This window comes from Paenibacillus sp. NPDC058898 (genome assembly GCF_049316025.1).
Lineage (GTDB): Bacteria > Bacillota > Bacilli > Paenibacillales > Paenibacillaceae > Paenibacillus_AQ.
In genome coordinates, this window is record NZ_JBMOSM010000001.1 from 1 (window position 1) to 57,671 (window position 57,671).

The following is a 57,671-nucleotide window of genomic DNA, read 5'->3' on the forward strand; positions in this document are numbered from 1 at the left end:
ATGCGAGCAAGCTTCCCGCACAGCTTCATGATCGACTTCATACCTTTCATGTTCTTCACTTGTTTGTTGTACTGATGCAGCGCCCGAAATTCTGGATTAATGGAAACCATATGAAAGACCGTCATGAAAAGAAGTTTTCGCAGTCCAGGTCGCCCTCGCTTCGTGATTTTCACTTCGCCCTTGTAGGTACCTGAGCTGTTTTCAGACAGATGTAAGCCAGCTAACCGAAGGACTTGGTTACCATGAGTAAAGCCGCCCAAATCACCCGCTTCACTGTATAACGTGGCCAGCGTAATATCATTCATACCTTTAATGGTACGAAGGAGCTTTGCTGTGGGAATGCTTCGAAGGAGTTGACTCATCTTTTCTTCCAGTTGATTCAATTGGTCGTTATACATCTGCAGTTGTTGCAGCAGTAACGATATACTAAGTTTGGCTTCCTCTACACAATTCGGAATGGCAGCTGTCCGTTGCGCGGCATGGATGAGGGCAGCGGATACCTTACGGCTGCCTGCGCGCTTCAGTCGTTTTCTCCACCCTGCGATAACGTCTTCAACCGTTAAGTGGCGAAGATCGGATGGATGCGCAAATTCGGCCAACGTTGCGAGTGCCGTCTTCGAGGTGATGTCCTTAAATACCTGTTGAAACTCAGGGAAGTACATGTCAGTCCACCGATACATCTGGTTGACGACACTGGAGACTTGCTTGGTCACAAAGTCTCTGGTGCCCACAAGCTGCCTAAGCGCCCGATACGGCTCGGCGTGAATATGAGTTTCAGAATAGTATCCATTCTTCACCATGTCGGCAATGACCAAGGCATCTTTGACATCGTTTTTAGTTGGAGAGTTGTCCCGGTTTTCTTTGTTACGCTTCACTTGAAACGGGTTAACGAGAACGAGCTCGAGCAGCCTCTCTTTAAGCCAGAACGCAAGGTTGAACCAGTAGTGACCGGTTGGCTCAACGCCAAAGATGACATCGGTCTTGTTAAACTGGAGCATTAGAGCTTGCATCCACTGATATAACTTTTCATATCCTTCGAGATCGTTAGAGAACACAAGGTAGGAACCTCGTTCAATGCCACGATAGTCTGTGGCACGTGCGACATGTTTAAATTTTGCAATGTCGATGCCAATGATGAGATGATGGCTGGTTATACGTTCAATTCGTTGATTTTGTTTAACTGATTGTTTAAACTTCATAATAAGAGCACCTTCCTTATGATGTTGTGGTTGTCGTAGTAGACACCTTTCATCATAAGGAGGTGCTCGTTTAATTTCAAAGCCGAAATTTAAGAGCATACAGGAATGCTTTGCCCCCACATTTCGTCCCTGCTCAGAATCATTCCAAGAAATGTGGGGGCAACAGCGATGGGAGGAACGATTCGTACATGGGGCGTCTTCTAAGAGCAAGAAGGGGGCCTTCCGAAAGATCTAAGAAGCCCCTTTTTTTGGTTGGATTCGAGCGAAAAGGAACAGGCTTGTTCCATTTCTACCACCCTAGAGACCCGAAAGTCAAAATATTGCACATCAAGGCAAAAATCGGCTCTACAAGAACGGGGTGACTCTCCTTATCATGAATCGTAATCATGATCGATTTGAAGGGAGTAAGAGGTTATGTGGAGCAGTGCGATTAAAGACGCCGTAGAGAAAATCCGGAAGAACATGGATACCTACGGGACAAGATTTCCCCACGTCAGTAGGGACGGAGCTTATTTGTTGAATGACAATGACGACTGGACGAACGGCTTCTGGAGCGGCCTTCTCTGGCTATGTTATGAATACACAGGTGACGAGGCCTTCAGATTGGGGGCGGTGCGAACCGTAGAAGATTTCCGCCAACGCTTTGCGGATAAGCGGGTGCTGGATCATCACGATATCGGATTTCTGTATTCCTTGTCCTCCAAAGCGGAATGGATCGTTGATAAGAACGAGAGTGCCCGCCAATTGACGCTTCAGGCTGCGGACTTGCTGCTGAAACGCTGGCGTCCGGGCGGAGGATATATTCAGGCCTGGGGTCCTGAAGGGGATGAACAGGAGGGTGGCCGCATCATTATCGATTGTTTGATGAATCTGCCGCTCCTGTTCTGGGCTGAACTGCAAACCGGAAAGTCCCAATATCGAGAAATTGCAATCATGCAGGCGGAGAAGACAAGGCGTTATCTGGTGCGGGGAGATGACAGTTCATACCACACCTTCTTCTTTAATCCGCATACCGGGGAGCCGATCGGAGGTGCTACGCATCAAGGCTATACGAACGGGTCGACATGGACGCGGGGACAAGCCTGGGGCGTATACGGCTTCGCATTGGCTTACCATTATACAGGAGATCATGTATACCTCGAGACTTCTAAAAGAATGGCGAGGTATTTCCTTGCGCACTTACCGGGGGATCATGTCGCCCTTTGGGACTTTAATGCTCCCGTAACCGCCGAGACTTATCGCGATAGCTCGGCCTCCGCTATTGTGGCAGCAGGCTTACTGGAACTGATTGGACATTTGGAGGAGGAGGATCCCGATAGAGCCGACTTTGAACAAGGTCTGAAGGATTCCATGACCTCGTTGGTACGAAATTATTCCACGATCGGCCAAGAGGCAGAGGGCCTGCTGCAGCATGGCTCTTATCATGTGCGCGGCGGATTGTCCCCGGATGATTTCATGATCTGGGGGGATTATTTTTACCTGGAAGCTTTGATTCGGATGGAGACCGGCAGCAAGGGGTACTGGTATGAACGCTGATGCTACGGAAGCTTCGGTGGATGCCGTTTTAGCGGTTTTGAATCTGGAGGATCCCGCCATGCGTCCGATGCAAGATGCAGACGACCAAGGTCAACGGCACGATATACTGAGTAAGCTGCACAAGTACTTCTCTTGTCGGAGGACACCCGGATGGTGGACGAGCAGTGAGGATAAGCAAAGAATTACGGAATATGTGAAGCATTACTGTGCAGATGAACTGGAAACCGTGATGAAGACAGCGGATGAGGTGGTGCGGCAGACGTTCCTGTTCCGCTTTCCATGGGATATGGAACGGAGTGTAGTGCCGGTCACATTTGCCGGTGATATTGACTGGTGCCATATTCCCGATCAAGACGTGGAGTGGGCTTATATGCTGAATCGCCACCGTTACTGGGTGGCGCTAGGACAAGCGTATGCGATGACAGGCGATGAGAAGTATGCGGAGGTGCTTGGCCGCCAGCTTGAAGACTGGATAGATCGGAATCCTGTCCCCCAAGAACCTACGACGGATACGTTGACATGGCGCCCGATCGAAGCGGGCCTGCGCAGCGCGAACTGGATCAAGGCACTTCGATACATGATCGGCAGTCCATCCCTGACTCCATCGCTGCTTAGTAAAGCGCTGATTTCGCTTCACGAGCATGGGGAGTATCTGGATGCTTCCTTCACCAGCTGGAAGCATATCAGCAACTGGGGTGTTCTGGAAACTTGCGGTTTATACCATATTGCACTGTTCTTCCCCGAGTTTAGCAAGTCGGCAAGGTGGCGGGAAATGGGGGAAGAGAGACTGAAGGAGACAGCTAGACTTCAGATCATGGCGGATGGCATTCACTGGGAGCAATCGCCAACGTACCATCATGAGGTGCTGGCTTGTTATCTTGACTGCGTTCACCTCGCCAATCTCAACGGGTTGGAGCTTGACGGTCCATTTCGGCGTACGGTCCGCGAGATGGCCGGAGCCTCCCTGTACTGGGCGAAGCCGAATCACAGGCAGCCGATGCTGGGAGACAGCGACGACAGCGATATCCGTTCCATTCTGACCTATGCCGCGTGGTTATTTGGGGATTCCGTTCTGCGCTTTGGCGGCAATGCTCGGCCGGATTATGATAATGCCTGGCTGTTCGGCATAGAGGGAATCCGTGATTATAAAGCAATGGTTCCCTCGGAACCGCTATACCTGAGCAGAGCATTTACCCATTCCGGTCATTATACAATGCGAACGGGCTGGGACGAAGAAGCACTATACCTTTATTTTCACTGCGGTCCGCTCGGGGGAGGTCACGGGCACGCCGACATGCTGCACATAGATCTCCATGCCTACGGCTGTGACCTGCTCACTGATTCTGGAAGGTACAACTATAGCGATCATACACCGCTGAGAACAGCATTAAAGGAGAGCTCGGCCCATAACACAACGGTCGTTGACGGAATCGGGTTTACCGGGGTCAAGGACACCTGGTCTTTCGATCGGATTGCCGGGCCTCTGGGCTGCAGATGGATTAGCAGGCCGGAGTTTGACTATGTCGAGGGGGCGCATGACGGCTATCTCTATGGGAATGAGCCGTTGTATCCGCGCAGAAGGATCATCTTTATCAAGCCATACTATTGGCTGCTGATCGACAGCTTGGTGTGCCTTGAGCAGCATACCTTTACTCAGCATTTTCATTTTCCACACCCTCCAGGAGAAGTCTTGATGGAAGCGGAATCATTGATTTGCCGTACAAACACCCTTGGGGAAGCGAATCTATCCATCATCCCCGTAACCACAGACGGCATGCGTGCGGAAGTGGGCGAGGGCGTGATCTCCCGTGAATATAACCTGCTGGAACCTAATGCGAATGCGGCCTACTCCAGGACTGGGAAAGGTTTGATCAGCATCATGCAGGTGCTCTATCCTCATCGTCCAGGCGAAACAGCCGCTCCGCGAGTCCGTAAGGTACCTGTATATCGTCATACGGGTGAGCAGGTTCATGACGGGCAAGCTGAGGCATGCGGGGTTCAGCTCCCGGGAATGGAAGAGGAGTTTATTCTCGTTGTTAGTCACCGTGCGCCATCCGGTCATTATGATTCTTATGTGGTGGAGGGCATGCAGATCTTCGGAGAGGTTGTGCTGATGACCCTCCAAGGCAGAAATAAGCAAGTAACCGTAATCATTTAATGAATGCTTCCGGCACAGAGGACTGATAGAATAAAGAGGACAATAGCATAAGAGAGGCGCAGAGAAAAATGTTCAAATTCACCTACTACAAACGCATCCAGCTGTCGTTTCTTTTGCTGATCTTTATTCCGCTGATTGCGGTTTCTATCATTTCGTTTGTTCTGATCCGGGATACGATGGTAGAGAAGCTGCAGCTCAGCAACGAGAATTTCCTGAACGTCATGACGGATGAGCTGAGCAAGACAATTGACGATGTAACGTTTGCTTCCCATTTTATCGTGAACGATACGAATGTTCGCAATATCCTGAAGTCATTTGCAGACACAAAACGGCTGGCTACTTATCAGGATTATGTGCATTTTAGACAAATTCAGGATGTGTTTTCCCTGATCAACTCCAAGCCGCTGAATAATAACGTCCGCATGTACTTGGTCAACCGTCAGCATTTCGTCATCTCTTCCGGCACGGAGGATTTGACCGCCATTAACGGAAGTGTCGACAAGCTGATGCAGCGCGTCGATCTCAATAAACCGGAAAGCCTGCAATGGCTTGGGATGGCGGGCGGCGACTCGGCAGGGAAGGGGAAAAGTTACTATATCGCCAGGGTCATTTATGACAGTCGCGAGAAGAGGCAAGTGTCCGTATTGCTCAGCGCCATTTCCGATACTTACTTCGACAGGCTGCTTGGTACGGTCGACTTTGGCAAGGTGGCGCTCTTTGATACAACAGGGGAATTCATCGCAGGCGACTCGGGGCTAATCCCGAATCATACGGAGACTAAGGGCAGTGTCCGAACGGACAGGACCATTTTGAAATCGAACTGGAAGCTGGCCTATGAGGCTTCGGAGAAAGAGTGGTCGGGGCAAATCTCCCGGACTTTTTATACCGGTCTAGCCGGGGTCATTCTGCTGTTTCTCGTTTTCTCCGGGATGTCCATCCTGATCGCCAAAAGGCTGCACAGTCCGATTCTCAAGCTGCAGCGGGTTGTACGCCAGTTCGGAATGGGAAACCTGGATGTCAGACTTGAGGTCAAGGGCAAGGATGATATCGCCGAATTGGGGCAGACGCTGAATACGATGCTGGATCAATTACAGCGGCTGATTCACGATATCGAACAGGAGCAGGAACAGAAGCGGGTGATGGAGCTCGAAGCCTTGTTTATGCAAATTCGCCCTCATTTTTTGATTAACACGCTGAATTCGATCAAGTGCAGTCTGATCTTGACGAAAGATACACTTCATAGTGGAATTATTGATTCCTTGATGAGTTTGCTTCGAGCTTATCTCAAGGTCAATGAGCCGGCCACTTTACGCGAGGAATGCAAGCTGCTGGGCCATTATGTCGACATTATGAAGATCCGCAATGAAATCCCGCTTCATTTAGAGGTCGATCTGGATCCGGAAACCGAGGGGCTCATTTTGCCGAAACTTATTTTGCAGCCTGTCGTTGAGAATGCCATCGTCCATGGGCTTGTCGATCATCAGACTCCACGCATTGAGATCCGTTCCCGAAGCAATCCGGACGGAGTCCGAATTGAGATTACAGACAATGGCTTCGGGGCCGATGAAGATATGCTCCAATGTCTGAACCGTAGGCTGGGAAAACCAAGCGGCGAGCAGGATGGAGCTTATGAGAGAGTGGGTCTAATGAACATCGTCCAAAGACTCCGATTGACCTTCGGACCGGAAGCGAGTTTGACACTCGCCAACCTTCCGCAGGGTGGAATGTCAGTTTCACTGTATTTGCCCCAAAGTCATCATCATGGTTTTTTACCGGAGGGAGAGGAAGAATGATGTATAGAGTAATGCTCATTGACGATGATGTTCCTATGCTCAAGGTACTGCAACAGATGATTGACTGGGAGGCAAACAATCTGCAGATAGCCGGCAGTACGTATTCCAGTGCGAAAGCGCTGCATATGTTTGAGGAATTACGTCCGGATATTGTCATTACGGATATCGGACTGCCGCAAAAAAACGGCATTGAGTTGGCAGACCATTTTATTCGCGTGAAGCCGGAGGTTCGGATTATCTTCCTGACCTGTCATGAGGATTTTCATTACGCCCAGCAAGCTGTAAAGCTGCAAGCGGATGATTATTTGATCAAGGATCAGCTTACGGCTGAGCAGTTGGAGCAGAGTCTTGGCAAATCCATGCACTTGTTAAAGACGCGGGCCGGTCTGATTAATCGCGAGGCGGCGAGTTACAACAGCGAGCTCTTTCGGCAGGATTTGCTGCAAAGGGTAATCAATGGCTCGCCGTCCGAAGCTACTTTGGCTTATGCGGCACAGATCGGCATCTCTTGGACGTATCCGTGGTTTATGCTGGGACTGGTCAGCATTCAACTGTCCAGCTTTGACAAGCGTTTCAGACAAACGGAATTTCCACTGATTTTATACGCAGTCTACAATATCGCGACGGAATTGTCCGAATCGTATGAAGGAATTACGCCGTTCATGGAGCAGGGAAACATTGTGATTCTTCATAACTTTAGGGTGAATCTCGCACAAAATGCCAGCTTGAATCTTCATAATTATCTGCAGCGGCTGTGTTACCAGTGCGTTCACTTTCTGAAAATTCAACCAAACGTTATCGCGGTCACGGACAAAATGGAATTAAGCTCGATTGGTTCTATCTATCAGGAAATTCTCCATGGCAAGTGCGAGTTTTACGCAAATACCGACTATACGATATCCGAAATTTCGCAAATAAGGTCGCGTTGGTTTCAAGCTGCGCCACAGGGGTTTCTTGACAGCTACGTTTCAGAGCTCGAACGGATGCTCATCAAGCAGGATCTCGACGGAATACGTGCTGCGCTTCAGAAGATCGCCGGGACCACAAAAGAGCTGTCGATTGATCCGAACGACTTTGCCAGGGACCTTTCTTCCATGCTTCGCGGTATCGAGCTGATGTTCTCCAGTCTGAAATTCGATGAGGATCTGTTTGCCTATCTTGCTTTAGCTCGCACCTTGGAGGATATGATGGAACTGGTGGAGAGAAAGCTGATTCAGATTATCGGAACCCGGCAAACGGGAGTAGGAAGCTCCCCGAATGAGCCGAAGCTGCAGGTGATCCAGCAATATATCGATCAGCATCTTGACGATAACATCACGTCGATCGATATGGCACGCTATCTGTTTTTGAATCCGAGCTATTTTTCGCGATACTTCAAACGGATGACGGGGTTGACCTTCACGGATTACGTGCATCAGTACAAAATGAAGATGGCTACCAAAATGCTCAGAATGTCTGGACAAAATCTGGAGTCTCTTGCTATGGGATTAGGTTATTCGGATCGGACGTATTTTTCAAAAGTGTTTAAAAAATACGTGGGGACCACGCCGAGCGAATATAAAGCGAAGTACACCGCGCGAAAATAAGTGGACTGCTACAGTTCAATTCACATTTACAGCAGCAAGCCGCCTGGCAAAGGCGGCTTTTTAAGATTTAAAAATGTATAAGTTTTCAGCGAAGCGTTAGCAATAATGTATTCGCATTTATATGTTTTGGGGTCCCCGCAAAGTATCTGGAATAAGCATCGGAGCATAGGCTCCACTTTGTGGGGCTTTTTGTTTTGGGGTCCCCGCAAAGTATCTGGAATAAGCATCGAAGCATAGGCTCCACTTTGTGGGGCTATTTTAGGTCAAAATCTTGCACAGGGCTGGTCATAATCCCTCCTTCTTGCCGATGGCGTATGTATTACTATAATGACAACTTACAAATTGTTGAGGTGATGCTGCATGGAGGCTGTACAACAACCAGTGCCCAAGAGCCGGCGGAAGTTTTGGACTCCCAAGCGGAAAGAGGCTTTGATCGGGTGGCTCTTTCTGGCCCCGGAAATCGTCGGAATGCTGCTATTAAACGTATTTGCCCTTGGATTTTCTTTGTATTTGAGCTTATCCGATTGGGATATGCTGTCGGGTGTCCAGGGTATCGAATTTACCGGACTGGATAATTTCATCAAGATGTTCCATGATCCAACCATTATGCAAGCGATAAAGAACAACTTGATCTATATGGTTCTTACGGTGCCGATCCCGATTGCGATCGCCTTGGTGCTTTCGGTATTGATTCACAACAGCGTGTTCTTCAAGAGTTATTTTAAAGTCGCGTTCTTTATTCCTTATATTTCTTCGATCATCGCAGTTGCTGCGGTGTGGAGCGCATTATTCCACCCATCGCTGGGTCCGATCAACCAGTTTCTGATGGACATCGGGATCAGCAGTCCGCCGAAATGGCTGGTCGATCCGAAAACGTCGCTCTTGGCGATTTCGATTATCAGTTCCTGGGCGGGCCTGGGTTACACGATCATAATCTACATGGCTGGGCTCACGAACATTTCGAATGAAATTTACGAAGCGGCGGATATTGACGGTGCCAGTTCGATCAAAAAGTTTTTTGCGATCACGGTTCCGATGCTCCGCCCGACGACCTTCTTCCTGTTGATTACGATGTTGATTGGCTCGTTTAAAGTGTTTGACATCATTGCCTTTTTAACGGAAGGCGGCCCGAACAATTCTTCTACCGTGCTTGTATTCCGCATCTATGAGGAAGGCTTTAAATACTACAATATGGGATACGCTTCGGCCATTTCCTGGTTGCTGTTCGCGATTATCGGTCTGATTACCGCGCTTACCTGGAAAATGAGAAATGAAGAATAAGGAGGGAGAGGAATGTACATGCAGCTACTTCGAAAAAACGTGTCCAAAGTGATAATCACCTTTATCATGGGGGCATTGTCCATTGTGTTTCTCGTTCCGCTTATCTGGATGATTTCCGCGGCTTTTAAATATGAGAAGGATGTTATGCGATTCCCGATTCAATGGATACCGGAAAAGGTGAATCTGGCGTACAATTTCAAGATGGTCTGGATGGGAAGAGTTCCCTTCTATGATTTCTACTTTAATTCTTTTAAAATAGCGATTATTACGACTTTAATCACACTGATTATCTCATCCATGGCAGCCTATGCGCTGACGAAGATTCGCTTTAAAGGACGGAACCTCGTCTTTATGGCCTTGCTCTCGTTCATGATCATTCCGGATCAGGCGACGCTGATTCCTCGATTTTTGCTGATTCGCTGGTTTGGCCTCTACAATACGCATGCAGCCATCATCTTCATGAGCATGTTCTCGATCTACTTCACATTCCTGCTGCGTCAGTTTATGATCGGGATCAGTGATGAATACTTGGAAGCGGCCAGAATTGACGGAGCGGGTCATCTGCGGACATTTGCTTCCATTATGGTTCCGCTGTGCAAGCCTGTGCTTGCTACGGTAGCGATTATTAAATTCATTTGGACCTGGAACGATTACCAGAATCCGCTCATCTTCTTGCTGGACAAGGACTTATACACGATTCCGCTGGGGATGACGCTGTTCCGTGATGACTATACCAACAACTACGCCATTATGATGATGGCGTCCGTATCGGCGATTATTCCGCTGGTCATTGTGTTCATCGCATTGCAAAAGCAGGTTATAAACGGCATTGCTTTGGGCGGGGTAAAAGGTTGATACGAAGTCTAATGTCAACAATCAGAAGTTCGGAAAGTCAAAAATGTAATCCTAGAACCTCAAAATTGTGCACTTGATCCGCCATGCTGGTGCCTATAATGAACATGAAAACAGCACCACAACTAATTTATCTGTGCAGGGGGAAGTAAGATGAAGAAAAAAAGCAAACACAGATTATCCGTCATTCTTAGCACGATCCTGGCGAGCACCCTGGTCTTAAGCGGCTGCGGGAATTCCGGGTCTGAAAGCGGTGCCAGCAAGGACGGTGGAAGCGGTCAGACGGACAAGCAGGTTACCGTCAAGTATTACAACTGGGATAACGAAGCTCAACAGGCGGGTACGGACGCCATGCTCCAGGAATTTATGGATCAGAATCCGAATATCAAGGTCGAACATGTGGTTCTGGTCCCAGGTGATTCCGTGGAAATGTTGAAAAAGCTTGATTTCCTGATCTCATCCGGTGAAGCGATCGATGTTATTCAATTCCCAAGCTTAGGCGGAGTTCTCGAACGCGCCTCACGTGGAGCACTTGCTCCCCTGAACGAGTTCTATGAGCAGGAAAGTCTCGTTCCGGAAGACGAATACTTTGTCAATGCCAAGCTAGAAGACAAGTATTATGGCATGCAGTACACCAAGAGCATGAACTATGTGATGCTCAACAAGGATGCCCTGGATGAAGCGGGACTTGAAGTTCCGAAATTCGGCTGGACTTGGGATGATTACCGCGACTATTCCAAGAAGCTGACCAAGGGCGAAGGCGTAGACAAGCGTTACGGGTCTTACTTCCATACATGGGAGCTTTATATGAACGCTCCGGCGCAAACCATGATGAAAGATCCGTTCGTATATGAGGACGGAACTACCATTCTGGCCGATCCGACTTACAAGTATTTCTTCCAGCTCCGCAAAGATATGGAGGAGACGGACAAGTCGGCCAAACCTTACAGTGACGTACTTGCCGCGAAGCTGAACTACCGTACTGAATTTTTTAATGAAGAAGCTGCTATGATTCTTACAGGCAACTTCACAATAGCGGACCCGGGCAATACCGAGCAATATCCGCATGATTTCAAAACAGCTTTCGCTCCTGTACCTGTGCCTCCTGCGGGAATGGAACCTAAAGAGTATGAAGGAAAATACTTCACCAGCGGCAGTATGCTTGCGTTGGGTGCCAATTCAACCAACAAGGAAGCATCCTTCAAGCTTATGAAATTTATGACAACAGCCGATTCGGACAACAGACTTGAGTTCTCTGGCTACAAGAAAGCGAATAACGAAGAATTGTTGACAAAGCTGGTTGCCGGTAAAGAGGATAAGTACGATATGGATTCGCTGAAATATACGCTGTTTAGCGATGAAATCCAGTATCTTGATGCAGCTAAAGTCATGATGACGGATACTTCGGAATTGACCAAGATCATTGATGACGGCTTTGCGAAATTCATGCTCAGCAACGAGCCGATTGATAAGGTTCAACAATGGATGGTCGATGAGGCTACAAAAATCATTAACGAAAAAGGCGTTGTTAAGTAATCGGGCCGGATGGAATCCTAAAGGTTGATGCTTAGCTATTGATTGGAAGGGCTGTCCTCAGTAATCATACATCTGAGGCAGCCCTTATTCTATTGTGATACTCAAAATAGGAGCAGAGCGATGATCAACGAAACTAGAAAGCTTGTAGAACGACGGCCTGCAAAGGTCTGGACGGAGGCATTTCCCGTCGGCAACGGGAGACTCGGAGCCATGGTATTTGGCGGTGTGTCCACCGAGCGGATTGGTTTGAATGAAGATTCGGTATGGTATGGCGGACCGAAGCAGCACGACAATCCAGAGGCGATACAAAAGCTGGATGATATCAGATCTCTTCTTCGCTGTGGGGAGCTGCGAGAGGCGGAGCAGTTGGCGCTTACACATTTTACGAATGCTCCGCAATACTTTGGACCTTACCAGCCGCTCGGAGATCTGCTGCTTCAGTTCAAGTCCGGCACATCCGAAGTTAATCAATACAGGCGGGAGCTGAATCTGAGGACGGGCGTTGCTTCCGTATCCTGGGAAGAGAACGGCATTTTCTATGAGAGGAAAGTCTTTGCAAGTGCTGTTCATCAAGTCCTTGTCGTTCGTATTTCTGCATCGGAACCTGCAGCTATTCATTTATCAGCCCGGTTAAGCAGGCGACCCTTCGATGGAAACATAAAGCGAGAAAATGAACGTACATTGGCGATGGAAGGCATATGTGGGCCGGATGGTGTTAAATACGCGGCAGTACTTCATGCTTGTACGATTGGCGGCAAGTGTCAAACGGTTGGCAATTACCTCGATATCCAGTCTGCCGATGCCGTTACCTTGCTGTTCGCCGCTCAAACATCGTTTCGCTGTGATGATCCGTACCGGGAGGCACTGCAACAGGCGGGATCCGCTGCATTGCTTCCATATGGTTCATTGCTGGATGAGCATATTGCTGATCATTGCGCTTTATTCGATCGAGTAAGTCTGGAAATCGAAGCGTCTGATACATTGATAACTCCGATAACGGAAGATGGCGCTTCAGAGGCAGAAGATGCACTTGTTGATAGGTCTACTTCGGAGAGACTACAGCTTTATCGGCAAGGGGTTAATGATCCTGGCCTTGAGGCGTTGTTCTATCAATATGGTCGTTATTTACTGATGGCAAGCTCGAGACCGGGGAGTTTACCTGCCAATTTGCAGGGAATCTGGAATGAAAGTTTCACGCCACCCTGGGAGAGTGATTATCATCTGAACATTAATTTGCAGATGAACTATTGGATTGCCGAGACAGGCAATTTGCCGGAATGTCACGAGCCATTGTTCGATTTTATCGATCGGCTGGTCATAAACGGGCGGAAGACCGCGGCATCTCTGTATGGGGCGAGAGGGTTTACGGCGCACACATCATCGAATCTGTGGGCAGAGAGCGGCTTGTTTGGAGCATGGACACCTGCCATTTTCTGGCCGATGGGCGGGGCGTGGCTGGCCCTGCATTTATGGGAGCATTACCGCTATAATCTGTCAGAGTCATTCCTGCGAGAACGAGCTTATCCAGTACTGAAGGAGGCTTCTTTGTTCTTTCTTGATTTTCTTGTTTTTGATGAGAACGGCTGTCTGGTTACTTCGCCCTCGCTCTCACCGGAGAACAGCTATATTAACGAGAAAGGACAGATGGGTTCCTTATGCTCCGGCCCTTCGATGGACTCACAAATTATATATGCATTGTTTACCGCTTGTATTGAAGCAGCGGAGATTCTGGGGATGGATGAGGAATGGAGTAAACAGTGGAGCGGTACGCGGGCAAAGCTTCCTCAGCCCCAAATCGGCCGATATGGACAGGTCATGGAATGGACTGTCGATTATGAAGAGTTTGAGCCGGGTCATCGCCATATCTCACATTTATTCGCTCTGCATCCGGGAGAACAGATTATCCCTCATCGAATGCCCGAGCTAGGAGAAGCTGCCAGGGCAACGTTGGAACGGCGCCTGAAGTATGGCGGAGGACATACCGGTTGGAGCCAAGCGTGGATTACGAATTTCTGGTCTCGACTTGGCGAGGGAGAGAAGGCACATGACAGCCTACGCGAGCTGCTGGCCAAGGCAGTACATCCGAATTTGTTCGGTGACCATCCCCCTTTTCAAATTGATGCCAATTTCGGTGGAGCAGCCGCGATCCAGGAGATGTTGCTGCAATCCCATGGAGGCGAAATTCGCTTGCTTCCCGCTCTGCCGTCCTCATGGTCAAGTGGTTCGGTGAGGGGACTTCGTGCTAGAGGGGGTTATACAGTGAATATCAACTGGAAAGAAGGCAAGCTTGAAGCGGCTGAGATTTATTCTGAGAATTTCCGGAATTGTGTTTTATTTAGCGGGCACCAGCTTGTAATACTTGATTCCACGCATGTTCCTGTACCTATAACATGCCTAAGCTCAGGCTCGGGTTATCAATATACGTTTGCGGCAGAGGGGGAAGAAACCTATCAGATTGTATTAAAAAGATAATGAACCGTGTCATTCACTGTGTAGTTGGAATCAAGTTTCATATGTAGCATAACTCATGTGAGGGAGTGAAAAAGAGATGAATGAAGATTTGAAGGAGCAATCGGATTATCTTGCTGTTTTGCCGACTCCAGAGCAGCTAGTCTGGCAGGACATGGAGCTCGGGATGTTCTGCCATTTTGGAATCAATACTTTTTGTGATCAGGAGTGGGGAGAGGGCAAGGATTCGCCTACATTGTTTAATCCACTACAGCTAGATGCCCGGCAGTGGGTAAGAACGGCAAAAAAGGCCGGATTCCGTTATTTCATATTGACGGCCAAGCATCATGACGGCTTTTGCCTGTGGCCGACGGCGACAACGGACTACTCCGTAGCCTCGAGCCCGTGGAAGGATGGCCGGGGCGATGTCGTAGGATGCTTGCCGGGAAGAGGGGATCGGCTTCGGTATTTATGTATCCCCTTGGGACAGGCACGAGCCGTGTTATGCCGACCCGCAAAAGTATGATGACTTTTATTGCAGACAATTGGAGGAGCTCTTAACCGGCTATGGTCCGCTTGTGGAAATCTGGTTTGACGGCGCGGGGTCGGAAGGCCGCGAATATGACTGGCCTCGAATCATGGATCTCGTGAAAAAGCATCAGCCCAGCGCGATGGTGTTTAATATGGGCGCGCCCACGATCCGTTGGGTCGGCAATGAGGATGGCGTCGCTCCGTATCCTTGCTGGAATACGGCTGATTCTTCGCGGGGCAGCATGTTCAGCGAAGAATCGCTGAAGTGGCTGCCGGAGACGCCGGGCTGGGTGCCCGCGGAATGTGATGTCCCCATCCGAAAAGACCGCTGGTTCTGGCATCCTAACGAAGAACACTTGCTGTTGTCTGTTGATCAACTAATGGAAATCTATTATCGATCGGTCGGACATGGGGCAACCTTGCTGCTCAATGTCGCTCCAGACCATCGGGGGCTGCTTCCGGAAGCCGATGTAAAGCGGCTTTTGGCATTTGGCAGAGAGATCGAGCGTCGGTTTGGTCATGCCCTTGCTGAAACCTCGGGATCGGGCGAGGTCGTTGAAATGACCCTTTCCCGAGTATGCTTGATCGATCATGCCGTTGTCATGGAGGAGATCGTTTACGGAGAACGTGTAAGTCAATATGTGCTGGAAGCGTTCATCGATGGAGAGTGGCTTGAGCTTACGCGCGGCAGCGCGATCGGTCACAAGAAAATCGATGCGTTCTCGCCAGTATCTACGGACAAGGTGCGTTTACGTATACTGAAATCGGCCGCAAGTCCGAAAATCAAAAAAATGGCGGTTTATCGCTGCGGGCAATAAACGTTGGATTTTATCAAGAAGTGTGGAGGGATCTGTAATGGGAATGCTCACTTGGAATAACGGGCAATACTTGTTGAACGGGCAGCCGTACCGGATCATATCGGGAGCGATTCACTATTTCCGTGTGGTTCCTGGATATTGGGAGGACAGGCTATTAAAATTAAAGGCCTGCGGTTTTAATACCGTTGAAACTTATATCGCATGGAATGTACACGAACCCAAAGAAGGGGAATTTAACTTTAGCGGCATGGCCGACGTCGTATCGTTTGTCGAATTAGCCGGGAGATTGGGCTTGCACGTCATTGTCAGACCCAGCCCGTTCATCTGTGCGGAATGGGAATTTGGGGGGTTGCCAGGCTGGCTGCTTGGTTATGGAGAAGTCCGGCTTCGTTGCAGTGATCCGCTCTATTTAAGCAAGGTGGATCATTATTACGATGAGTTGATCCCAAGATTGGTTCCGCTGCTGTCCACACATGGAGGGCCGATTCTGGCCGTTCAGGTCGAAAATGAATACGGCAGTTACGGCAACGATCACGCTTATCTGGAATATTTGCGCACAGGACTGGTGCGGCGTGGCGTGGATGTGCTTCTCTTTACTTCCGACGGGCCAACCGACGAGATGCTGCTAGGCGGGTCACTTGAAGATGTGCACGCGACTGTGAATTTCGGTTCCCGGGTAGAAGAATCCTTCCGGAAATACCGGGAATATCGTACGGAAGAGCCGCTGATGGTCATGGAATTCTGGAACGGCTGGTTTGATCACTGGATGGAGGACCATCATGTGCGGGATGCGGCCGATGTCGCCGGCGTACTGGATGAAATGCTCGAGAAGGGCTCTTCGATAAATATGTATATGTTCCATGGTGGAACCAACTTCGGCTTTTACAGTGGAGCGAATCACATCCAGACCTATGAGCCAACAACGACAAGCTACGATTATGATGCCCCTTTGACGGAATGGGGGGATAAGACGGAGAAATATGAGGCGGTCCGGTTGGTGCTCAGCAAGCATGGTTTTGCGCCGGGTTGTGTCTTCCCGGAGCCCGTTCCTAAGGCAGCCTACGGAAAGGTGGCTTTATCTGAAAAGGCCGGTCTATTTACGGAAGCCAATCTACATCATCTCTCAGAACCGATACAAAGCGTATGCATCCAGCCGATGGAAAAATTTGGACAGTCCTATGGTTTTATATTGTACAGCACATTTATTCAGGGACCGCGGCAAGGACAGCAGCTGCATATTCAGGAGGTCCGAGATCGCGCCCAGGTATTTCTGGACGGTCGGCCGCTTGGCGTGATCGAACGTTGGAATTCAGAGCCGCTCGATATTACCGTTCCCGCAAACGGAGCAAGGCTGGATATTCTCGTCGAGAACATGGGCCGGATCAATTATGGGCCGCTTATCCGCGATCCCAAGGGAATCACGGAAGGCGTGAGAATCGATAACCAGTTCCTGTATGATTGGACGATCCGGACCCTGCCGCTGGAGTCCGAAACGCTGTCATCACTCTCTTATAAACCGGTTACCGATGATGGGCAGACGGAGCAAGAAGAGCTGTCCACACCGGAATCGGAAAACGCAGACCTGCCCGGATTTTACCGCGGACATTTTCAGGTGGAGGACATCGGGGATACGTTTCTTCGTTTTGATGGCTGGACTAAAGGTGTTGCTTGGATCAATGGCTTCAATCTCGGCCGGTACTGGAAGGCGGGGCCGCAGAGGGCGTTATATATTCCCGGCCCTTTATTGCGTAAAGGGGAAAACGAACTGGTTCTATTTGAACTGCATGGCCGTCCCGCATCTTGCGAAGTCGAACTGTCAGATCGACCGGACCTCGGACAGACCGCTGCTGTGGACGAAGCTGTGCTCAATTTCGTACAGGACGGAGAAGACAAATAGTCCATACAGACACGGATATTGTACAGTTCGTCGAGTTCAACAAGGGGCCGTCCCAAAGCAGATTTAGTTGCTTGACGTACGGCTCCCATAAACAGGAAGTGTGTTAAATAAAGCCATAGCGGTGCTCAGGATGTTATTCCCACACCGCTATGGCTTCTGTTTTGATCATTGGCCGCAATCTGCACGGCGTAGCGGAGAGGACGAATCGATTCCGGACAAGCAACAGCGATGGTAGGAATGATTCGTACATGGAGCGTCTTCTAGGGCCTCCCGCAAGATCTAAGATCTTTTGGGACACCCCCTTTAACGTATGTGCCCTGAACAGGAGTCCAGGACAATGTCAGAAATGTATACGCTTTCGGTCAAAATTCTCCACCTTCCTATTTTTTCAACTAAGTAAGATTACAAGTAACACGAGGCCTGATGCGGGTATTGAGCCGTAGGAGTCTTAGAAAGCTGAGGTGTACGCGTACCAGGTTTGTGGCTTGTACTTTAACCATATGGCGGGGTGAATTAATGCGAAAAACCAGTCTGGTGTTAGCGCTTATGCTTGGGATAGATCTCTTGTCCGCAAGCATCGGGAGTTTCACAGCCGGGGTAGCGTCGGCTGCATCTACCAATCTTATGCTTAATGGAAGCTTCGAAGAAACGACTTCCACGGTAAGCGGGGCCTGGAAAGGGATCGCGGATCCAATTCCGGTTCATTGGGATTTATGGATTCCAACCGGCAGCGGCAAAGAGCCGAACAAAACGGCAACGGTCAAAATCGATAAGGAACACTCGCATGAAGGGAAACAGTCACTGTTGTTTGATGCTTTTAATACGAGTCGGGTATCCGTCAAGCAGGTGGTCACATCCGTGACGGCCGGCAAATCCTACAAGCTTAAGCTGTGGCTAAAGACGGATAGCGTATCTGGCCAGGGCGTTTACTTCCGGACACAATACTATAATACGGCCAAGGTAGGGGACGGACCCGCTTCCGAGAAATGGACAGGAACCCGGGATTGGACGATGCAGCAGGTAGTTCTGACGATTCCCGAAACAACAACCAAATTGACCATTGAGCCATTTCTGGAGACAGGGAAAGGGAAGGTCTGGTTTGACGACCTGGTGCTGGAGGAATATTCAGGTTACACCGGAATCACGCTGGATCAAACGGCCTTTTCCATGGCAGTTGGTGGCAAGGTTACGTTGTCTCCGACCATGACGCCTTCTACGGCATCGGACAAAAGTGTAAGCTGGACTTCAAGCAACCCCGATGTGGCGATCGTAAATGATCTTGGGGAGATTACCGGCGTAGGTATCGGTACGACAACAATCAGAATTTCAACACCGGATGGTCTGACGTTTGCAGAATGTTTGGTAAATGTGGAATCAGCTTCAGACATGGAGGCCTACGAAAGCTTACGTGAAAAATGGCATACTCGTCTCACTGGCGGCGCATTTGACGAAAGTGATCCTGATATTGTCGCGGCTGTAACCGCCCAAGCGAATAAGGCTTCTGGATTCTGGAAGTCGCTGGACAAGTCACCCGGGCGCACATGGTTGTGGAGTGATCTGACCAGCACGACCGATTCCAGCCAAATCACGACCGCTTATAACCGATTGAAAACGATGGCATTAGCTTATTCCGTTCCGGGCTCCGATTTGTTCGAAAACAAGGAGCTTGGGAGCGATATTGTCAGCGCACTCGACTGGATGTACGCAAATCGCTACAACGGCAGTAAAAAAGCCTACAATAACTGGTGGGACTGGGAGATTGGTGCTCCGCAAGCACTTAATGATGTGATGGTGTTGATGTACGACCACCTGTCTTGGGAACAAATCACCCGTTTCATTTCGGCAATCGATACATTCTGTCCGAATCCGAAGGTAGGATCCGTGCTTGGCGTCAGTGGGGTCAAAATGACCGGTGCCAATTTATTGGATAAAGCGTTTGTGGTTACACTTCGTGGAATTATCGAAAAAAACAGTGCCAAAATTATGCTAGGTAGAGATTCGATCGGTTCCGAATATGTTTATGCGACAAAAGGGGACGGCGTATATCGCGACGGCTCCCTTGTGCAGCATTCGAATATCGCTTATACCGGAGGTTATGGATCGGTATGGTTGAAAGGCACGGCGGACATGTCCTATCTGTTGACCGATTCGCCATGGCCGATCACGGATCGTAACGTATTGAATGTGTATGACTGGGTATCGCAAACCTATGAGCCCATCATTTATAACGGGCAGTTCATGGATATGGTTAACGGAAGGGGGATCTCCCGCAGTGGCAGCGGCAGCGCCCGCAGTACGATCATTACTTTGCTGCGCATGGCGGAATCTGCACCGGCTGATGTGGCCATATCCATCAAACAAATGGCAAAGGAATGGATATCCAAAGATACAACCTACAGTAATTATTACGAAGGATTGTCCCTTGGCGATATCATGGTCATCAAAAAGCTGATGAACGAGGATGCGATTACACCGAGGGGCCACCTGGTAAAAAATCAAGTGTTCGCAGGCATGGACCGGGTCGTTCACTTGCGGGATGGTTTCGGGTTTGGGCTGAGCCTGTTTTCGGATCGCATCTCGGCCTTTGAGAAGGGAAATAACGAGAACCTGAAGGGCTGGTATACAGGCATAGGCATGACTTATTTGTATGACCGGGATTTCGGGCAGTATCGCAATGACTTCTGGCCGACCGTCGATTCCTTCCGTTTGCCGGGGACCACAACGGACGGATCCGGACAAGGGCGGGTTCCCGGAGAATGGACCTCATACATGAATACTCAATCTTGGGTCGGGGGCGTATCGCTGGATGGCGAATACGGAGCCGCCGGCATGGATTTCTCGCTGGCTAAAGTGACGGGCAGCGATTTGAAGGGCAAAAAATCCTGGTTCATGTTTGATGATGAGATCGTCGCGCTTGGCTCCGGTATTACCAGTAATGGAAGCGGGCCTCAAACGGTTGAAACCCTAATCGAGAACCGCATGTTGAATGCTGCCGGGGACAATAGACTCATTATGGACGGCGTTGACCAGCCGTTAGCGACCGGATCCCCATATAAGACGAGCGGTGTGCATTGGGCACATCTCGACAGTAATACGGATGGCGCCGGAACGGGGTATTATTTCCCGGATGCAGCGGAATTGTCGGTACTCCGTGAGAACAGAACCGCCAGCTGGAAGGAGATCAACAGCTCGCAAGCGGATACTCCGATTACGCGGAATTATTTTAGTCTGGCCTTCGATCACGGAGAAACGCCAGCTAATGCCTCCTATTCATACGTTCTGCTGCCTGAGCAGGGTGGGGAGGCAACCAAGCACTACAGTGAGAATCCGGATATCGACGTGTTGGCAAGCACGATAGACATCCACGCGGTGAAGGAGAAGACGCTTGGCCTCACAGCGGCTAATTTTTGGAATCCGGGTACCGTGGGCGATCTGCGTTCGGAGCAGCCGGCTTCGGTGATCATGAAGGAAACGGACGACGGTTTAAGTATCGCGGTCTCCGATCCGACACAGCAGCAGTCCGAAATAACGCTGTATTTAAATCGCGCGGGGCTTGTATTAGCAAGTGCTGATCCTACTGTAACTATTGAACAAACGGCGCCGTACATTAAACTGCGCTTGAACACGAACGGATCATTAGGTGCGGCGCATACCGTTGTTTTTAAGAAAGAGGTACCTGTCTCTTCCTTGTATTCGACGCTTCAAACCGAAACGAGTGTCGATCTGGAATGGACAGTCCCGGATGGCGTGTCGGGAATAGAAGGTTATGAAATTACCAAGGACGGTATTACGGTGAGTGACGCTACTTACCGCACAGTGACATCCGACACCTACACTGCGACCGTAGACGGCCTGCTACCCGGCACCATATATCACTTTGCGGTATCGGGCCTTGATGGAGGCGGCCAGCGGGTAGGAGACAGCCGGGAGATTACGGTGGCGACTCGTGATGACACCCCGCCAAGCGCGCCTGTGCTGAGCTATACATCGGTGACAGATACTTCAATTGCCTTAAAGTGGTCCGAGTCTTCCGACAATGTAGGAGTATCCGGCTACAGCCTTTACAGAGATGGGCAGTGGGTGACGAGTGTGTCTGCGTCGGTGTATAGCCAAACGCTGGACGGGTTGCTTCCTGCAACCGAATACGTGTTTAGTGTGAAGGCATCCGATGCCGCAGGCAATCTGTCGGAGAGCAACAAGCTGCGAGTAACGACGGATACATCCTCTACCGAGGGTGGCACGGATGATGGCTCCGGTAACGGGAATGGATCGGAGAGCAATTCGCACAAGAACACGTCCGGCAATGAAGGGATGCAAGGTAATTCGGACACTTCAACGGAAACGAGCCATCATGAAGCGACCCACGGGGTCAAAATTGTGAATGAAAAGACGCTTCGGGCGCCAGTGGACGGCGTAGTCTCGATCTCACTCACTGAAGAGGAAACCAAGATCAGCCTGCCCCAACAAGCCGGAGCGCATCTTGGAAAAAGCAAGCTGGAAATCAAGAAGAAGGGCGTAACTCTTACAATCGATTCGGCGCTGCTTTCGGCAATCGAAGCCGATTCGGTCGGCCATACGGCGGTGCTGCTGACATTCGAACCGGTTGGGGAACAGGAAGCGTCCGTTTTAGTCGGTGGTTCCCGTGGATCGAATCTTCAGCTCCGATCCGGCGGGATGATGAAATTCGGCGTATTTCTTGGCGGAGCAGATGTGGAAAAGGAATATAATCAACCTTTTGCGGTGCCTGCCCGGATCCGTTTTGACGCCTCGGCTTATGCCGGATTGGATCCTGAACTGCTCGGGATTTATGTATATGATCAAGATGTTCAAACATGGAAGTATGTCAGCGGGTTAACCGGGACCCACAAAGAATCAATCGAAGCTTATATAAATAGTCCTGGATTATACACTGTGCTGGAATACAACAAAGGGTTTAACGACCTGCCTGCTTCGCACTGGGCGAAGCGCGCCGTTAAAGTATTGACCGCACGGCATATTGTAAATGGTCGGACGGAAACGGAGTTTGCTCCGGACTCGGCGGTAACACGCGCCGAATTTATCTCATTGATCGTACGGACCTGGGGCTTTGCAGCAAGTGACAAAAACGCATTTGATGATGTCAAACCGCAGGCCTGGTATGCGGATGCGGTTGCCGCTGTCTATGAAGCCGGGCTTGTAAAAGGTAAAGCGGATGGTATATTCGACCCCAATGGGCCGATCAGCCGGGAGGATATGGCTGTCATGGCTGCAAGACTTTCAACGATGATCAAGGGCAGTATGGAAGGACAGGTTAAAGAAATCAAGTTCATAGACGCGGATCAAGTATCCGCTTATGCACGGGAAGACCTGAAGCTTGTCGTAAACCTTGGTTTAATGCAGGGAAGGGGAGAAGCTTTCCTTCCCCAGGGACAGACTACCCGTGCAGAGGCGGCACAGGTAATGCTGAATATGATCAATTTCCTGGGTATGGATAACCCATTAATAGAGGGCCGTTAGGCCCTCTTCTGTGGTAAAGGGCAAGCCATGCAAGATAAATGAAGGCTTTGGTTTTTAAATATAGCTTCCCTTTTTGTTCATTTAGGTTTTTAATGTTTATATAGGTTCGAATTAGGTTTCTTTTGGTTCTTTTTTTATTCTGCATTATGTTGGGAAGCGGCTTTACCATCGGATTGGGAAAGGAGAACACATGAACGATTATAAAGAGAGAATGAACCGGATTGTTCGGAACGTTGCGGAACAAGCATGGAGGCAGCCTTTGCTATCCAGCGGGCTGTGGTTTCACAGAGATGTTCGTGATAACTTCTATTACGCTTCGTATCTGTTTGCAGCTTCGGTAGACTTCGAGAATGATCCGCAGTTCAACCGGCAGGAAGGTAAACGGTTGGCAGAGGAGGTTCTGGGTCGTGTGCTGCGGCTGCAGAACCGGGATGCGAAGAATCCCATGCACGGGCACTGGCCGCTGAACCTGGGGACGAAGCCGGAAGAGGCGAGTTCGCATGCGCTGCCGGTGGAATTGATGGGAAGCTTGATGGTTTTTTTCCATCGTAAGTTTGAAAGTGAGATGAGCGAGGGCTTGGCCGCGGAGTTTGAAGTTACGCTGGAACACATCTACCAAGGAGGTTTTTTTCGCAAGCCCCTTACTGTGTGCAATCATCATGAGGCTAAATATACGGCAGCCAAGTTAATATTCGGCCAGCGCTTCCGCGATAAGGAACTCCTGGAGGACGGAAAACAAAGTCTTCGGGATACCCTGGGTTTGCTCCGCCGGGAAGGTATGGCTGAGTACGGGTGCCTGCCGTGGTTCTGGCATTGGACACAGGCGTTCACCTGTGCACTGGAATTGACGGAGGAACTGGAATTAAAGCAGGAGCTGTATGAACTGTTAGATGAGCTGTGGAGCCTGCGCACGTCCTATTATTTGAAAGGGGCGTGGGTAGGAGCCCACTCCAGGGGATGGCCGCATGATGCGCCGAGGGATGCCAATGTGCTTCACGATTATGTCCAGTTCGGTGATTTCAGTCTCCCGGAGGAGATGCCGCGCACGGAGTATGCCGGATTTCTGTTCCACAAAGCTCCGGAAGCTAAACGGCGTCTTGCCCTAAACCGCAGAGAACCGACGGAAGTGCGCAAGCTTTTGTTGAAATCGGTTGACGGCGAGATGAGACAGCTGCACTCCTATGCTTATGTGACAGAACATTATGCGGCAGGCGGATTGTGGGAGCGGGTTCGTGAGTTCGACAACGAGCAGCTGCGCTGGATGTTCAGCCTCCCAATTCGTGACGGCGGCAAGGCAAATCAGCTGTATTTTTTTCACCCGGGAGAGGGATATGATCCTTCTGGTGGCGATCCCCGCCACCAAAGCGAGTGGATGGAGGTGCTGTATCACAAAAATGTGGTGCTGGCACTGTATCCGCTGCCGGAACCAGCGGGTGCCGGCGGTGCGGAAATTGTCGGCGTTCTACCGGAAGGGGAATGGTTGTATGAGTCAGAAGCTTTGTACGGTAAAGTAGATGAGGTCTATTTTGCCGTACATTTGAGCCCAGGGACTACTTATGACATTAGGGAACAGTCCGGATATCATCAGGTCGTTTGCCATGGCGCTGGAATAGCTCTCACCGTAGAAGCGGTGTCCGTCCCGGAAGCGGAGAACAGGGGGATCGAACAACTGGTGGCGTTCGCACGGCGAATGTCCGAGCACAGGCCCGAATTCAAGACAGACGGCGAGTTTGAGGTTGCATATACAGGATGGACGACGGAAGATCGACTCATTCTGAAGCATATGACTTCAGGGAACTTGGCGAGAACGATAAACGGAGCAGAGTGTACGTTTGAATGGTACTCTGTGTAGTTACCGAATAGAAAAGAGGAGTTTTAAGATGAAGAAACTGCAGCTGATTCAAAAAATCACGGAGGAAGGCGTGGTCGCGGTCCTGCGCGGCGAAACGCCGGAGCAGGTTGTGGAGATGGCCGAACAGGCGATTGCCGGCGGCATCAAAGTGATTGAGGTGACGATGACCGTGCCGTTTGCGCTCCGGGCTATTGAAACGTTGTCGCGCAAATATTCATGGAACGCCGAAGATCCATCCTCCTATGCCATTATCGGGGTTGGTACAGTGCTTGATCCGGAAACCGCGCGTGCGGCGATATTGAGCGGTGCCGAGTTTGTTGTTGGGCCGTGCCTGAGCAGAGACACCATGATGCTGTGCAATCGTTATCGGATTCCGGTCATGCCGGGGGTCATGACGATCAAGGAAATCCAGGAAGCACTGGAACTTGGGGCGGACATTATTAAGCTGTTCCCTGGCAACCTGTATGATCCGTCGATGATCAAGGCGATCAAGGGCCCGCTGCCGCAGGCGAATATTATGCCGACCGGTGGTGTCTCGCTCGATAACCTTGGCGAATGGATCAAAGCGGGGGCGATAGCCGTCGGTATTGGCTCGGATCTGACAAACGAAGCTTTGAAGCGTCAGGACTACAGCTTGATTGCCCAAAAAGCGGCCGCATACAAGCGAGCCTATCTGCAAGCTAAAGGTCTGACGCATTAACCATACTTTAAAGTGGTAGGAAATTTTGAGCAGATAACGCCTGTTGGGACTCCCTGAGTCTTCAAGAGGCGTTATTTGTTTTTCGATCGTTCATTCTGAATATCGAAAGAACTTCAGTAGTCCGTATAAAAAGTATATTATATCCAACTGCGGGAACAGTAGAGGAAAAGATAAATGAAGGTCATTGAATTCCTTGTAAGGCAAAGCTGGCCATGAGGGAAAAACGAGGAGTCGTTTACATGACGAATAAAACCACACGCCATCATGTTTCACAAGAAAAATTGCCGGTTTCCATAACGCAATTTATCGAAAATATGAAGAGTCGATTCGGGCAGAGCGGAGATATCATCTACCGAGAGTTGACTTTGGGGGCTATACCTACGGTGATGGTCTATATTGAAGGGATGGGAGATCCCCGATTGCTAATCGAAGCGATTCATGCAGATTTACCTCTATTTATTGAATTTCCAAACCAGTCACCGGAAGTACGCATGAAAATGCTCAAAGAACTCACGATCACGATGGGAAAAGTGGGAGAAGCCAGCACTTTTCAAGAAGTTGAAGGGAAATTGTTGTCCGGGAATACGATCATCTTTATGGATGGGACATCAACCTCACTGTACGTTGGTACTGAAGCACTGAAGCAGCGCGGAGTTGAGGAAGCCAGCTCACAATCCGTAGTAAGAGGGCCGAGGGAAGGCTTTACCGAATCCCTTCGCGAGAATACGGCTCTAGTCCGACGAAGAATTCAAAGTCCTAGGCTACGTATTGAAGAAAGAACTGTAGGCGAGCACACCAATACGCTAGTGGCCGTGATGTACGTGGATGGATTATATGATATCGAAGTACTTGATGAGCTGCGCAGAAGATTGGAAGAAATCAAGCTGGACAGCGTTCTTGAGAGCAATTATATCGAGGAAATGATTCAGGATCATCGGTACAGCCCTTTTCCGACGGTATATAATTCAGAGCGGCCTGACGTCATTGCATCCGCTTTACTGGAAGGACGAATTGCTATTTTTGTGGAAGGAACGCCCTTTGTGCTGGTGGTTCCGGCGTTGTTCGTTCAGCTGTTTCAATCGAGCGAGGACTATTATCAGCGATGGGATTTTGCCAGCCTTGTTCGGCTTCTTCGATATCTATGCTTTGGAATAGCGCTCCTTACCCCCTCACTATATATTGCGATCACCACATTTCATCAGGAAATGCTGCCGACCAACTTGCTGACAAGCTTAATCGGCCAGCGGGAAGGGGTGCCCTTCCCCGCATTTATCGAAGCGCTAATCATGGAGATCACGTTCGAGATCCTGCGCGAGGCCGGCATTCGATTACCTAAATCGATCGGCCAATCCGTCTCCATCGTTGGTACTTTGGTCATCGGACAGGCCGCTGTCGAAGCGGGTCTCGTATCGGCCGCGATGGTTATCGTTGTATCGATAACGGCGATTGCCAATTTTGCGCTACCCTCTTTCAATATTGGAATATCGGTGCGGATTTTGCGATTTGGGCTAATGGGAATAGCAGCGTCGTTTGGATTGTACGGGATGATTATCGGCATGATTATAATTGGCCTTCACCTGTGCAGCCTGCAGTCCATGGGGGTTCCTTATATGTCTTCTTTTGCGCCTATACGCTGGCGAAGTCAAAAGGATGCTTTGCTGCGAATGTCGCGTCACAGCATGAAGAAATATGTAACCAAATCCAAACCATGAGCCTTCTGTAAGTCATGACAGGGGTTCTTTATTTTAAGCAGAGGGGACAGATTATGTATGTTCAAAAGAAAAATACGATCAGTCCTGCTTATATTAAGTCTGGTGGTTTTCATATCTGGATGCTGGAGCAGAAAGGAACTAAACGAACTTGCCGTTGTTATGGCACTTGGGATCGACATTGATGAGAATGGGTACGCCATTTCTGCTCAAGTGCTCAATTCCGCTGAGGTGGGCTCCAAAAAAGGCGGATCGACGGGGAGCCTTCCGGTCGTAACCTACAAGTCAGTCGGCAAAACCATCCCCGACGCCCTTCAGCGCACGTTAAGCATGGCACCTCGGATGCCGTATCTGTCCCATGTCCGCGTGTTGGTATTTGGAGAAGACATGGCCCGGTCAGGGGTCAGCGATGTGCTCGATTATATCTCCCGGAATCATCAGCTGCGATCGGATTTCTTCATGCTTGTTGCCAAGAACGGAAAGGCCTCAGAGATCCTGGAGGTCGTTACGCCATTCGAGTACGTTCCGGCGAATTCGCTCTATTCCTCAATTCTAATATCGGAAAAAAAATGGGCAGCAACGGGGAAAGTCACGATACAGCAGTTTGTGACGGAACTCAAACGCAACGGCTCAGACCCTGTATTATCCGGGGTCCAATTAAGCGGCAGTTTAGTCGAAGGACAGTCTATGGAGAATGTCAAGAAAATCAATCCTTCAACGCTTCTTCAACATACGGGACTCGGCGTGTTTAAAGGGGACCGGCTAGTAGGATGGCTGGGGGAACCGCCCAGCAAGACCGTCAATTATGTCCTCAATAAAGTCGACACTACAGCGGGATATATTTCATGTCCGGATAGCGGCATTGTCGGGTTCACGGTGAACCGGGCAGACACGACACTTGATGTTGCGCTTGATGAGGAGGGGATTCCCGAATTTTCAGCCGAATTGGAGATCGAGGCCGACGTGAATGCCGTTCAATGTCAGATTGATATCAGTCAACCAGCCGTCATAGACGATTTAGAGAAGGATATCGAGGATAAATATAATGCAAATATTCGGAAGCACATCGGGCTGGTACAGCAGCGTTATGGATCCGATGTTTTTGGATTCGGCGAGGTGTTGCACCGAAAATATCCGGACGTTTGGAAAAAATACCGGGATCATTGGGGAAAAAGCTTTAAAACGATGAGCATTCGCGTGAATGCCGATGTAGCGATCCGGCGGATCGGATCCATCATACAACCCTTAAATCGGGAGGTCGATGAGCCGTGAATTGGCATTGGTTGTTGATATTGTTCTTGTTCATCGTGTTGGTTACGGAAACACAGCATCTTCTGCAACTGCGCTCCCTCAGGGACATGATCGTGTTCTATACGGTGTGGGGAGTAACATTGCTGGCCTTGATAGGGGATATGATGGAGGTGCCTTATCTAAGACCACTGGATTGGATCGGTGCCATCATGCAACCGCTGAACAGGTTGATCTCATAATGAAGAAGGGTATGGTAACACGTGATCAAATACAAGGATATCGCCGCACGACAATTCTTTATACTGGCCTTCGGCTTGACCATCGGAACCTCAATCCTGGTTACCCCCTCCGGGTTAGCACATACTGCACGGGAAGATGCGTGGATGGCCTCCCTCTTCAGTATCTTCATTAATCTCCTTATGGTTGTGCTGTACATAGCCATCACGCGTGTCTATCCAGGTCAAACGATCTTCGAGATCCATGAGAAGGTTTTGGGGAAGCTGCTGGGAAAGATTCTCTCGCTGGTCTACCTTTTTTATTTTTTGATTCTTACAGGCACGTTGCTTGGCAACTTGGGTTTTTTCCTGAGCAGCGAAATGATGCCGGAGACGCCGATCGAAGCTATTCAAATCTTGTTCTTGATCGCGGCCGTCATGTGCGCCAGGATGGGCATCATAATCTTGGCCCGGGTCGGTGAATTGATGTTTCCGTGGATCATATTTCTGTTTATGGTCCTTGTCCTCTCACTCATTCCCCAGATCGATTGGAACCATATCAAACCTATGCTTGAGGAAGGCTGGATGCCTGTTGCCAAGGCCGGATTCCATGCTTCCATGTTTCAGGAACTGATTGTGCTGATGGTATTTCTGCCTCTGGTCAAGGGAGAGAAAAAAGGGGAGAGGGCACTGATGGGGGGAGCTGTCGCAGGCGGGTTCGTGCTGAGCATCATCGTCCTGCTCAGTGTGCTGATTCTGGGAATTGAACAGACGGAGAATAGCACGTTTCCGGCATTTGCACTCGCGAAGACGATTAACCTAGGGAACTTCTTTCAACGTGTTGAAGGCATATTGATTACGCTTTGGATCCTTACTTTTTTTATCAAGATCTCTTTATTGTATCTTTCCATTCTTCAAGGAATGAAGACCGTGTTCCGACTGAAGGAACAAAATCCGTTAATCTATCCGTTGTCCGTGCTGTTTATCATCGTGGCCTGGAATACATACATCAACACCGTCTATGTTGCTGATATCATTCAGAATGTATGGTCGAGTTACGCCCTTCTCCACTTGTTGGTGATTCCCATGGGTCTTTATCTGATCGGGTTAACCAGAACGAAAATGCTCAAATGGAAGTGAATTTCAGAATGTGTTTGAACAAGCCCGATAGCGCGGGCTTTTTTTGTCGCCTGCTGCATCGAATTCACAATTGTACTAATATTTTTCGTGAAAAAGCTTGAAAGTGACGTAACGTCATCTTATATACTGGAGATATCAGAGAGAATTAAGAAAGCAGGTGATGAAGTCGATTCCCATTCAAGAATTGTCTAAACAGACGGGGATTACGGTAAGAACGCTGCGCTATTATGACCAGATTGGCCTTCTGATTCCTGCCGCCAAAACACCGGGCAAACATCGTATATACAGTGATGATGAATTAAAGAAGCTGCAGCAAATACAGTTTCTCAAAAGGCTGGGCTTCAGTTTGCAAGAAATATCGGATATGATTTCAAACCCGGAATGGAACTGGTCCACCGGTTTGATGAATCAGTTGGACTTCGTTATGAACGAACAAAAAAAGCTGGACCAGATGGAATCGGCGCTGCGAGCTGTGCTTCATAGCATTGCGGTGGAAGGTGAGACAAGCTGGGATGTCATTCAGAAATTAATTCACCTCTCCGGAAGAGACCCATCGTTAAAACACTCGTTCCGGCAGCAAATGTTTGAGAAGCGTGAAGTGGAGTTGCTAAGTCTACTCCCTAATATGAACAGCACGGATCCCGACTCTCTCGAGTGGATTGCTCTGTTGGGACAGCTCAAAAGGCGGATGCAGGACGGACCCGACTCACCGGGTGTACAACGAATTGTACGGCGGATGGATGAGAAACGACTGGAGGTATTTGAAGATGAAGACCCCTTCGTAGATAAGCTGTGGGAGATTCGTAAATCTCCGGTGCAGTCCGAGCAGATGGGGTTATATCCCATCGAGGATGAACTTCTTCAATTCATGGAACAGGCGTTTGAAATTTATGTATTACACAAGAACAAAGAACAAATTGGAGAGGGGGGGACATCTTGACGCTGGAACTGCTGCTCTCCATTGGAGCCTTATCACTCTTGGACACGCTGAGTCCAGCTACGCTTGGCGTAACGGTGTATTTGCTTTTGACCGAACGGGACCGGCTAATCCCACGTTTATTCATTTATTTATTCACAGTGGCGGGTTTCTACTTCCTGGTAGGAGCTGCACTTATGCTGGGCTTGGATGCTGTTCTGCAATCCGTAACCGGCATCTTTCAGAATCGAGCGGTCAGTTGGGTCATGGCCGTGGTAGGCGGAATCCTGTTTGTCGCCAGCTTCTTTATCCCTACGAAAAAAACGTCCGAGCCGCGCCGTCCAAGATCCAAAAGCTTCGGGGCTATGATCGGACTTGGGTTCACGACTGCTCTGCTGGAGGTAGCAACAGCCCTTCCGTATTTTGCGGCAATCGGACTCATGACAAAGGCGCAGTTAACTACGGTTCAATGGATGCCCATCCTGGCTGCATACAATATCGTGATGGTGCTGCCTCCACTCCTATTGCTCGGATTACACCTCGTATTAGGCCGGATGATGCAGCGTCCGCTGGAAAAGCTGCGCCTGAGAATCGCCAAGAGCTCCGGATCGATTCTGTCATGGGTGTTGTGTATTGCCGGGCTGATCCTGGTGCTGAACAGCATTGACAACTTGTAAAGATATCCGATTTAGAATTGAAAACTCGCTAGGTGTGAGGGGGCCGATAATCGTTGGCAACCTCTCCCGAAATCGGGAGGATTAGCCCATTAAGAGTCAGCTTGGAGCGATTTATGAACAGCTTCAATGGCATGTATGAAGGTTGTATCAAACAGAGGAACTTGGGAATCCTCGGGTTTTATTAATAATCCGATCTCCGTACAGCCTAGAATAATTCCTTCAGCTCCATCTTGAATTAGCCGTTCAATGACTTCTTTATAATAAGCTTTTGAATCCGATTGGATGTTGCCAAGACATAATTCCTCATATATCACTTTATTTACGATCTCTCGATCTTGTTTATTGGGGATGAGCACTTTGATATGATTAGATTCTAATCTTTGCTTGTAAAAATCCTGCTCCATGGTATATTTGGTTCCAAGCAAACCTACTGTACGAATCCCATGTTCACGGATTTGATTAGCCGTGGCATCGGCAATGTGCAGCACAGGGATGCTTATTTTTTCTTCTATATCCTCTAATACCACGTGCATCGTATTGGAACATATCAATACAAAATCGGCACCGCCTTTTTCTAAAGAAAGTGCAGCCTCACCCAATGTTTCACCGGCTTTTTTCCAATTCCCCTCGGATTGATAGCGTTCAATCTCTGCAAAGTTCACGCTGTACATCAGGCATTTGGCCGAGTGGAGGCCACCCAGGCGGCTTCTCACCTGCTCATTTATGATTCTGTAGTATTCAATTGAGGATTCCCAGCTCATTCCTCCGATAAGTCCAATCGTCTTCATAGATAATCTCCTTTACAATCCTAAGTAATCCCATTATAGAGTATTATGAAAAAAACGTGTTAATCTCGCGTTTTTTTGTATTGGCGTATAACAAGATTACATATACACCTTTCTTGCTATAGCCATAGGCTATAACTAGATATAGCTTATATGAGTTACACTATACCGATTAATACATGGTATCTTTCTTGTAATAATTTGTATAGGAGTGTTATATAGATGGCAAAAAGCAGTGTACTGGGATATCCGCGTATTGGCGCTGATCGGGAATGGAAAAAAGCCCTGGAAGCATTCTGGGCAGGCAAGCTTGATGAATCGGAGTTTCACCGGCAGCTGCAGGAGATTCGGTTGAATCATTTACGGAAGCAGCAGGAGAGCGGGATCGATCTTATTGCGGTGAATGATTTTAGTTATTACGATCATGTTCTGGATACGGCAACGATGTTTGGTATCGTACCGAAGCGCTTCTCTTATGAGGGCGGTGTTGTGCCATTGTCTGTATATTATGGTATTGCACGCGGAACGAAGGATGCTACAGCAAGTGAAATGACCAAGTGGTTTAACACCAATTATCATTATATCGTGCCTGAATTGGATGGGGCTGCACCAGTTCTTACGGAGAACAGACCGCTGGCAGCCTATCGGGAGGCTAAGGAGAAGCTCGGCATTGAAGGCAAGCCGGTTATTGTTGGTCCGCTAACCTTCTTGAAATTGTCCAAAGGGTACCAGCCGACGGAGACGGATGCCTGGCTGGAAAAATTGCTGCCGCTCTACGTACAGATTCTCCAGGAGCTTGCCCAAGAAGGCGTTCAATGGGTCCAGATTGATGAGCCGATCCTCGTAACGAAATTAAGCGATGCCGATCTTAAGCGGTTAACCAGCATTTATGAAACGTTTGCGGCTTCGGCACCCGGCCTAAACATCATGCTGCAAACCTATTTCGAATCGGTGGAAAACTACCAGGATATCATCCAGCTTCCGGTTAGCGGCATCGGACTTGACCTGGTCCACGGATACCAAGGCAATGTGCAAGCCATTAAACAATCAGGGTTTCCTGCGAATAAAGTGCTTGGCGCCGGCATGATTGACGGACGCGGCATTTGGAAGGCATCGCTTCGCGAGAAGCTGTCGCAATTGGAAGAGCTGACGAAATATGTAGCCACTGAACGGTTGATCGTTCAATCTTCGTGCAGCTTGCTGCATGTTCCGGTGACAGTGAGCAGCGAAACGAAACTGCAGCCTGAACTCAAAGGGGCGCTCGCCTTTGCAGATGAGAAGCTGAATGAGCTGGTTCTTTTGACGAAAGCAATCTCCACAGGCACAGCTCGGATTGCCAAGGAACTGGAAGAATGCGATGCTGCCCTTCAGGCGCTTAAACAATCCGAAGAGCGCAATCGACATGACATTCAGCAGGCAGTTGCCGAGATTAGTGTGCAGAATCCAGTTCGCAGTCTGCCGTTCGCGGAGCGTCATGTCGCTCAACAGAATAAGTGGCAGCTGCCGATTTTTCCGACCACGACGATCGGCAGCTTCCCTCAGTCAGCCGAGGTGCGCAAGGCACGCCAGGCGTGGCGCAAGGGAGAATGGAATCATGAGCAGTATGAGCGCTTCATTCAGGAGCAAATCGATATTTGGATCAAGCTGCAGGAAGAGATCGGCCTGGATGTGCTTGTGCATGGAGAGTTCGAAAGAACGGATATGGTTGAATTTTTCGGTGAGAAGCTTGGTGGCTTTGCCTTCACTCAATATGGATGGGTTCAGTCCTACGGCTCACGCTGCGTGAAACCGCCTGTAATATTCGGGGATGTCGCATTCGAGAAACCGATGACGGTGGAGGAAACGAAATATGCACAGTCGAAGACTAACCGCCCCGTGAAAGGGATGCTAACTGGCCCGATCACAATCATGAACTGGTCGTTCGTCCGCGAAGACATCTCTCGGGAACAGATTGCCTATCAATTGGCTTATGCCCTAAGACAAGAAGTAGAGGCGCTGGAGCAGGCGGGCATCGGGATGATTCAGGTGGATGAGCCTGCGGTGCGCGAAGGGCTGCCGCTCAAGGAGGAAGATCAAGCGGAGTATCTCGCTTGGGCTGTTAAAGCCTTCCGTATGACCACATGCACGGTACAGCCGACCACGCAAATTCATACGCATATGTGTTATTGCGAGTTCCATGACATGATCGATTCGATTGAGGCAATGGATGCCGATGTCATCTCGATTGAAACTTCGCGCAGTCATGGCGAGCTGATTCACAGCTTCGAAGTCAATACCTACAGATTAGGGATTGGCCTTGGCGTGTACGATATCCACAGTCCGCGGGTACCTCGAGTGGAAGAGATGACAAGCATGATCGAGCGTGCACTGCGGGTCCTGGATCCGAAGCTGTTCTGGATCAACCCGGACTGCGGTCTCAAAACACGTGGTAAGGAAGAAACGGTTGCATCCCTCCGTAACATGGTTCAAGCCACGGAGATCGCTCGTTCGTCCTATTCGCTGAACGTGTAACCGTAAATCTGACTTGTTGATAGAGTGGGCAGAGTTATGAATAGTTAAGATAGGAGCAGGCTGCGTCGGCAGCCTGCTCCTTTTTTTGTTACCCATGCCAGATATAATGGTGCGTACAGATGTAGAACGGAACTATATGAAAGATTTGGCTGTAAGGAGGACCGTAAGGATGCGATTGACGTCTATATGTCTATGAAAGCCTCCTGTCATTTACATAGAGTAGAGTTGGACACAAGTTGTTGACATCTTGGTAAAATCGTTATCACATCCGGCGATTATATTCTTCTTATGGAATCGTATCTAGCACGATCACCTAAGAAGGAGGAGCCATGATCTATCACAAAAAACGCAAGAAGTTTACCAGAGTCTTCTTTATTCTATTCATTGCAATCCTATTTATTGTCGGCTTCAAATTGGCATGGCACGTTGGTTCATCAACGGTGGAGTTGGTGCCGGCATCATCTGCTAGACTTGCAGAGACCTATAGGACGCTTCCTGCTGTGCCTAATCCAAATAAAACGTATCGGATCGTAATCGATCCCGGTCATGGGGGAAAAGATCCGGGAGCTACCGGAGTAAGCGGTGCAAATGAGAAAGCGTTCAATCTATCTCTTGCCGGGCGGGTTGTTGACCTCCTGGAGGAGGACCCTTTGTTTGAACCTCTCTTGACACGTTCGGATGATCAATTCGTTGAATTGGATGAACGGGCAGTCAAGGCGAATGATTGGAATGCGGATGTGATGATTTCCATTCATGGCAATACCTATACGGACCCCATGACATCGGGTACGGAAACCTTGTACCGACACGAGGACAGCATCCCCTTGGCCCAAACCCTTCAGGAGCATTTGGTGAAGGGAATTGGCCTTCGTGATCGCGGGATCAAGGAAGAACAGTTAAAAGTGCTATCTACGCCCACGATGCCGGCAGTGCTTATCGAAGTTGGATATCTCACCAATGCGGAGGATGAGCGTTTCCTGCTGAGCAATGAAGGTCAAGATCTTGCCGCACAAGCTATTGTTGATGGGCTCAAGGACTATTTTGCGGAATCGCAGGAACTCTCGCTTGGACACCAAGCAAACGGTGAATCAGTTGAAAGATCACCCGGCACTCCGCAAAGCGGGAATCAGTCTATGGAGAAAAAGGTGTATTTTAATGGATCGGCCCAGGACGGTAAACAGGTCGCACTTACATTCGATGATGGACCGGATGCCATGGTTACGCCCAAAATCCTTGATATCCTGAAGGAAAACGATATTAAAGCCACCTTTTTCATTCTGGGAAACCGGGCTGAAGCCCATCCTGAGACTGTGCGGAGGATTAAAGAGGAAGGTCATGCCATAGGAAATCATTCCTGGTCACACCCCAACTTTACAGAATTATCGATGGAGGAAGCGCTGAATCAGGTGAAGAATACGCAGGATGAACTGAACGACATTATCGGCTATCGTCCATCCTTGTTTCGGCCGCCTTATGGCGCTTTGGATGAGGACAAAGAGGAGGCCATACAAAATATGGATTTAGCGATCGTGAACTGGTCCGTGGACACGATGGATTGGTCAGGTCTGCCCGCACAGGAGATCATGGGAATCATCCACAAGCAGTTGAAGCCTGGAGGCATCATTCTTCAGCATACCGCAAACGGCAAGAACCATCTTGCCAACACGCTGGAGGCACTGGAGCTGTTAATACCGGATTTGAAAGATCAAGGCTACTCATTCGTCACGGTCCCGGAACTGCTGCATTTGCCTGAATCGCAGTCTTAGTAAGCCTGTAACGGATCAGACTTATCATTTGTCAATGGTATATGCTAAAATCGATTCATCAAATAGGCCTATGGAATAAGAATGGAGACTTCATGAAAAAAACAAAAATTCTCATAATCGAAGATGAGGGGCCGATTGCCGACTTGCTTGCCTATGGTCTCAACATGGAGGGTTTCGAAACCTGTATTGCGGCCAGCGGAGCTGCGGGTTTAAGGGAGCTTGAGTCATTTCATCCCGATCTGCTCCTTCTGGATTGGATGCTGCCCGATCAGAGCGGACTCGATATATGCAAAAAAGTAACCGCGAACTATAACCTTCCCATATTCATGATAACCGCTAAATCCGACATCACGGATAAAGTGCTCGGACTTGAATTTGGTGCCGATGACTATATCACAAAGCCGTTTGATTTACGGGAGGTTGTTGCCCGAATTCGTACGATTCTCCGGCGGCTGGACCAAGCGAATCACGGGGATAGGGAAGTGGCTCAGGAGGCCGTGATCCGTGTTAAAGGCATCGAGATCGTAACGGAGGAGCGACTGGTCAAGAAAGACGGAAGATTGGTTGATCTAACACCGAAGGAATTTGACCTGCTCATGACCTTGTACGGTCACCGGGGGAAGATTTACACGCGTTCGGAACTGCTGGATTTGGTCTGGGGTTATGATTTTATTGGGGATACACGGACCGTGGATACGCATATTCAAAGGCTCCGCAAAAAGCTGGATGCAAGCGATTTGATCACAACTGTATTCGGCATCGGTTATAAATTCGAGAAGCAGGCGGAATAAGAGATGATTCGGACCATCAGAGCCAAGTTTATTGTTGGTTTTTTTCTGATCTTCTGCCTCTCGTTCCTCGTACTCAATCAGACCGTGAAGGAGATCATTCGGACAAGCAATCAAAAGATCGTGACGTCGGATCTGGTCGGACTCAAAAACAACAGCAATGTATATGTAAGGCAAGCATTTCTTATCAACCATTTCACGAACAATAATCTTTATTTCGGACAGATGGCCGAGGAAATGGTGAATGATTTGAATCATGCTACATCAAGCCATGTTAGTGCTTACACCGTAGATGGCAAGTTATTGTTCTCATCAGACCAGAGAGAGTTCTCCGGACAGTCGGACGAGGATCTCCGGCAAGCGATCGAGGGCAAAACGGCTTATACCATCACTTATGGCCGGAATAGCGGAACCGTTCTATATTCATACCCGGTTATCATCGATGGAGTGAAGGTGGGCATCTTGAGATTTACCAAAGATTTCACCCTGCTCTATGAACAAAGCGGGCGCATCATGGACATCATTTTCTACATCGCGCTCGCCATATTTGGAGCGGCATTCCTATTCTCCTATATGCTATCCCGGCATATCACCATTCCATTAGTGAAGCTGACCCGGGCTTCCACGGAAGTGAAGAACGGGAATCTCGATGTTCGAATCCCGTTCCGGCGAAGAGATGAAATTGGCGAGCTGGCTCTGAATTTCAATGACATGATTGACCGGATCGGAAGCCAGATTTCCACGATTGAGGGTGATCGGGATCGCCTTCAGGAGCTTAACGATCAGGAAAAACGTTTTTTCGACAATGTCACCCATGAGCTTAAGACGCCACTGACGTCCATTCTTGGTTATGCCGAGATTATTCGGGAGAAAGGGGATGACGACCGGGAATTCTTCGATAAGGGCATGAATCACATTGTTGAAGAGAGCCGGCGGCTGCATAACATGGTGCTAAGGCTGCTGGAAGTATCCCGCAGAGCTTCGGACGACCGTGAATTCGAAAAGGTGGATGCGGGTCAAATTTTGCAAGACGTTAGCGATTCCATGTCCTTCCGTGCCAAGCGTTATAAGAAGCGCATCATCTGCCAGACGGATGAACATTTGTATGTAAACGGACAACCGGACAGGCTGCGCCAGCTGTTCATCAACCTGCTGGACAATGCGATCAAATACAGCTCTCCCCAATCGGAGATTTCTGCTAAGGCCGAACTGGACTCTGGACTCGTTCGCTTTATTTTCGACAATCCGGGTGAACCGATCCCACCTGACCAGCTTGAGCACCTGTTTCAGCCGTTCTATTCGGCGGGCCATAAGTTCATGGAAGAAGGCAGTGTCGGTCTGGGTCTCAGTATCGCCAAATCGATCGTCGACGACCATGGAGGGACCATCCGCCTAGTCAGCCGGGACGGGCAGATCATGGTTTACGTGGAACTACCTTACTTCAGGGAGGAGAGATCATGATGATACGGAAACGATTTGCAGGTTTGCCCGTGCTGCTTGCAATCATCCTCCTCTTGTCCGGATGTGAGGGAGGTCTGCGGTCGGAGACCATCGTTATTCCGAGCTCGGAAGATGAGCAAGTTGCCGATTCGGGCAGCGCCCCATTCCAAGTAAAAACGATATATCGTCTTCCGATTTCGGACACGAAGGACGATCAATTGCTTGGTTGGGAGGATTCAGGATCCGTTCTCGGTCTTTTTCAGGCCCCCGACTCAAAGATGCGCTTGTCGCAATATCTGCTGCAGCGGCTCTCACCGCCGTATGAAAAATTCGAGACGCTGCAAGGCGTGGACGCTGATCATTGGAATCTCGAACTGTCGCCAAACGGCAAATATATCGTCGGTATTAAGAAGACAAAGGACGGCAATGTATTGAAGTTGATATCGCTTTCTGATGGACGGGAAACCATCATGGCCACCATAAAGCCCCGTCATGATCTGCTCTTGACAGAGCTCACTTGGTCGGATAACAGCAGATACATCTCTTATCTCGTCACAGACGTCGCTACAGATGTCGCTTCAGGCCCCGTCAGTGGACAAACCGATGTGGGTGTCGCCACAAACCCCGTTGTCAAAATGGCCGTGTATGACACAACCGCCCGGCAAGTCGAGGTCTATCCGCTGAAGGGCCTCCGAAACACAGGCATCGTCTCCGAGGTGAAAATGTCGGACGATGGACAAAGCGCACTGATTGTGGTGCAAAATGAACGGACCATTAGTATCAGCATGGGGACGATAAACGGAAGCAGCTTTCATATCGAATACGAGCATCAGGCGGGCGGTGATCAGATGGCATGGCTTAATAAAGATCAGTTTGTTTTCCTTGGAACGGAAGGCGAGATCTATGAGTACGATCGACGAAACATGGCTCTCTCTGTCCTGCTGGAGAGGGTTCTTAGCTTTCAATTATCGCAAGACAGGAAGTATATTGCTTATTCCCAGAAAGATGACAACGATACAATCTCAATTTTTGCAGGAAAGCTTCAAGGAAACAACGTCCTGTACAAAGAATCGGTCTATCAGGGCGTCTTCCCGTCGGTAATGTATTGGAGCCCGCATAATGACAGTCTTCTGGTAAATGGGCGAAAAATATATTCCACTTCAAGACAACAAACGAATCCGGAGCCAAGTGTCGTCTCGTATAATCAACCGTTTATTATTAAGTTTCAATAGCTAACCTAACCCTTCAAAGTGGATAGCAACCTTATTTGCGGCAGACTGAACGAAATATCGTTCAGTCTGCCGTCTTTTTTTTAGATATTAGCATTTATATGTTGTGGGGTTATTTCAGAGACAATTTGTTTACAAGTAGGTGAAGTTTCGGAGACATCTTTAATTTATATTTGGAAAAGTCAGCGAAGATAGTTTCAATTAAAGAAAGGTGAGTCATTGATGAAGAAAATAGGCTGGATATGGATTTGTCTAATCCTCTTTCTCTCCGCCTGCAGTGGAGCTCAGGGGAACAAAGGCGAAATGGCAATGAAAGGAGCGACAGCGGCGCAAGACGGAAATACGAAAGAAAGTGTGGATTCAAAAGGACATGTGAAGCTCGTGTTCTCGACTTTTTATCTGAGCAATTACATGCAGACGGCTGTGAAGAAGTATGAGAAACTGCATCCCAACATCGAGATTGAACTGCAGGCTACACCTACTGAGGGGAAGGACCTCGACGAGGTATATGCAAATATTGAAAAATTCGTTACCTCCTCGAACACATCCATCTTGGCCGGCAAAGGTCCCGATCTGATTGAGCTTGATATGCTCCCGGCAGATAAATATGTAAGCCGTCATCTGCTTGTCAATCTAAGCGACATGATGGAGATGGATTCATCGCTTCAGACGAAAGATTATTTCACCAACATCTTGGACAACTCGAAGATTGACGGGGGACTTTACGGGATGCCGCTTTATTTCTCCCTTGCCGGTTTGATTGGCGATGAGGATGCCCTCGGAAAGAGCGGAGTCAAGATCGATGACAGCAGTTGGACATGGAGCGATTTTACGGATATTGCCAAGCAATTGACACAGAAAGGCGAGTACAAGAATGCGCTCATTAGCGAACCGCATTATATGTTGAGCGAGATGGTCGCTGAAAACTACCGCCAGCTCGTCACAGAAGGAAACGGGAAAGCCAATTTCGATTCGGTGCGCTTTGCCGGGTTAATGCAGCAGATCAAAACGATGTTCGATGAAGGCTTACTTTACGACATGGTTACAGATGACGGTGGCAGAGGCAGCGAAACTGCCAGGAATGCCAAAGCTTATTTCAACGAAGAAACCATCAGTTCCCTCCGAGGGTATCTGTTGAACAATTTCGCCGAGCATACCAAGCTGTATGCCAAACCGCATCCGCAAGATGTGGAGGCTGGAGGTTATTTTAAAAACTTCGGAATGATCGGAATTAACGCAAGCTCGCCTCATAAGAAAGAGGCCTGGGACTTTATCAAATTTCTCATAGAGGATGAGGCACAGTCTTATACCGATGTGTATGATCAAAGCCCTGGTTTTCCGATTAACAGAATTGCCTACGAAAAACAGCTGAAGCAGCTAAAAGACGAAGGAACGATTCATGAGGCTGATCTTCCCGCGGTCAAGGTTGACAATGCATCGCTGGACCAACTGGACGCCTATATTACGGGAGCCGTTCATTCCACCGAGAAACAGTCCAAGATTGATGAGATCATTTCCAATGAATCAAAGTCTTTCTTCAGCGGACAGAAATCAGCGGACATTGTCGCGAAACAAGTTCAGAACAAGATCAATCTATATCTCAACGAATGAAACGATGAGGAGAATCGTCATATGAAGAACATCGGTTTAGGATTATTGGTTAGCTGTTTTATAGCCTTCTCTTTAACCGCTTGCGGTAGTGGAAGCCCAACAGGGGCAGCATCATCAGCGGGAACCAGCGGCGGCAATGAAGCGTCCGCAGGTACAAACGACGGTGGTTCGGTGCAGAGCACAACTCAGAATGATGAATCAGCCTCCGGTGGCAAAAAGACCATCGTCTTTTCGATGTTTTTCCCAGATGAACTGTTTCAGGAAGCAAAGAAGAATTACGAACAGCTTCACCCGAATATCGAAATCAAGCTGCAGACGGGTTATACCGACGATTCGAACATGGAGGCGGATGAGGAGAAGTTCGTCAAGAATACGAATACGGCGATGCTGGCAGGCAAAGGCCCCGATCTGCTCCAATCGGGTGAATATGTGAATATTCTGCCTACTGATAACTACGTTAAACATCATCTGCTGGTTGATCTCGGTGAATGGATGGACAAGGATTCCACTTTCCGAAAGGAAGATTATTTCGGTAATATCCTGGACAATTCTCGAACCGGCAAAGGACTTTACAGCATGCCGCTCGCATTCTTTCTGGAAGGCTTTGCCGGAGATGCAGATGCCATCGCGCAAACCGGGATTCAGATTAACGACAAAACCTGGTCCTGGAACGATTTTATAAATACCGCAAATCAGCTGGCGGCGGCTTCCAAGGTATACCCATCAGCGCTGGTATCTGGTGGCCCCGAAAACCTGCTGGCAGACATTGCACTTGACAATTATTCCTTATTTGTGGATACGGAGAGCCGCAAGGGCAATTTCGAATCGGCCTCCTTTACCGGTCTGATGAACCAGGTGAAGTCCATGTACGACAATCATATCGTGACCACGGATCCTCGGAGCAAGGCTTATTTCAGAACCATCCATATCAACTCTCCTTGGGACTATCTCGTATCTCTAAGGGAATACGGCGAGAATATGAAGTATTACATGAAGCCTCATGCCCAGGAAACGACAGCCGGCGGTTATTTCCGGCCTTACAAGAGCATTTCCATGAATGCGAACTCCAAAGTGAAGGAGGAAGCGTGGGATTTCATAAAATTCATGATGTCCGGAGAAATCGAAACGCCTTCCACGAAGGCAGGATTTCCGATCAACAAGAAATCATTTGCCAATCAGATCAAGCAATTGAAGGAAGAAGGAACGGTTAAAGCCTATGAGGAAGGCCCGCTGCAAGGAATGGCGATCAAAGTCGATCAGGCCAAGCTGGACCAACTGGAGAGTTTGGTGGGTGGAGCCACTCATCAGGTTGAGATCAAGTCCGCCAAAGTGAATGACATCATCGTAAATGAGTCCAAAGCCTTCTTTGCCAGACAGAAATCCGCAGATGATGTCGCCAGGCTCATCCAGAATAAAGTAACGACCTATCTGAATGAATAGAAGAAGTTTAAGGAGATGGATGCGCAAAGACGGGATGAAGGCTTTATGGTTCTTGGCTCCCAGCCTGATCGGCTTTGCTTGCTTTTATATCATCCCGTTCATAATGGGCATTTACGAATCGTTCACGGACGGTTCATTGGAGGGTACATTAGTTGGCTTCGATAACTACAATGAAGTGCTAAGCAGCGGCTCCTTCCACAAGGCATCGGTAAATATGCTGATTTTTACCGGTATTGGCGTTCCGCTGGTCATCGCGTTGTCGCTCATTCTGGCATTACTGCTGAATCGGCCCTTGTTTATGCGCAATTGGCTTCGAACCTCCTTTATTATGCCGCTTGTCGTACCCGTCGCATCCGTTGTGATGATCTGGCAGATCCTCTTCGATTGGAACGGAACCTTAAATGCATGGCTGCACCATTTCCATAAAGAGAGGATCGACTGGATGCAATCGGATTGGTCGATGAGCGTGGTCATCCTCATGTATTTGTGGAAAAACATCGGCTACAACATGATTTTATTTCTGGCCGGACTTCAATCCATTCCGAAGGATTATTACGAGACGGCACGTGTTGAGGGCGCTGGGCGGATCCGTCAGTTGTTTCACATTACGCTAATCTATTTGACGCCTACAACATTCTTTGTCGTGCTGATCTCCATCATCAATTCTTTCAAGGTCTTTCGGGAGACGTATCTGCTTGCAGGCGATTATCCATATGACCGGATCTATATGATGCAGCACTATATGAACAACATGTTCTCCTCGCTTGATATTCAGAAGCTGACGGCTGCAGCCACGCTGATGGTCGGCTTCATCGTCATTCTGGTGACGGGACTATTGAGCGTTGAGCGCCGATTTCGGGATAACTTGGAGTGACCAAAGGGAGGCTCATCATGAAAAATATACGGTGGATTCCAAAGCTGGTACTGACGCTGCTGCTCGGATTGTTAGCCGTTGTCATGCTGGTACCGATTCTGCTTACCTTTACGAACTCCCTGATGACGGAGCAAGAGATTGGGCGGAATTACGACCTTCTGGGGCAGATGATCGACGTTGCGAAGGGTGGCAAGGACGCGTTCGTGAATCTGAAGATTATTCCTGATTGGCTATTCTTTGGACAGTATGCCGAGGTACTGGTTCTAACCACAAAATTTCTAAGGATGTTCTGGAATTCCGTCGCCTTGGTCGTGCCGATTGTTGCCGGACAGGCGGTCGTCGCCTCGCTTGCGGCTTATGCCTTTGCCAAACTTCGCTTCATCGGAAGGGACAAGCTGTTCATGCTTTATTTAATGACCATGCTTATGCCGTTTCAAGTAACGCTTGTTCCGAATTATATCGTTATAGACAAGCTTGGACTTATGAACCATACCGCCGCCATTATTTTACCTGGCATCTTTGGAGCTTTTGGCGTCTTTATGATGCGACAATTCATGGCCCATATTCCCGGAGCGTATTCTGAAGCGGTCATGATGGACGGTGGAGGAGCATGGGTCATCTTCTGGCGTATTATCCTGCCGCTGGCGAAGCCTGGTCTGGCCGCGCTGATGGTTCTATTGTTCGTCGACTATTGGAACATGATCGAGCAACCGCTCATATTTTTGCAAGATTCCTATAAACAGCCACTGTCTCTATATCTTGCACAGATTAACAAAGACGCACTGGGAATCGGTTTTGCCGCATCGGCATTGTATATGGCACCTATGATTCTGCTATTCCTGTATGCCGAGTCTTATTTTATTGAAGGCGTTCAATTGTCGGGCATAAAAGGTTAGTTTCAGTACTAGGAGTGATGGATATTGGAAGAGGTAATTTCCCGGTCAAGAAAACGCAAGGTTAGCATAACAGCCGGACTGTTCACAGGTCTTCTGCTTATACTGACTTTTGCAGGTAACACCCTACAAGCCTTGACGCTGCCTAAGGTAGTGATTACATCGGTAAACAAAGGCTCGCTGGTTCATTCCTATGTCGGCCGATCGACGATAAATCCAAAGGAGGAGAGGGAACTTATCCATCCTTCGGGCTGGAAAGTCGATAAGGTGCTCGTTAAAAAAGGTGAGATGGTGCGTAAAGGACAAGTTCTTATACAATATGATGGCAGTGAGGTTAAGCAGCAGATTGCTGTGGAGCAGTCTGCTCTGAAGAAGCTGAATCTATCCATGGAACTTCTCGAATATAATGTCATTCAAGCGATGCAGGAAGAAGATGAGTCTCTTCTTATAAGTGCCACAAGCGCGTACGAAACGGCAAAGCTTGATATTGCTGCACAACAGCAGCAGATCGAGAACCTGAAACACTCTCTTTCAGTTAATCGGCAGATCGTTGCCCCTTTTGACGGTATTGTTATAGAGATTGGTGCGATGGAGGGATTAGGTTCTACCGGGAAACCGGATATCACGATGAGCCATTTGGCAAAAGGGTATGGGTTAGAAATGTATGTACCGTCAGGTATCGCTGCCACGCTGAGCGTAGGGGATGTTCTGGATAACATCATGCTTGAAGGCAAGGAAGAACCATCAATTACGGGTGAGATTGAAAGGATAGATGAGGATATGAACTCGCTCAGTCCCGATGTTGACGAAGACGCTGAGAAATCAAGCAGTTCCATGACACGTTTGTTCGTTAAACTAAAAGGGAGTGGGCTATCCGGTGGCGAACAAGTGAGGATCAGTATAGTCAAAACTAAGAGCAGCGAAGGGATCCTCATACCGAATAAAGCCGTTCACAAGGACAGCGAGGGCGCTTATGTCTACACCATAAAAGAAACACAAGGCCCTCTCGGCAATGCATATTATGCTGTTCGCACGTCAATTCAAATTACCGATTCCAACAGCCATACCATTGCCGTTGGAGGTGGTCTATTCGATCAACAGGAAATCATTGTGGACAGCAGCGATCTAATTATGGATGGAACACGTGTCAACGTTTATAACCAGAACTAACACCAGAATGTCGCCAGGGCTGAAAAATAGGATTGACAGGACAAACCAAAAGATGTTAAATTATCCGGCAACCAAAGCATGGTTTATGGGGTTTATATAGTGATAGGTGCTAAGCTTATAATGAGGGGAACTTATTTATTATATATGTGCAATGGAGGGGGATATGAAAAATACGCTTATGAAAAAGCCCGAATTCCTTAGGTTTTCAAGACGGAATCGTGATGAGTGACAGGATGGTTAATGGCTATGACAAGTCGATCATTGAAGATCTCTTTAAGGAAGAGTAGAGGAAGATCACGATTCCCGGACATTATCGTAATTCTCATAACATTCTAATTTATTGAAAAGAAGAGGAACTAGACTATGAAGCTAAATGAACACAACTTGATCAAGATGCAAAATATCATCCAAGAGCACGAATTTGAACATGCAGCAGACTATTTGATCGAACATACTCGGCAAGGCATGCGTTTATCCAAACAGGGAGAGGAGGACTATGCCAGCTCGTGCAATTCACGGATTGGCGGAGACCCCGATCTTCCTGAAGGAATGGAATGGCCTCTGACTTCGGATGGTACACCGATGACGTTTTTGGCACAGCTGCAGTTGAGGGATTTGGCAGCTCACGATGCCACGGCTTCACTTCCGCATAGCGGAGTTCTGTATTTCTTCGTTGGTGTTGATGAACCTGCTTATAACATTGAACACCGGGTGTTGTATCTGGCCGAGGATCAGACAGCGGCCGCTAGTCGATGCCGGGCGCCTGAGGGGACCGCGTTAGATGAAGAATTCGCAGGCTACCGTATTGAAGCAAGAGCCACACTTGAGCCCCCGAATTACGCTTATGTGGATGATGAGCTTGTCGAGGATGATGAGCATGATTTTGAATCTTACGAGGATCTGTGTCATCAATTGACGGGGCATGATTCTGACGACATCGCGACGATCTTTGGCTACCCTTCTACCCAGCATGGAGATTGTGAGCACGAGGCTGCTTTAATGCTGTTAACGGGATCAGAGTACAATTACTCCATGGAGGCGGCTGTGCAGCAGATTGCCGATCATTGCGGCGGCAACGCGGAACAGGCTCAGCAGGAGATTCGGGATACACTGCTGCTGCTGGCCATCGATTCGGACGGCGAGATAGGATTTTGCTGGTGGGATGCGGGTGAACTGCAATTTTTCATCCGAAAAGAGGACTTGCTGGCCAGAAATTTCGAACGCACGTATTGTTCGCTGTACTCAAGCTGAGCACAATATATGGGGGGATGATCCATGAAGGAGAAGGTCATTGAGGCATACGAAAAGCTGGCTGGAGACTACGAAAGACATGTGGATTCGCAGAGCGGGCATAATGCTTATTACGAAAGGCCAGCCATGCTCAACGTGTTACCGGCGGATATGGAGCAAATGACCGTCCTAGATGCTGGTTGTGCCGCAGGATGGTATACGGAGCAATTTATTATACGAGGGGCCAGGGTTACAGCGGTTGATCTGAGCCCGGCGATGGTAGAAGCCTGTAAGAGACGAGTCGGCAATGAAGCGACTATATTTGCATGCGATATAACCGAAGACCTGCCCTTTGATGATGAGGCGTTTGATCTTATCGTAAGTTCATTGACGCTTCACTACATCGAGGATTGGACGCTGACCTTTCGCGAATTTCAGCGAGTGCTGAAACCTGGTGGAAGTTTGATTTTCTCCGTTCATCATCCTTTTATGGATGTTAAACATTTTGACCGACCAGACTACTTTGCCCGTGAGTTATTGACGGAGGTTTGGAACAAACAGGAGTCTGGACCCGTAGAGGTTACTTTCTATAGAAGACCGATTCAAGAAATCATCAACGTAACTTCATCTCGGTTTAGAATCGAACAGATCGTTGAGCCGCAGCCCAGTTTAGCGCATAGGGACAATCTGGAAGCTGCGGAATGGGTGGCCAAATGGTTTGATCGCCTAATGACGAACCCTCATTTTCTGATTGTGAAAGCTAATAAATCGTAACTTGGAATCCATACATATTCATAGGGGAACCGCGTCCATCGCGGTTCTTTTTGTGGTCATATGGCCTCCGTCATATATTTAATGGGCCGATTATTCCGAATAATGTCCGTTTTTCGTTTGCTGCATGGTTATATAGGTATCCAAGTTATTAGAGAGGAGGGGAAGAGTCATAAACGCTGAAACGATTGAAAAATATGTTCAACAGATTCAGGAAGGGCATGCCGAGGCGTTTATTCCTATCGTAAGTGAGTACCAGCGCCAAATCTATATTTACTGCTGCCGACTACTGGGTAGCGAACAGGAAGCAGAGGACGCAGTGCAGGAAATCTTCTTGAAGGCATACAAATCGATCACAAAGTATAAGCCTTCGGTCAGCTTTAATGCATGGTTATATAAGATCGCTTACCATCATTGTCTGAATGTAATTCACCGGCGGCAATTATCGCAGAAGCTGGGAAGATTGTGGAAAGGACAGATTTTCGCCGAAAGCGCAGAGCAGGAGTACTTAAGAGGGACATTCAGCGAACCGCTAAGGAGAGCGCTGGTGGATCTTACGGTAGAGGACAGAAGCTTATTAATTCTGTATGCATTTCACGACAAGTCGTATGCAGAAATAAGTGAAATAACAGGAAAGACATCGGAAGCCGTCCGAAAAAAGATAACCCGAATCAGAATAAAACTGAAGGATGCCATGAATAAATGGAAGGAGGAAGAACAATGGGAAACATCGTTGATCCAATCGAAGAGTTGAAGCAGCATTCTGTGTCGGACAGTCATTTTCGTGATGTGGAGTTTGTTTCAAGAGTCAGACAACATATTGAGGACGAGCAGCATAAAAGACGTTCAGGATTCCGATCTTTCAAGGGTAAAACCGTATTGTCTATCATGATTTCCTCTGTATTACTAGTCTCGTTCACTGCATATGCAGCAACCGGGCATATTCAAATTTTTAATAGCAAAGGGGAAATCGTTCTTAAAACAACCGATCCATCGTCATCAGGGCTGCCAGCCAAACTAAGCAATCTTCTGGAGGAATACAGGACGAGAGTAAAATCCATGCTGAAGCCCGGAGAGCTGGCCGCATATTATATCAAGGATGATTACATTAATAAGGGCAACGGGTATGACACGGCGAATCCTATAAAATTTGAATATCAACCGATAGCCTATCGTTCATATGATGATTTCCAAAAAGAGCGTGTTCGTACTTCGGCACCCATTCTACAGGTACCCGGTTATCTTCCCAAGGGTGTGAAATTCGCTTATGGACAAGTTTTTCCTTATGGGCCGGCACCTTCAGGAGAAAATGATCGTGTGAAATACGTAGAATTAGAACAAAGATTGATGAATGAGGCCAATACATCCAGCAGTGGTGAGAAGTTGTTTGTAGAGAAGCTGAATTGGTCGAAGGCCTTCAACTCCATTGTATACCTATCCGATGGCAAGAGCGACACGGCTGTATCGATCATGGCAGCGTATGGTCAAGGTGCAAGCTTAACGAAGTCTCTTGATGCCTCTTCCGAGAAAATACAGCTGAAACATGTTGAAGCTATTTATCTCCAGAATGAGGCAGATGGAGATAGGATCAGTTGGTATGATAGTAAACAAAACATCGTATATACCATTATAGTAAATGTAAAAAGTCTAATCACTAAGAAAGATCTGAAGGCAATGGCAGAGAGTATGATTATTGACTAATGAGATGGATTTGAAATAGGATTCGATCGGTTGAAGATGAACTCTAAACATGAAAACTAGTCGAGTTTACGTGTATAATAGCTATTAGTTATATAATAGAAGCAATGAGTTATATCACATCAAAGGGGAGAAAATCATATGCAATGGAATGAAATTACGACAATAGAAGAATGGGAAACGATTCTGAAAAAATCTTCCGAGCGCGGCCAAGTTATTTTGAAGCATAGTACGACTTGTCCGGTTAGCTCTAATGCTCTTTCGGAGTTTGAATCTTACTTGAAAAAGGCGCCAAACGGCGATGTGGATTACACACTGGTTAAAGTCATTGAATCCCGCCCGGTTTCCAATAAAATTGCCGAGGATTTGAACGTAAAGCATGAATCGCCGCAAATTATCTGCGTGAAGGATCAAGCGAAATATTGGACGGCTTCACACTGGGCGGTTACGTCTGCGCACATATCAGCGGTATTAGACTGAATATCGGCATAGAGCTATTCATGAAAGTAAGGTGCAACAGATGAAAGAAATGGAAGAGCTGACGTCGATAGACGCCATAGAACGGTTTATTGACAACTACACGTTCAGTTTTTTATATGTATCGAGACAAGATTGCAGTGTGTGCCATGCCATATTACCCAAGCTAAGAGTACTGTTAGACCGGTTTCCCCGCATTTCATTGGGACATATCCAGGGCGAAGCAGTCGGGGAGATAGCCTCAAGATATTTGATTTTCACGGCACCGGCCCTTCTCTTGTTCGTTGAAGGAAAAGAGCTTCTGAGAGAAGATCGATTTGTACAGTTTGGCGCGTTAGAACGGAAATTGGAAAACTTGATGGATCTCCTTAGATAGCTGCCTTTGTATCGAGTCATGATGGTATGAAGCTGAACTTATGAGTACAATAATTATTTAGGAACGTATCTTCTTGATTGAAAGCGAGTGTGGAGTATTTGAAGATAAGAGAGGCTAAGCTTGAGGATTACCCTGAGCTTAGGGAAATATTCTTGGCATCACGACGTGAAAATTTTCATTGGGCGGATGCAAACGAGATGGCGTTGGGCGATTTTGATAAGCAAACGGAGAAAGAATTTATACTATTGGCAGAGGAAAATACGATTATCCTTGGATTTACTGCGCTATATTTGCCAGACAACTTTATCCATCATTTATTCGTTCACCCGGATCATGCTGGCAAGGGAGTGGGCAGACAATTGCTTGATGCTGCGATTGAGAGCATGAGAAAGCCGATCCGATTGAAGTGTGTATCCGCAAATCACAAGGCGCTGAAATTCTACGAAAACAACGGCTGGGAAAGAGTGGTTGAGGAAGAGAAGCACGGCGAAAAGTATTGGGTTATGGAATTCAGATAAGAATAGAAGAAAACTGGGAAACCAGTATTCAATGCAATTTATACTGAAGAGGACCGCGTAAATCGCGGTCTTTTTGCGTGCTCAAAATGATAGGAAACTACGTGCTGATTTCAAAAATTGAAGGAACATAAAAATTCGATTAATTGTCGAAAACAGGGGTTTTTTTGCAAGTTGTTGTTACTAAAGTATTAAAAATATTCGGATAAATGCCGATCTATAAATAGTACAAAAGATGCAATGGTTATGGAATCATAACGTGAATATGGATCTATTGAACTGGAATTTCACTTAACAAGACCATTTTGTGAAGTGAGCCTATGTAAGAATATTGATGGAGGGGGAACGCGGTTCATTCAAGATGAACATTTTTGAAAAATGTAATGTATTCATGAAAGATTCCGGAAATATTCAATGTTTCCAGGAAAGTAGGTGATGCGAACAGGTTCGCTAATGAAATCCCTATTTTATATGGAAAATACATAAGAGATATCAAAGGAGAGACACCAAGTGAGTGACCAAGTGAGTGAGCCAAAAACGTTCTCAAAAGGACTGCGTTTTAAAAATCTGAGTATTGTTAAAAGAAACATGTTATGGACGAGCCTGTATATCATTATTACGGGTGTCATCGTGATTGGTTCAAGCTATTATATCCAGGACAGCGTACTAACGAAGCAGTTGCAATCCGATTCGGGAAAAATTATGGATACCTTGGTTAAGTCCGTATCGCTGGAAGATGCTCAAGCGGTGAAAGGCCAAACCGACCGCAATGCGGATATCCAAAAAAAACTTACCAAAACGTTTGATGAACTATCCCTAAGTCATCCCAACATTGCACAAGGCTATATTTTTGGACCGGAGCTCGAGGGTGGCAACAAGACCTCGATTATTGCCATGCCAACGGCAGTGCTTGATATGTTTGCCGAAGAAGACTTGAATCTGGGCGACTTATACGAACAACCGGAGATCCATGCTGACGCCGTGAGAGAGATGCTGAAAACGAAAAAAACCGTCTACACCAAAGGCTATAAAGATAATTATGGTACCTGGATCACCGTGCTGTATCCTTTCCAGGATGCCAGCGGCGAAATTTTTGCTTACATGGGGATCGACGTGGATGCAAGCTTAATCGCTTCCGGGAAACAGGCATTGATCACCAATACGGTTTTTGCGCTGCTGATTACCTTGCTGATTGTATTAGCGCTGCAGTACTTCACCATTAGACGTACCTTCGCACCGATCCAAGCATTAATGGGGGCGCTGGACAAGCTAAGCAAAGGTGACTTTACCGTCCAATTAAAAGCTAGCGATGATGAGCTGGGGCAGGTCAATGCCAAGTTCAATACGACCGTTAATCAAATTAATGAACTTGTCACAACGATCAAAACGGTATCGGAGCACTCTGCAGAGCAGTCTAAATTCCTCTTCTCGGCTGTGGAAGTCAATAATAACAACTCTTCCGCTATTACTAAAAATATGGAGGAAATGTCGGAACGAGTCGCGCTGCAGAGCACTTCCATTACCGAAAGCGTGGTTTCGCTTGAGGAAATCTCATCTGGCGTATCAACGATTGCCGGCAATACATCGGATCTTTCCGAGATATCCGTGCACATGAAGGAGCAATCGGAACGCGGTAATCAAAATGTGGAGCAGGTGATCGAACAGATGAATTCGATTGATCATTCGGTCAAAAACTCGGTGAATATCATCGAAAAGCTGCAGAATCGTTCAAATGAGATCGGTCAGATCGTGCAGGTAATTACCGAAATTTCCTCTCAGACAAATCTCTTATCACTCAATGCCGGTATCGAAGCGGCAAGAGCGGGCGAAGAGGGCCGCGGTTTTGCTGTGGTTGCCAGCGAAGTTAAGAAACTTTCGGAGGAATCAAGAAAATCCGCAGACCAAATCATTGAATTGGTTCGATACATTCAGGATGAAACGGCATCTGCGGTAGAAGCCATCAGCGAAGGGGAACAAAACGTTGCCAAGGGAATTGAGGTTGTCAAAGAAACCGGTGAGCTGTTTAAAGGCATGCTGGTGGCAACCGATACAGTGACCAGTCAAATTCAAGAGGTGTCTGCAGCTACCCAGCAAATGGTTGCCGAGACCGAACAGATTACGGCAGCTATTAAACAACTGGCTGAGCTCGCAGAGAGAAACTCGTCTGTGTCGGGTGAGATCCGGATTAGTAGCCAGGAACAGCAGGCATCCTTTGCCAAAATCTTCGAGTCTGCGGAGCAGATTAACCAGGTTTCCGCTGAGCTGGAGGCCCTTGTAAACAAATTGCATGTGTAGTGTGTAGTACTACGAGGACAGAAACAGTAGAGAAAAAAGATGGAGCTGAAACCTTTGAATACAACATTGATGATCGAACAAGGCAAAGAATATTGGTTGAATGAACTGCAGCTACCTTTACCGGGATTCTATCTGTACACCGATGGTCCAGCGCATCTTCAGCAGCAAGAGCTTGATCATATGGCGATTAATCTTCGTATCGAAACCGGTAAGATCAAGCAGTTCAGCGATTCATATGACATGAAGGCATGGATGCTCACAAGCTATGTCGTATTTCTGTACCGAATGACGCACGATACCGATTTGCTGATCGGCGTGAACAATGAGAAGGGCAATCTCCTTCCGCTGAGAGTTAACTTAAGCGGTAGCGATTCATTCGCACAGATTTATGAGCAAGTTTCCGCCAAAATGGAGCAGATTGAAGGAAGCAGCTTTTCGCTTGAGGATATAGAAGGCTTAACAGGTCAATCGCTCACTCTCCAAACGGTCTATGGAAGTAACGGGAAGGGTTATGCCTATAGTTCCAGCGGGCTGAACTGGATGGTTCAGGAAGAGAAGAAGGACGAGTGGACACTCTATGTATCCTATGCACGGCCTTTGTATAAAGAAGAAACGATCGAAAAATTCAGCAGGCATTTTGAGCTGCTTGCTTGCGCGGCTCTTGAGCATGCGGACATGCCGGTTAGCCGTTTGCCTATGCTGACAGAAGAGGACCGAAACGCGTACACGATTCTCAATGACACGAAGCAGGAGCTGCCGGAAGATCCTACTATTGTGTCAATGCTTGCTTCCATTGTGAAGAAATTTCCGGAGAGAATTGCACTATCGTCGAATCATGAGCAAGTAACGTATGAACAGCTTGACCGGTTGTCAAACCAAATCTCACATATGCTTCTAGACAAGGGGCTACGTAAAGGCCAATTCGTCTCGATATTTATGAAGAGGGGCCTGGATACGATTGTTAGTATGCTCGGTGTGCTCAAGGCCGGTGGAGCCTATATCCCGCTGGATCCATCACATCCAGATGAAAGAAATGCCTATATTATCGAGGATACCGAATCGGCGATCATTCTTACACATCAGGATTTCACAGCAAAGCTGGATGGGCTCCTGGCAGGTTTTCAACCCAAGCCAGAATACTTCTGTCTTGATGATAAATTCCTTTCGTACTCGGATGAAGCCTGTGGCGTTCGCGTTGAAGGTGATGATTTGGCATACATCATCTATACCTCCGGTTCAACAGGCAAACCGAAAGGGGCCTTAATCGCCCATCAAGGCGTCGTGAACTTGGCACTGGCCAATCAAGAGAAATTACAGATGAGTGAACAGGATATCATTCTTCAATATTCCACCTTCAGCTTTGATGCTTCCGTTTACGATATATTCGGATCGCTGGCTTGCGGTTCACGACTGCATCTTCTCTCCGATGAGCAGCGTTTCTCCATAGACGCCTTTACGGAGGCTGTGGCAGAAACCAATGCAACGCGTGTCGCGATACTGCCTACGGTGTTTTTTAATCAATTGGCAGCGTATTTGCCTATGGAAGATACTCACAAATACCGTAATATCAAAACGATCGTGGTTGGTGGGGAAGCACTGGCCGGAGAAACCGTTCGTATGTTCCAGAAGAAGCTGCAGATTCCAATCGTGAATCTATACGGCCCAACGGAAACGACGGTTGTAGCAACAGGGCATGTCGTGAATTATGCGGTTCCGGACGATCTGGCCACCGTGTATATCGGGACGCCCTTTGCCAACTATGAATTGTATATTGTGAATGAGCATAATGAGTTATGTCCAACTTGCGTAACCGGAGAGCTGCTGATCTGCTCGATCGGCGTAGCCAAAGGGTATCTGAATCAGCCTGAGAAAACCAAAGAAGCCTTCATTCTGGATCCGTTAACACCAGAATCTGGTAAACAATACTACCGTTCCGGAGATTTGGTTCGCCTGCTGCCGAACGGACAAGTAGAATACCGGGGACGAAAAGATTCACAGGTGAAGATCAGAGGCTTCCGGATCGAGATTGGAGAGATCGAGGATAATCTGGCGAAGCATGAACGCGTAAAGGACATCGCGGTCATTCCGAGAATGGACGAGGACGGAACCAAAATGTTAGCGGCATTCTATACAACCCATGATGGACAGGCAGCTTCCGCTAAGGATTTGGTGCAATTTTTAAGTCAGAAAGTACCTAGTTACATGGTTCCTAAATACATGTGTTTTGTAGAAGAGATGCCACTATCCCCGACCGGTAAGATTGATCGTAAGAAGCTGGCATTGTACGAATTGTCGATGGAGATGGAAGAGGATGACTCCCACTACGAGGCACCGGTTAATGATATTCAGCGGGATATAGCTGCAGCCTGGGAAAGAGCACTCGGACAAACCAAAATCGGAATCCACGACGATTTCTTCGATATCGGTGGGTATTCTCTGAAAATCCTGGAGATTTTGGTGCTCCTTAAGCCGAATTATCCTCAGTTGAAGATCAATGATTTCTTTGTTTATCCGACGGTTGCTACATTAGCGGAGCGAGTAGAGGAATTGGGGCAGCAAACGATCCCAACCGATCAAACAGAGAATAGGGATCTTCCGATTCAGGATTTGGCTGAGTATCCGTTCTCATTCCCTATCAACCAGGGTTCGGGACAACCTATCTATACCCAGCAGCATATTTTGCTGACAGGCGCGACGGGATATTTGGGGTCACATCTGCTGAATGAACTGCTGAAACAATCGACCGCTACCGTGTACTGCCTGGTTCGACCGTCGAAGCTGATGGAGCCCTATGCTCGCCTTGAGCAGATCATGACCGGATATTTTGGCGAAGAGGTCAGGACTCGTATGGATAAAAGGGTGATCGCGATTCAGGGCGACTTGGAGCAGGAGTTTCTCGGGCTCGGAGCCCAAGACCGTGCATTAATTGAAGCGCGCATCGATTCCATCATTCATTGCGGAGCTGAAGTGAAGCATTTTGGCGATTCCGACTATTTTGCGCGAGTGAATGTGGAAAGCACGGACCGCTTGTTGGCTTTGGCTCAGAGAAGACCGCATATCCGATTCCACTTTATATCTACGCTTGGGATCCCTGAAGATTTGGCACTGGGTGGTCAATGGGATGCCATCGTTGCCGGAACGGGATATGAAGAGTCGACTATCGAGAATGTCTATACGAACAGCAAGCTGGAGGCAGAGAAGCTGGTCATTAAAGCCGGTACAGATAGAGGAATCCCGGCAGCGGTTTATCGCGTGGGGAATCTGTCTTGTAACTCAGAGAACGGAATATTCCAGAAAAACATCGACAACAACGCTTTTTACCGCATGCTGAAAGCGATGCTGCTGTTGAAGAAAGCGCCTGGCGCGAGATGGGAAGTGGATATTACGCCGATTAACTATGCCGGGGAGGCCATTACCGCTCTGCTGCTTCAACAAGAAACGGTTGGGCGAGTGTTCCATATCTGCAACCCTGTTGCCATTCCTTATGAGGACATGGTGGGGCATTTTAAAGCCTATGGATATGACATTTCAGTGATGGACTGGAAGGCATACGAGGCATGGTTATTGGATCCGCAGCAGCCGAAGGATAAGGAAGGCCTTGAGCTGGCGATGGCACAGTTCGAAGGCGACGGAGCGAAGAATTCCATCTACCGGTATACTTGTCCGCAAACATCGGAATTCCTTAAGCACACGGGAGTAAAATGTGCTGTACCGGACAAGCTGTTATTTGAAAAAATGATAGAGTATGCCGCTGGTATTGGATATTTCGTGAAACCGGAGTAACGATATGTAGGCAAGAAGCATGAAACCGCGAGAAGCTCTCGCGGTTTTTTTGTGGTCAGGATCAGGCATCGCTGGCAAATATTTTTTTTTGAAACGTGAGTGTGGTACGATCATACTGATTTAAGTCCAGTAACCCCAAATGAGGTGGCCTATGAATCACGAACATTGGAAGCAGGCAGAAACTGCACTGGCTTGTATGGAAGTTATCAAGAACGGTGATAACGACCCTGTCACGATTGAAGGCGAATCGGATGACCTGCGCTGCATCGGAATCGGTACGGATGCTGCAGTATTCGTATACGAACCTTTGCCGGCCTACGCGTTCAAACTGTATGCTGCGGAGGCGCTGCCTAAGAAGGAAGCGGAGATTAAGGTCTATCAAGAGCTGGTGGGCAGCCCCTATTTCCCTGCATTTTATGGGGCAGGTG

General features: G+C 48.2%; 40 protein-coding genes and 1 pseudogene (1 of these 41 running past the window's edge). 39 read left to right on the forward strand and 2 right to left on the reverse strand.

The window, feature by feature from the left end; translation table 11 throughout:
• Positions 1-1,199 (reverse strand): IS110 family transposase (locus tag ACOZB4_RS00005; protein ID WP_379407201.1); only part of this gene is annotated, 1,199 nt, incomplete at its 3' end.
• Positions 1,200-1,613: 414 nt separating this feature from the next.
• On the opposite strand from ACOZB4_RS00005, the gene ACOZB4_RS00010 reads away from it, so the two are divergent.
• The 19 genes and pseudogenes from ACOZB4_RS00010 (at position 1,614) to ACOZB4_RS00100 (ending at position 31,591) form a co-directional block, all read left to right on the forward strand.
• Positions 1,614-2,735, forward strand: a complete 1,122-nt coding sequence (locus ACOZB4_RS00010) for a glycoside hydrolase family 88 protein (protein ID WP_379416256.1) — start codon at positions 1,614-1,616, stop codon at positions 2,733-2,735.
• Positions 2,725-4,893, forward strand: a complete 2,169-nt coding sequence (locus ACOZB4_RS00015; RefSeq protein WP_379416254.1) for an alginate lyase family protein — start codon at positions 2,725-2,727, stop codon at positions 4,891-4,893. The genes ACOZB4_RS00010 and ACOZB4_RS00015 overlap by 11 nt, the downstream gene beginning before the upstream one ends.
• 68 nt (positions 4,894-4,961) lie before the next feature.
• Positions 4,962-6,686: a sensor histidine kinase gene (locus tag ACOZB4_RS00020; protein ID WP_379416251.1), complete on the forward strand. Its 1,725-nt coding sequence runs from the start codon at positions 4,962-4,964 to the stop codon at positions 6,684-6,686.
• Entirely contained in the window at positions 6,683-8,272 is a 1,590-nt protein-coding gene (locus tag ACOZB4_RS00025; RefSeq protein WP_379416249.1) for a response regulator transcription factor, read from the forward strand. The genes ACOZB4_RS00020 and ACOZB4_RS00025 overlap by 4 nt, the downstream gene beginning before the upstream one ends.
• Before the next feature lie 360 nt (positions 8,273-8,632).
• Entirely contained in the window at positions 8,633-9,553 is a 921-nt protein-coding gene (locus ACOZB4_RS00030; protein WP_076326113.1) for a carbohydrate ABC transporter permease, read from the forward strand.
• Positions 9,554-9,565: 12 nt separating this feature from the next.
• Complete coding sequence (locus tag ACOZB4_RS00035; RefSeq protein WP_379416246.1) at positions 9,566-10,408, forward strand: carbohydrate ABC transporter permease; 843 nt, start codon at positions 9,566-9,568, stop codon at positions 10,406-10,408.
• Between the two features lie 150 nt (positions 10,409-10,558).
• The gene (locus tag ACOZB4_RS00040) at positions 10,559-11,941 is read left to right on the forward strand and encodes an ABC transporter substrate-binding protein (RefSeq protein WP_379416244.1); all 1,383 of its coding nucleotides are present in this window, start codon (positions 10,559-10,561) and stop codon (positions 11,939-11,941) included.
• A 120-nt stretch (positions 11,942-12,061) separates the two neighbouring features.
• Positions 12,062-14,413: a glycoside hydrolase family 95 protein gene (locus ACOZB4_RS00045; RefSeq protein ID WP_379416241.1), complete on the forward strand. Its 2,352-nt coding sequence runs from the start codon at positions 12,062-12,064 to the stop codon at positions 14,411-14,413.
• Between the two features lie 76 nt (positions 14,414-14,489).
• A pseudogene (locus ACOZB4_RS00050) lies at positions 14,490-15,738 on the forward strand (alpha-L-fucosidase).
• Between the two features lie 37 nt (positions 15,739-15,775).
• Entirely contained in the window at positions 15,776-17,635 is a 1,860-nt protein-coding gene (locus tag ACOZB4_RS00055; RefSeq protein ID WP_379416239.1) for a glycoside hydrolase family 35 protein, read from the forward strand.
• Positions 17,636-18,151: 516 nt separating this feature from the next.
• A complete protein-coding gene (locus ACOZB4_RS00060; RefSeq protein WP_379416237.1) occupies positions 18,152-23,131 on the forward strand; it encodes a polysaccharide lyase family 8 super-sandwich domain-containing protein in 4,980 nt (1,659 codons plus the stop codon).
• A gap of 190 nt (positions 23,132-23,321) precedes the next feature.
• Positions 23,322-24,983, forward strand: coding sequence for a hypothetical protein (locus ACOZB4_RS00065; RefSeq protein ID WP_379416230.1), 1,662 nt, complete (start codon positions 23,322-23,324; stop codon positions 24,981-24,983).
• A gap of 28 nt (positions 24,984-25,011) precedes the next feature.
• On the forward strand, positions 25,012-25,683 hold the full coding sequence (locus tag ACOZB4_RS00070; protein ID WP_379416228.1) for a bifunctional 2-keto-4-hydroxyglutarate aldolase/2-keto-3-deoxy-6-phosphogluconate aldolase: 672 nt from the start codon (positions 25,012-25,014) through the stop codon (positions 25,681-25,683).
• A 239-nt stretch (positions 25,684-25,922) separates the two neighbouring features.
• Positions 25,923-27,395, forward strand: a complete 1,473-nt coding sequence (locus ACOZB4_RS00075; RefSeq protein WP_379416226.1) for a spore germination protein — start codon at positions 25,923-25,925, stop codon at positions 27,393-27,395.
• Positions 27,396-27,452: 57 nt separating this feature from the next.
• Positions 27,453-28,664, forward strand: coding sequence for a Ger(x)C family spore germination protein (locus tag ACOZB4_RS00080; protein WP_379416223.1), 1,212 nt, complete (start codon positions 27,453-27,455; stop codon positions 28,662-28,664).
• Positions 28,661-28,882, forward strand: a complete 222-nt coding sequence (locus ACOZB4_RS00085; protein ID WP_379416221.1) for a hypothetical protein — start codon at positions 28,661-28,663, stop codon at positions 28,880-28,882. Before ACOZB4_RS00080 ends, ACOZB4_RS00085 begins: the two co-directional genes overlap by 4 nt.
• Positions 28,883-28,903: 21 nt before the next feature.
• Positions 28,904-29,998 (forward strand): GerAB/ArcD/ProY family transporter, encoded by a 1,095-nt coding sequence (locus ACOZB4_RS00090; protein ID WP_379416219.1) that lies wholly within the window; start codon positions 28,904-28,906, stop codon positions 29,996-29,998.
• A gap of 160 nt (positions 29,999-30,158) precedes the next feature.
• Positions 30,159-30,938, forward strand: a complete 780-nt coding sequence (locus tag ACOZB4_RS00095; RefSeq protein WP_379416217.1) for a MerR family transcriptional regulator — start codon at positions 30,159-30,161, stop codon at positions 30,936-30,938.
• Complete coding sequence (locus tag ACOZB4_RS00100; RefSeq protein WP_379416215.1) at positions 30,935-31,591, forward strand: GAP family protein; 657 nt, start codon at positions 30,935-30,937, stop codon at positions 31,589-31,591. Before ACOZB4_RS00095 ends, ACOZB4_RS00100 begins: the two co-directional genes overlap by 4 nt.
• 89 nt (positions 31,592-31,680) lie before the next feature.
• On the opposite strand, the gene ACOZB4_RS00105 is transcribed toward ACOZB4_RS00100, so the two are convergent.
• Positions 31,681-32,379, reverse strand: a complete 699-nt coding sequence (locus ACOZB4_RS00105; RefSeq protein WP_379416212.1) for an aspartate/glutamate racemase family protein — start codon at positions 32,377-32,379, stop codon at positions 31,681-31,683.
• Positions 32,380-32,598: 219 nt separating this feature from the next.
• Between ACOZB4_RS00105 and metE the strand changes: the two genes are divergently transcribed.
• From metE to ACOZB4_RS00205, 20 genes are all read left to right on the forward strand, one after another.
• Positions 32,599-34,887, forward strand: a complete 2,289-nt coding sequence (metE, locus tag ACOZB4_RS00110) for a 5-methyltetrahydropteroyltriglutamate--homocysteine S-methyltransferase (RefSeq protein WP_379416210.1) — start codon at positions 32,599-32,601, stop codon at positions 34,885-34,887.
• 329 nt (positions 34,888-35,216) lie between these two features.
• Positions 35,217-36,653, forward strand: a complete 1,437-nt coding sequence (locus tag ACOZB4_RS00115) for an N-acetylmuramoyl-L-alanine amidase (RefSeq protein ID WP_379416207.1) — start codon at positions 35,217-35,219, stop codon at positions 36,651-36,653.
• Between the two features lie 92 nt (positions 36,654-36,745).
• The gene (locus tag ACOZB4_RS00120; RefSeq protein ID WP_339272853.1) at positions 36,746-37,444 is read left to right on the forward strand and encodes a response regulator transcription factor; all 699 of its coding nucleotides are present in this window, start codon (positions 36,746-36,748) and stop codon (positions 37,442-37,444) included.
• Between the two features lie 3 nt (positions 37,445-37,447).
• Positions 37,448-38,902 (forward strand): sensor histidine kinase, encoded by a 1,455-nt coding sequence (locus ACOZB4_RS00125; RefSeq protein ID WP_379416205.1) that lies wholly within the window; start codon positions 37,448-37,450, stop codon positions 38,900-38,902.
• The gene (locus ACOZB4_RS00130) at positions 38,899-40,113 is read left to right on the forward strand and encodes a hypothetical protein (RefSeq protein WP_379416202.1); all 1,215 of its coding nucleotides are present in this window, start codon (positions 38,899-38,901) and stop codon (positions 40,111-40,113) included. The genes ACOZB4_RS00125 and ACOZB4_RS00130 overlap by 4 nt, the downstream gene beginning before the upstream one ends.
• A gap of 300 nt (positions 40,114-40,413) precedes the next feature.
• A complete protein-coding gene (locus tag ACOZB4_RS00135; protein WP_379409417.1) occupies positions 40,414-41,721 on the forward strand; it encodes an ABC transporter substrate-binding protein in 1,308 nt (435 codons plus the stop codon).
• 21 nt (positions 41,722-41,742) lie between these two features.
• Positions 41,743-43,161: an ABC transporter substrate-binding protein gene (locus ACOZB4_RS00140; RefSeq protein ID WP_379409414.1), complete on the forward strand. Its 1,419-nt coding sequence runs from the start codon at positions 41,743-41,745 to the stop codon at positions 43,159-43,161.
• Positions 43,154-44,035 carry a carbohydrate ABC transporter permease gene (locus ACOZB4_RS00145; RefSeq protein WP_339272862.1) on the forward strand — a complete coding sequence of 294 codons (882 nt, stop codon included), beginning with the start codon at positions 43,154-43,156 and terminating at the stop codon, positions 44,033-44,035. Before ACOZB4_RS00140 ends, ACOZB4_RS00145 begins: the two co-directional genes overlap by 8 nt.
• Positions 44,036-44,052: 17 nt before the next feature.
• Positions 44,053-44,931: a carbohydrate ABC transporter permease gene (locus ACOZB4_RS00150; RefSeq protein WP_379409405.1), complete on the forward strand. Its 879-nt coding sequence runs from the start codon at positions 44,053-44,055 to the stop codon at positions 44,929-44,931.
• Positions 44,932-44,955: 24 nt separating this feature from the next.
• Positions 44,956-46,098 carry an efflux RND transporter periplasmic adaptor subunit gene (locus ACOZB4_RS00155; protein ID WP_379409401.1) on the forward strand — a complete coding sequence of 381 codons (1,143 nt, stop codon included), beginning with the start codon at positions 44,956-44,958 and terminating at the stop codon, positions 46,096-46,098.
• A gap of 363 nt (positions 46,099-46,461) precedes the next feature.
• Positions 46,462-47,349, forward strand: coding sequence for a YwqG family protein (locus ACOZB4_RS00160; protein WP_379409398.1), 888 nt, complete (start codon positions 46,462-46,464; stop codon positions 47,347-47,349).
• Between the two features lie 24 nt (positions 47,350-47,373).
• Entirely contained in the window at positions 47,374-48,102 is a 729-nt protein-coding gene (locus ACOZB4_RS00165; protein ID WP_379409394.1) for a class I SAM-dependent methyltransferase, read from the forward strand.
• Positions 48,103-48,340: 238 nt separating this feature from the next.
• Positions 48,341-48,853: an RNA polymerase sigma factor gene (locus ACOZB4_RS00170; RefSeq protein ID WP_272914367.1), complete on the forward strand. Its 513-nt coding sequence runs from the start codon at positions 48,341-48,343 to the stop codon at positions 48,851-48,853.
• Positions 48,820-49,800 carry a hypothetical protein gene (locus ACOZB4_RS00175; protein ID WP_379409391.1) on the forward strand — a complete coding sequence of 327 codons (981 nt, stop codon included), beginning with the start codon at positions 48,820-48,822 and terminating at the stop codon, positions 49,798-49,800. Before ACOZB4_RS00170 ends, ACOZB4_RS00175 begins: the two co-directional genes overlap by 34 nt.
• 138 nt (positions 49,801-49,938) lie before the next feature.
• Positions 49,939-50,277 carry a bacillithiol system redox-active protein YtxJ gene (gene ytxJ, locus ACOZB4_RS00180; RefSeq protein ID WP_379409388.1) on the forward strand — a complete coding sequence of 113 codons (339 nt, stop codon included), beginning with the start codon at positions 49,939-49,941 and terminating at the stop codon, positions 50,275-50,277.
• Between the two features lie 40 nt (positions 50,278-50,317).
• Entirely contained in the window at positions 50,318-50,650 is a 333-nt protein-coding gene (locus ACOZB4_RS00185; protein ID WP_379409384.1) for a thioredoxin family protein, read from the forward strand.
• 98 nt (positions 50,651-50,748) lie between these two features.
• On the forward strand, positions 50,749-51,168 hold the full coding sequence (locus tag ACOZB4_RS00190; RefSeq protein WP_339272873.1) for a GNAT family N-acetyltransferase: 420 nt from the start codon (positions 50,749-50,751) through the stop codon (positions 51,166-51,168).
• 507 nt (positions 51,169-51,675) lie between these two features.
• A complete protein-coding gene (locus tag ACOZB4_RS00195; RefSeq protein ID WP_379409377.1) occupies positions 51,676-53,460 on the forward strand; it encodes a methyl-accepting chemotaxis protein in 1,785 nt (594 codons plus the stop codon).
• Between the two features lie 54 nt (positions 53,461-53,514).
• Positions 53,515-57,243, forward strand: a complete 3,729-nt coding sequence (locus ACOZB4_RS00200; RefSeq protein WP_422759443.1) for an amino acid adenylation domain-containing protein — start codon at positions 53,515-53,517, stop codon at positions 57,241-57,243.
• Positions 57,244-57,394: 151 nt separating this feature from the next.
• A protein-coding gene (locus ACOZB4_RS00205; protein ID WP_379409370.1) for a serine/threonine protein kinase crosses the window boundary here: on the forward strand, positions 57,395-57,671 show its 5' end (the start). It continues 401 nt past the right edge of the window; the window shows 277 of its 678 coding nt (coding positions 1-277); the start codon lies at positions 57,395-57,397; the stop codon falls past the right edge of the window.

Coding starts and splice junctions, on each gene's coding strand:
- ACOZB4_RS00075 (WP_379416226.1), top strand. CDS start 25,923: ATGACGAATAAAACCACACGCCATCATGTTTCACAAGAAAAATTGCCG.
- ACOZB4_RS00185 (WP_379409384.1), top strand. CDS start 50,318: ATGAAAGAAATGGAAGAGCTGACGTCGATAGACGCCATAGAACGGTTT.
- ACOZB4_RS00160 (WP_379409398.1), top strand. CDS start 46,462: ATGAAGCTAAATGAACACAACTTGATCAAGATGCAAAATATCATCCAA.
- ACOZB4_RS00055 (WP_379416239.1), top strand. CDS start 15,776: ATGGGAATGCTCACTTGGAATAACGGGCAATACTTGTTGAACGGGCAG.
- ACOZB4_RS00130 (WP_379416202.1), top strand. CDS start 38,899: ATGATGATACGGAAACGATTTGCAGGTTTGCCCGTGCTGCTTGCAATC.
- ACOZB4_RS00125 (WP_379416205.1), top strand. CDS start 37,448: ATGATTCGGACCATCAGAGCCAAGTTTATTGTTGGTTTTTTTCTGATC.
- metE (WP_379416210.1), top strand. CDS start 32,599: ATGGCAAAAAGCAGTGTACTGGGATATCCGCGTATTGGCGCTGATCGG.
- ACOZB4_RS00070 (WP_379416228.1), top strand. CDS start 25,012: ATGAAGAAACTGCAGCTGATTCAAAAAATCACGGAGGAAGGCGTGGTC.
- ACOZB4_RS00095 (WP_379416217.1), top strand. CDS start 30,159: ATGAAGTCGATTCCCATTCAAGAATTGTCTAAACAGACGGGGATTACG.
- ACOZB4_RS00025 (WP_379416249.1), top strand. CDS start 6,683: ATGATGTATAGAGTAATGCTCATTGACGATGATGTTCCTATGCTCAAG.
- ytxJ (WP_379409388.1), top strand. CDS start 49,939: ATGCAATGGAATGAAATTACGACAATAGAAGAATGGGAAACGATTCTG.
- ACOZB4_RS00135 (WP_379409417.1), top strand. CDS start 40,414: ATGGCAATGAAAGGAGCGACAGCGGCGCAAGACGGAAATACGAAAGAA.
- ACOZB4_RS00030 (WP_076326113.1), top strand. CDS start 8,633: ATGGAGGCTGTACAACAACCAGTGCCCAAGAGCCGGCGGAAGTTTTGG.
- ACOZB4_RS00115 (WP_379416207.1), top strand. CDS start 35,217: ATGATCTATCACAAAAAACGCAAGAAGTTTACCAGAGTCTTCTTTATT.
- ACOZB4_RS00060 (WP_379416237.1), top strand. CDS start 18,152: ATGCGAAAAACCAGTCTGGTGTTAGCGCTTATGCTTGGGATAGATCTC.
- ACOZB4_RS00035 (WP_379416246.1), top strand. CDS start 9,566: ATGTACATGCAGCTACTTCGAAAAAACGTGTCCAAAGTGATAATCACC.
- ACOZB4_RS00105 (WP_379416212.1), bottom strand. CDS start 32,379: ATGAAGACGATTGGACTTATCGGAGGAATGAGCTGGGAATCCTCAATT.
- ACOZB4_RS00175 (WP_379409391.1), top strand. CDS start 48,820: ATGGGAAACATCGTTGATCCAATCGAAGAGTTGAAGCAGCATTCTGTG.
- ACOZB4_RS00150 (WP_379409405.1), top strand. CDS start 44,053: ATGAAAAATATACGGTGGATTCCAAAGCTGGTACTGACGCTGCTGCTC.
- ACOZB4_RS00165 (WP_379409394.1), top strand. CDS start 47,374: ATGAAGGAGAAGGTCATTGAGGCATACGAAAAGCTGGCTGGAGACTAC.
- ACOZB4_RS00140 (WP_379409414.1), top strand. CDS start 41,743: ATGAAGAACATCGGTTTAGGATTATTGGTTAGCTGTTTTATAGCCTTC.
- ACOZB4_RS00045 (WP_379416241.1), top strand. CDS start 12,062: ATGATCAACGAAACTAGAAAGCTTGTAGAACGACGGCCTGCAAAGGTC.
- ACOZB4_RS00065 (WP_379416230.1), top strand. CDS start 23,322: ATGAACGATTATAAAGAGAGAATGAACCGGATTGTTCGGAACGTTGCG.
- ACOZB4_RS00010 (WP_379416256.1), top strand. CDS start 1,614: ATGTGGAGCAGTGCGATTAAAGACGCCGTAGAGAAAATCCGGAAGAAC.
- ACOZB4_RS00080 (WP_379416223.1), top strand. CDS start 27,453: ATGTTCAAAAGAAAAATACGATCAGTCCTGCTTATATTAAGTCTGGTG.
- ACOZB4_RS00020 (WP_379416251.1), top strand. CDS start 4,962: ATGTTCAAATTCACCTACTACAAACGCATCCAGCTGTCGTTTCTTTTG.
- ACOZB4_RS00040 (WP_379416244.1), top strand. CDS start 10,559: ATGAAGAAAAAAAGCAAACACAGATTATCCGTCATTCTTAGCACGATC.
- ACOZB4_RS00015 (WP_379416254.1), top strand. CDS start 2,725: ATGAACGCTGATGCTACGGAAGCTTCGGTGGATGCCGTTTTAGCGGTT.
- ACOZB4_RS00145 (WP_339272862.1), top strand. CDS start 43,154: ATGAATAGAAGAAGTTTAAGGAGATGGATGCGCAAAGACGGGATGAAG.
- ACOZB4_RS00120 (WP_339272853.1), top strand. CDS start 36,746: ATGAAAAAAACAAAAATTCTCATAATCGAAGATGAGGGGCCGATTGCC.